This window comes from Phycisphaerales bacterium (genome assembly GCA_040221175.1).
GTDB lineage: Bacteria > Planctomycetota > Phycisphaerae > Phycisphaerales > UBA1924 > JAHCJI01.
Window position 1 is genome coordinate 172,078 of the sequence record JAVJVK010000019.1, and the last position, 57,671, is coordinate 229,748.

A 57,671-nucleotide genomic window follows, 5' to 3' on the forward strand; every position below is an offset into this window, starting at 1 on the left:
TGCTCTGGGCGTCGTGTTCGTGCGGCTTGGCGGTGACGTTCGAGTACACCGGGCACGCGCTCAGGGCCTCGGCATTGATCGGGGTGTTGGCCAGAGCCTGGGCGAGACGGTCGGCAGCGGGCTCCATCAGCGGGCTATGGAACGCCCCGGCGACCGGCAGCGGCGTGGCCCTCAGGCCGGCATCCTTCGCTGCGGTCTCTGCACGCCCGATGGCGTCGGCATCGCCGCTGAGTACGACCTGGCCCGGTGCATTGAAGTTGGCGCAGACGAGAACGCCACCCTCTCGGGCCGCGTCGCACACGTCGTTTGCCTGCGCCTCTTCGCACCCGATGAGCGCCAGCATGCCCCCAGGAATCGCTTCGGCGGCGTCCTGCATCGCCCGGCCGCGCAGGGTCACCAGCCGCAGGCCTTCCTCGAAGCTCAGCACACCGGCCAGGTGCAGCGCCGTGTATTCGCCAAGGCTCAGGCCCGCTGCCGCCCGAAGCGTGGGGACGTTTCCACGAGTTTCGGACAACCCGCGCCACGATGCGACCGAGCACGCGTAGATGGCCGGCTGGCTGACATCGGTTCGGTTCAGGGTCTCGGCGGGGCCGTCGAAGCACAAGGCGCTCAGCGGGGCGCCCAGTTCGCCCGCGAGGATCTTGTCGGCTTCCTCAAAAGTACGGCGGGCGGCCTCGCTCGCGTCGGCCCACGCGCGCCCCATGCCAACGGTCTGTGCGCCCTGGCCGGGACAAAGGACAATCACGCGCTCGCTCATGGGCAGGGCTCCGAAAGGATCGATCCGAGAATGTTCAAAGACGCCAGAGGCTGCTGCCCCAGGTCAGGCCGGCGCCAAAACCAAGGAACATGACGAGCTGACCGGGCTTGATGCGGCCGGCGGCCTTGAGCTCCGCGAAGCACAGGGCCACGGAGGCGGCGACGGTGTTGCCGTAGCGGTCGATGTTGATGTGCAGCTTTTCTTCGGGCAGGCCGAAGCGTTCGCGGGCCGCGTCGAGGATCCGCTTGTTGGACTGATGGCAGACATAGTGGTCCACGTCTTCCGGACGCAGGCCGACCTTGTCGAGCGTCTCCTGGATGAGATCGCTGAAGGTGCTGACGGCGAACTTGAAGACCGCCCGGCCATTCATGTGCAGGCAGCTCATCTCGACCCCGTCGGCATCGGGATCGAAGTCGGACGGATAGTCCTCCTCGACGCGAGGGATGAACAGATCGACCCACCGGCTTCCGTCGGTGTGCATGGCGCGGGCAAGCACGCCGGTATCCGGATCATCGCTGCCGGAGACGACAAACGCGCCCGCGCCATCGCCGAAGAGGATGCTCGTGCCGCGGCCCCGGTTGGAGTAGTCCACGTGGCGGGTGATGATGTCGGCGCCCACGACGCCGACGTTCCTGGCGTTGCCCGAACGGATGAGCGCGTCGACGGTATTGAGCGCGAACACGAATCCCGAGCACGCCGCGTTCAGGTCAAAGGCCGCGATGTTGCCCGCGCCAAGGTTCGACGCGATCTGGCATGCGGCCGACGGCGTCGGCATGTCGGCCGTCAACGTGGCGACGACGATCTGGTCCAGATCGGTCGGTTGCATGCCGGCATCGTCCAGCGCTGCCTGCAGCGCTCGCGTGCCCAGTGCTGCCGTTGTTTCGCCCAGATCGCGCTTGGCGATCCGCCGCTGCACGATGCCCGTCCGCTGGCGGATCCACTCGTCGCTCGTATCCATCAGGCGTTCGAGATCGGCGTTGCTCAGCACCGTCTTGGGCAGCGCCATGCCCGCGCCGCGAATGGTGGCGCCCACGCAGGCGCCTCCGGCGGTGTGGACCGAAGACTTATCGACCCGACCGTGTGTGTTCTGATCATTCATGCTCTGACAGACTCGCGCAGCAGGTCCGAATCGATCGAGGATTCGACGTCGGCGATGCGTTGCATCAACACGTCGTTGAGGCCAAGCCGCAGGTATTCGAATCCATTCCGAATACTCGCACAAATCGTCTTTGCCTTGCTCGAGCCGTGGGCGATGATGTACGTGCCGTTGACCCCCAGCAGCGGTGCGCCGCCCAACTCCTCGTAGTCGCTCTTGGCGTACAACGCCTTGATCGCCGGCTCGATCCGCAGCGCCAGTTCCGCGTCCTCGGCAAAGATTGCCTGCGCGATGGCCCCAAACAGGCTGCGGGCCAGGCCTTCGGCCATCTTCAGCACCGTGTTGCCCACGAAGCCGTCGGTCACCACGACGTCGGCGGCGCCGTCAAAGAAATCTCGTCCCTCGATGTAGCCTGTGAAGTTAATGCCCGGCGTCGCGGCCAGCAGGTCGCGGGTCTTCTGGATGAGATCCGTGCCCTTGCCCTCTTCGGCGCCGATGTTCATCAGGGCCACGCGCGGCTTGTCGATGTGCAGCACCGTTCGGGCGTATGCCTCGGCCATCACGCCGTATTGCCACAGGTGCGTCGGCTGCGGCTCAGGGTTGGCGCCGGCGTCGCACAGGATGATCGGGCCCTGGAAGCCCGGGATCGTCACCGCGATGCCCGGGCGATGTACGCCGGGGAGCCGCTTGAGGTGCATGATCGCCGCCGATACGCAGGCGCCGGTGTTGCCCGCGCTCAGAATGGCATCGACGTGCTCGGGCGTGCCGGCCGCCTTGGGTGAACCCATGCGCGCCGATCGCACGATGGACGAATCGGCCTTGGATCGCACCGCCTTGGCGGGGCTTTCGCCCATGGCGATCACTTCTGTCGTGGGAACCAGGTCAAAGGTTGAAGGGTCGACCCCGTGTTCACGTGCGACGTCCAGAATGGCGGCCTCGTCGCCGACCAGCACCAGGCGCCCGCCCTCGGGAATGGCGCCGCTGGAAGGGTCGAGTGCACGAAAGCAACCGGCCAGAATCGCATCGGGCGCGTGGTCGCCGCCCATCACGTCGACGGCAAGGCGCATTACGCCGCTCCTCGGCGAAGTGTGCTCAACCGAGAAACAATGCTGAAGCTGGGGATGGAATAAGCCTCAGTCACGCTCGACGCCGATCCCGAGCTTGGGAACGACGATGGTCAGGCCGGGGCGGTAGTACCCCGACTGGCGGCACGCGCGATGGTGGTTCTTGGGCATGCTCGTGACCGGGCACAGGGTGACCGTCAGGCCCTTCAGCGAGTCGTGGGCCCGGCGGCGGCGCGTCCGACCGTGCGACTGGCGATGCGTAGGAAGCATGTCAATTCACCCTTTCGAAGGAGCAAATCGGCGTCGGCCGAGCCCCGTTGGCCATGTGTTGTGCATACCAGATGCCGGACGATGGAGCGGTCCGCCCATCCAGGAACGAATCCAGACCCTCACGATAAGCGCCAAGCCCCGTCGCGTCAACGAACTCCGGCGTGCGTGAGGCCGCAAGCATAGGCTCCGTGCGTGCCTGACGGAACCTGTACATCTACCCAACCCGGACTCCCCGAAGAGGCGATGGCGGCCCTGCGTCGAGTCTGGGGTTTTGACGCCCTTCGGCCCATGCAGGCCGCGGCCGTCCGAGCCGCCCTTAACGGCCGCGATGCCCTCGTCGTCTTGCCCACCGGCGGCGGAAAGAGCCTGTGCTACCAACTCCCGCCCCTGGTCAGTGGTAAGGCCACCGTGGTCGTCAGCCCCTTGATCGCGCTCATGCGAGATCAGGTCCGGGGGCTCGAGCTCAACGGCTATCCGGCCGCCGCTCTGCACTCGGCCGTCGAGTTCGAGGACGCCCGGCAGATCGAAGCCCAGCTGGTCTCGGGCGAGATCAACTTGCTGCTGGCTGCTCCAGAACGCATGGTCACCGCCAGCTTCCGGGGGCTGCTGGCCCGCCTGGCCGACGCGGGCCGCTTGGGCGCGATCGCCGTCGACGAGGCCCACTGCATCAGCCAGTGGGGCCATGATTTCCGGCCCGAGTACCGCCGCCTTGCCGAGCTCCGTGAGGTCGTCCCGGGCACGCCCATGCAGGCCTTCACCGCCACTGCCACGCCGCGGGTTCGCCAGGACATCATTAACCAACTTGGCCTGCACGATCCTGAATTGCTGGTAGGGACGTTTGACCGACCAAATCTGACCTATCGCGTCCGCGCCCGCCAGCCGGGTGGCCGTGCCATCGATCAAGCCGCCGAGGCCATCCGCAAGCACATCGACGCCGGCGAAGGCGGCGCCATCGTCTACTGCATCAGCAGGAAAGAAACCGAAGACTTCGCCGATGGCCTGCGAGGAATGGGTCTGGACGCTCAGGCCTACCACGCCGGCTTAAAGCCCAATCAGCGTGATAACGTCGAGCGAGCCTTCACCAACGAAGAGCTCGACGTCGTATGCGCCACGGTCGCCTTCGGCATGGGCATCGACCGCAGCAACGTACGCCTCGTGGTCCATGCCGCCTGCCCAAAGAGCGTCGAGGCCTACCAGCAGGAGGCCGGCCGAGCGGGCCGCGACGGTGAACCCGCCGAGTGCCTGCTGCTCTACGGCCCCGGTGACGCCGGTCGCTGGACGAGGCTCATCATGGGCGAGCAGCGTTTTGGTCAATCGCTCACTGAATCCACGCGGGCCCAACTCGAACTCATCCGCGAGGCCCAGCGGTTCGTCGCGCTCATGGAGTGCCGCCACAAGGCCTTGAGCGAGCACTTCGGCCAGGAGTACGAGCCCCCGCCCGGCCGGCACAACTGCGGCGCATGCGACGTATGCCTGGGCGAAACCGAGATTGAGCAGGACTCGACCCGCGTCGCCCAGATCATCATGAGTGCCGTCGCCAGGCTCGAGCAGCGGTGGGGCGCCGGCCACCTCGTCGACGTCCTCCGCGGCGGCAGCACCGAGCGCATCAAGAGCAACGCCCACGACCAGCTCAGCGTTTATGGCATGCTGCGAGACCACGCTAAGGGCGAGGTGCAGATGTTCGTAGAGCAGCTCATCGCCGCCGGGGCCCTCCAGCGGCACGCTTCGCCCACCGAGGCCGGCGGCATGATCGAAACCATCCGCTTCGGCGAGCACGGCAACGCCGTCATGAAGGCCGAAATGCCCGTGACGCTGGCCAGACCGATGGGCTCGGGCTCGCTGCGGAAAGAACGTGGCCGCCGGTCGACCAAGGCTGCTGCCGAAGTCGTGATTCTGGACGCCGATGAGAAGGCCCTGTTCGAGAGGCTCCGTAGCGTCCGCATGGAGATCGCCCGGGAAGACTCCATCCCCCCCTACATGGTCTTCAATGACGCAACCCTTCGTGAGATGGCCAAGCGAAGGCCCTCGACTGACCGCGAGATGCTGTCGATCAAGGGCGTGGGGCAGGCAAAGCTCGACGCGTTCGGCCGGCGATTCCTGGAGGCGGTGCAGGAACAAACCTGACGCGGACGGCCCGCGGTATCATGGTCGCATGAGCACAGCGGCCCTGCCCTCGCCCACCAAGTACAGGTACAAGCCCGGTGGCGGAATCGCCGTCACCACGATCGTGCTGCTGGTGCTCAGCATGACCTTCCAACTTGGTATCCTGGCCGGCGAACTGGTGATGCTGACGGGGGCGCTGAACCGCGATATTGAGCAGGCAGACGCCGGGCTTGTCATCTCGGCTCTGGCGGTCATCGGACAGGTCTTGACGGTCACCATTCCGCTCATCGTGTTCTTCTGCATCTGGACGCATCGCGTGGCCGCGAACGTCCGCGCGTTGGGCGCCAGTGGTCTGCGTCACAGCCCCGGCTGGGCCGTCGGCTGGTTCTTCATCCCCGTCGCAAACCTCTTCATGCCCTTTTCGGTCTTCCGTGAGATCGATCGCGCCAGCCAACCCACTGGTTATGTCGATACCGAGGCATGGAAGAGAAATGCTCCGGGCGTGGTCATCACGTTTTGGTGGCTCACCTGGTTCCTGCAGACCATCATTGGCGGTGTTGGCAACATCCTCACGAAGCGTTTCCCGCCGGAAATGGGTCCGGCGGTGACGGCCGGCGTCATGTGCGATGTCGCGGCCTCTTTCCTGTTACTCGGCTGTGGGGTATTCGCGATCCTGATGATCCGCCGCATCGACCGCCTGCAAATCCAGGCTTGGCAAGCAAGGGCCCTGCACGCGCCGCCCATAGCCTGACCGCCGGCCCGTTCGCCTACGCTGTTCCAGACGCACCCGACCCGGAGGCCCGCTGCCATGCCCCAAGCCGACAAGTCAGCCGTCACGAGCAAGCAGATTTCCACGGCCGCCGAGGCCTTCCAGGACCTCAAGGACAAGGGCATCCTCTACGACGGCTGCACGATCCATGTTGGCGGCTTCGGCCTGTGCGGCATCCCCGAACAGCTCATCATCGCCCTCCGTGACACCGGCGTGAAGGACCTGACTTGCGTCAGCAACAACGCCGGCGTCGACGACTGGGGCCTGGGCCTGCTGCTCCAGACCCGGCAGATCAGGAAGATGGTCTCCAGCTACGTGGGCGAGAACGATACCTTCGCCAAGCAGTTCCTCAGCGGCGAGCTCGAGGTCGAGTTCAACCCGCAGGGCACGCTGGCCGAGCGCATCCGCGCGGGCGGGGCCGGCATCCCGGCGTTCTTCACCGCCACCGGCGCCGGTACGCAGATCGCCGAGGGCAAAGAGACGCGGACGTTCATGCCCACCCCCGCCCAGGCCCGCGTGAACAAGGACGTGTTCCAGGAGCGCGAGTTCGTGATGGAGACCGGCATCTACGCCGACCTCGCGCTGGTCAAGGCCGAGACCGCCGACCCCTTCGGCAATCTGATCTACAACAAGACCGCCCGCAACTTCAACCCCATGATGGCCACCGCCGCGGCCTACACCATCGCCGAAGTGGACCGCGTCGTGGAGCTTGGCGAGCTCGACCCCGACCAGATCCACACGCCGGGCAGCTTCGTCGACCGTTTCATCGTCAGCAAGAGCGAGAAGCGAATCGAGCAGCGGACGACACGCGAAGGCTGAGGCTGATCAGCACAATATACGAAACGCCGCGACGGGCCTTCTGGCACGCCGCGGCGTCTGTTCATGTTGATCGCGAAGAAAGGCTTACTCGCCAGCGGCAGGCGCGGAGGCCTCGGTCGACTCGGCGGCCTTCTCGCTCTTCTTGCTACCCGGCTCGATGAGGTTGCCCTCGTTGTCGAACTCCATCTCCTCGCGCTCGTCTTCGTCGATCGTGCGATCGGGTTCGACGAACACCCGGATGTGGCTCTCCAGATCGTTGGCGAACTTCAGCAGCACCTCGTAGTTGTCGATGCGCTTCATCGCATAAGGCAGGCGCACCTCGCGGGGCTTGACGTCGAAGCCCAGGGTCTGCAGGGCGCTGGCGATGTCCTGCTGCGTCACAGCGCCATACAGCACGCCTTGGTCGTTGCAGGCCCGAACCATCGTGATCTCCTGGCCGTCGAGCTTCTTGGCCATGTCTTCACGATTGGCGCGAAGTGCGGCGACATCCTTCTCAGCCTCCGCCCGCTTGTCGGCCAACTGCTTGATCAACTGATCGTCGGGCTCGGTCGCCAGGCCGCGGGGCAGCAGGAAGTTGCGGGCGTACCCAGCCCGAACCTTGACCACATCCCCGACGATGCCAAGGTTATCGACGTTCTCAAAAAGCAGCAGATTCAGATCACGAGCCATGGTCGCTGTCCTTTCCGCCCAAAGTCGGGCCGGGAAGTTAAGGAGCCGATCAAGCGGTGATCGGCCCCAGCGTGGGCCCCGCGGGCCGTCCGCAGGGCGAGCCGCAAGTTTAGGCGGCTTGGGTCAGAACGGGATGTCGTCGTCCGGGGGCACCGGGTCGCTGTCGTAGCTCCCGCCGCCGCCGTAGCTGCCGCCTCCGCCCTGATTGCCACCGCCGCCGGAGTATCCCCCGCCTCCGCCTCCGCCCCCGCCTTGGCCGCTGTCGATGAACTGGAAGCTCTCGATCACGACCTTGAGCTTGCTGCGGTTGTTCCCCTGCTGATCCTGCCATTGATCCAGCTTGAGGCGACCTTCGATGAACACCGGACGACCCTTGCGGAGGTACTGGGCCATGACCTCGGCGGTCCGTCCGAACGCATCGCAATCGACGAACGTCACTTCCTCGCGCTGCTCGCCGTCCTGCGTGCGAAACCGCCGATTCACGGCCAGCCCGATCTGGGCAACGGCCGTGTTCTTGGGCGTATGACGCAGTTCGATGTCTCGGGTCAGGTTGCCCATGAGCAACACGCGGTTGTAGCTGCCTGCCATGGCGATCCTCCCAGATGGGTTCGGCTTCGGGTTGGGCTGAGCCTAGCCGGCTCAGGCCTTGGCGGGCTGCTCGGCCGAGGTGTCCTGGTCGGTGGCGTTGGAATCATCGTCCTGGCCGCCCTCGCCCTCTTCCTTGGCTCCGGTGTGATCCAGCGGAGTGTCCTCGACGGGACGGCCCATCCGCACGCCGGTGTCCTTCTCTTCCTCGGCCTCGTTGGCCTTCTCGGCACGCAGCTTGGCCTCGCCCATCAGGGCGTCACGCGCGTCGGCAGCCTGCATCTCTTCGAGGGTCAGGTGGTCGGCCCTGGTCACGAGCGCGCGCATGATGGTCTCGCTCATCTGCGTGTCGCGATCGAGTTGCTGGATGTTCTGCGCCGGGGCCTCGAAGTATGTGAGGATGTACAGGCCACGCTTCTGCTTATCGATCTCGAAGGCCAGACGACGCTCGTCCCACTTGGCCATGGCAACGAGCTTCGCGCCACAACGCTCGAGCAACTCGTCGATATGCGTGATGACGGCGCCGAGATCGGCGGCGGTCGACTGGCCAATCAGGAACATGGCTTCGTAGTGATAGCTGCGCTCTGGGGGCATGTCAGGAGTCCTTTGCCGGTTTGTGCGGCGATTGGTGACCGGCCTGGACTTCGTCGCCCGGGCCATGGGGTTGATCACTGGGGGCCTCGCTCGAGGCATCCCCGGGACGATTCGATGTGGTGGGTTGTTCGTCGGCCTTGGGCGTCCGGCCCTTGGCCTTCTTCTCGTCGGGGGTGTTGAATCGGTTCATCGCCTCGACGATGCCGTCCTTCACCCAGCACTCGGCCGCGTCCGCGGCGTTCGAGAGCGCGGGCTTGAGTGCGTCATTCTGCTCTTGCGTAAAACGGCCCAGCACGTAACCCACCTGGCTTGCGCCGGCAGGCTTGCTGTCCACGCCGACGCGCAGCCGCGCATAGGCATCGCCGCCACTGGCGCGGGCAACGTCGGCCAGGCCGTTGTGCCCGCCGTCACCACCCCGCGCCCGCAGGCGGATCCCACCAAGCGGCAGATTGACGTCGTCGACGATGATGAGCAGATCGCTCGCGGGCTCGAGCTTGTAGAACCGAAGGGCTTCGCCCACGGTCAATCCGCTCTTGTTCATGAAGGTCGTGGGCTTGGCAAGCATGACCTTTTCGCCGGCAATCATGCATTCCAGCGTGGCGGCGTGGAAGCGTCCACGCGCCACGGCCCCGCCGGCGTGACGCCGAGCGAGCTCGTCGAGCACCATGAACCCCGCGTTATGCCGCGTGTTCTCGTACTCGCTTCCGGGATTGCCAAGGCCGACGATGATCTTCATGCGTGTCTTGCGGCCAGACGAGGCATCAGTCCTCGTCCTTCTCGCCCTCTTCCTTCTTCTCGGTGATGACTTCGGGCGAAGCGGCGGCATCCACTTCGCTGCCCTCGCTGGTCTCTTCAATCTCGGCCTTGACGAAGATGCTCACCACCCGCGTGTCGGGCGGGGTCAGCAGCTTCATCGTTTCCTTGGGCAGGGGGATCTCCCCGGCCGTGATCATCTCGTCGACGCCCAGGTTGCTGATGTCCACCTCGAGCACGTCTGGAAGGTTCGTGACCGCGCACTCAAGGTGCAACTCGGTCACCGGGTGGGTCAGCACCGCGCCGGCGGTCTTCAGGCCCTTGGCGTTGCCGACGAACTCCAGCGGAACGGTGACTTCCACACGCTCGGACAGATCCACCCGGCGGAAGTCGGCATGGATGATGTGCGTGCCGAGGTGATCGAACTGGAGGTCCTGGAGGAGCACGAACTCGTTGTCCGCGCCCTCCATCTCCAGCACGAACACACGCTCGCCCTTGGAGAAGTGGATGTTGGCCTCGTGGGCGTCGAATTCGACCGACAGCGGGTCCTGGCCGTGGCCATAGACGATGGCCGGCAGGCCGCCGCGATCGCGCAAGCGCTTGGCGTAGCGCGAGCCCATCCGCTCACGCTTGCGGGCCGGCAGGGTTGGGGCGTCTTCATGCATCGGAAACTCTCCTGGGCGATGCGTCGCACCGCCTGCTGTCGTGGGTTATCGCTTGGCGCCGGCGGCATCGCGCAGCAGCGCACTGACGGATTGATCGTGGTGAATGTTGTGGATCGCATCGCCCAGCAGCTCGCCCAGGCAGAGCTCAACGAGCTTGCCCTCCAGCCGCTTGGCCCGATCGCTCAGGGGAATCGTGTTGGTCACGATGATCTGGCTGATGGGGCTCTCGATCAGGCGATCGATCGCAGGGCCCACCAGCACCGGGTGCGTCGCGGCGACCATCACTTCCTTGGCGCCCTGGTCCATCACGAACCGGGCGGCCTCGCAGACGGTGCCGGCGGTGGAAATCATGTCGTCGAACATCAGCACCGTCTTGCCCTTGACGTTGCCGATCAGCGTGTCCGTCACGACCTCGCTGCCGCTGACACGCTTCTTATTGATGATCGCCAGGTCGGCCTCGAGCAGGTTCTGCATCGCTTCGGCCATCTTCACGTTGCCAACATCGGGGCTGACCAGGCACAGATCCCCCAGTCGATCGCGATGGGCCCGGAAGTAGTCCAGGAACACCGGTGTCGCCGAGAGGTGGTCGGTGGGCAGGTCGAAGAAGCCCTGGATCTGCGCCGCGTGCAGGTCGATCGCCAGCACGCGATCCGCGCCCGCTGCCGTGATGAGGTTGGCCACCAGCTTCGCCGTGATGGGCACCCGTCCCTCGTCCTTGCGGTCCTGCCGGCCATAGCCGAAGTAGGGGATGACAAGCGTGATCCGCTTCGCCGACGCCCGCCGCAGGCAGTCGATGAAGATGAACAGCTCCATCATGTTGTCGTTCACGGGGTGGCAGGTCGAGAGGATCACGAAGCAGTCGCGACCACGCACGTCCTCGTCCAGCTTCACCAGCAGTTCGTCATCGGGGAAGGCCATCGTGCGAGCCTTCCCCAGCGGCAGGTCCAGGTGAGCGCACACGCGCTCGGCCAGCTCTTTGCTATAGCGGCCACAGAAGATCTTCAGTTGATTCGGATCGATCTTCATGCACGGGTTCCTTCCGCGGCTCCGTGCCGCTCGCGATAGATCCGATCAACCTCGGCAAGTTGTGCCGGGGTGTTGATGCTCAGTACGTCCTCAGCCGGAACGGCGTCGACGACCTCCACACGAGCTCCGCCGGCCAGCAAGAGCGCCGGCACGTCGGTCAAGTAGTACTCACCCGTCTTGGGGTTCCGCTCGACACGCCGGAGCGCTTCCATGAGCGGCCCGAGCTTGAAGCAGTAGTAGCTCGGATTGATTTCACGGATTCCCAGTTCCGCCTCGCTCGCGTTCTTCTGCTCCACGATGCGGGCGAAGCGGCCCTCGTCGTCGCGCACGATCCGTCCATAGCCGGCAGGGTCGTCGACGACCGCCGTTGCCAGAGTCGCCGCGGCGTTCACCCGGCGGTGGGTCTCCAGCAGCGTGCGGATCGTGTCTTCGCGGATTAGCGGACCATCGCCACACAGCACGAGCACATCGGCGTCCACCGAAGCGTCTGTCAACGCCGACTCAGCCGCCAGCACGGCGTGCCCCGTGCCGAGTTGTTCGGCCTGCAGTGCGAACCGCACCTCGCCCGCGGCGCCTTCCAGAGCCCGCTCCACGTGCTCGCGCCCGTGGCCAACGACGGCCACCACGGGTGAGCACCCCACGGCGTGGCACGCCTGGGCCACGATGGACACCATCGGACGACCACCCACCGGATGCACGACCTTGGGCAGGTCGCTGCCCATGCGCGTGCCCTTGCCGGCGGCGAGGATGATCGCGCACGGCCGGGGGCTCGAGTTGGAAGCGGTATCGCTCACGCGGCTCCAAACCTGGAGGCATCGACGCGGGCGAGCGGGGCACCGGGAAAAACTACCCGACCAGGATTCGAACCTGGACTTTCAGTACCAAAAACTGAAGTGCTACCATTACACCATCGGGCAGTGAAACGTCTGCTCGGTGCGCTCGCGGCCGGCGGTGCTCCTTGCCAGTCGTGCGAAAAGCACGATTCCCATGCCTGCAATTCACGTCCGGACCATCCGGCCGTGGCGGTGGCACGGGGCGATGCGAAGAGCCCGGGCACAGCCACCCAGACCGATCGCACGCTGGCTTCCAGAGCTGGATCCCCGGTCTGGGCTCTCACCCGCCGGCAACCCCTGCCTGCGCCTCGCCGCCGATGGCCCACATGGGCGATCCTTGGCTCATCGCAGCCGGCTCCCGTCCTGCCGCTTCGCGAGGGGGATGGTAGCACGCATCCCCACGCCCAGCCAAGGTGGTTCTATCGTTGCCTCGCCATGATCCGCCGAGCCTGCCTGATCCTCCTCGCCGCCGCCACGGCCGCCTACGCCCTCGGGCAGACGGGCGACGACGTCGAGATCCGAGTGGCCACGTTTAATATCGAAGACGTGTCCACCACGGATCTGCTGATCAATGACCAGCCACGCGTCCAGCGGATCGCCGAGGTCATCCAGCGGCTGCGGCCGACCGTCCTGCTGGTCAACGAGATCGCGTTCGACTGGCATGGTGTGCCGGGCGTCCCGGTCGACGAGCCGGAGGGGTCCAACGGTCGCCGCTTCGTCGACCATTATCTGGAAGTCAGCCAGGGGGCCGGCCTGGAACCGCTGCGGTACCGCGCGGTGATGCTGCCTTCCAACACCGGACGCCCGAGTGGCTTCGACTTGGACAACAACGGCGAGGTCGTGACAGCCTACCCACGCCCCACGCGGGCTTCGCGATCCGGAGAGGTCCCGCCGCAGTCCGAAGAAGGCAGGGCGTTCGGCAACGATTGCTGGGGCTTTGGCGCCTACCCGGGTCAATACGCCATGGCCCTGCTGGTCGACCACCGCCTCGACGTGCTGGACGAGGAGATCCGTTCGTTTCGCCTGCTCCCCTGGAGCGCGATGCCCGATGCCCGCATGCCGATCGACCAGGACGGCACGCCCTGGTACGACCAGGAGGAATGGGCGGCGATGCGGCTCAGCTCGAAGAGCCATTGGGACATCCCCGTGAAGCTGCCCAACGGCACCGTCGTGCACTTCCTCTGCAGCCACCCCACGCCGCCCGCCTTTGATGGCTCAGAACAACGCAACAAGGCCCGCAACCACGACGAAATCCGATTCTGGGATGACTACCTGGACAACCGCGGATGGATCGCCTCGGACGATGGTGAAACCGGCGGGCTTGCGCGCGGCGAGCTGTTCGTAATCCTGGGAGACCTCAACGCCGATCCGACGAAGGGCAGCGACGTCGGCGAAGCCATAGATCGTCTCCTGAAGCACCCGCGCGTGCAGCGACTGAAACCCCCGCGTCATGACGAGCCCGTTCCGGACCTGGAGCCGACCGATACCGCACGATTCGGGCTGCGGGTCGACTACGTGCTTCCCAGCAAGGGCATGGAGGTTCTCCGCTCTGGCATCTGGACCACCCCGCCCGCGGAGCGGCTGGGCAGTCGAGGCTTCCCGAGCGACCACTTCCCGGTGTGGGCCGAGATCTCGGTGCCGGGCTGGTGACGCCCGCAAAACCGCCATGCGAGGTGGACTCTTTTCGGCCAGACCGCAAAGATTCCGGTGAGGCAGCAGTTTCTGCCCTCCCTTCCCCGGAGTCCCCAGTGCAGACGACCCGCATGCAGCCCCAGGTCGCGTCGGTGGCATTGACGCCGGCGGACGCCCGAAGCGCCAGCCTGGCGGCGCTGTACGAGACGACCAAGCCCCGCATCACGCGATTGGTGACCATCACCAGCGCCCTGGGCTTCGGGCTGGGCGCGCTGTCGTATCGCCCTGCCACTGCAGAGCTGGTCATGGGGTTCGTGGCCGCCATCTTCGGGGCCGGGCTGGCCGCGGCCGGCGCCAACACGCTCAATCAATGGATGGAGCGAACCCGCGACGCCCGGATGGCCCGGACGAGCAATCGTCCCCTGCCAACCAGCCGGGTGACGCCGCGGGCGGTGCTGCTGTTCGGCATCGAACTGTGCGCGCTCGGCGTCGCCCTGGCCTGGGCCCTGGCCGGCATTGCCCCGGCCGCGCTGATCGCCGCCACGGTGCTCAGCTACCTCTTTGTATACACGCCCAGCAAGCCCGGGCTCTGGAGCAGCACGTGGATTGGCGCCGTGCCTGGCGCGCTTCCGCCGGTGATTGGCTGGGCATGCGCCGGAGGTACGTGGGCGTCGCTGGCCGAGATCGGCCCCTGGGCGCTGTTCACCATCATGTTCGTCTGGCAGATCCCGCACTTCCTGGCGATCGCGTGGATGTACAAGGACGACTACGCCGCCGGCGGCTACAGCGTGCTGCCCGTGGTCGATCGCAGCGGCCGGTGGACGTGGGCCATGATGGTCCTCTGGGCGGCAATCCTGCTTCCGGTCACCATCCTTCCGCCCATGGTCATGGACGTGACGCCGGGCTTCGTCGCGGTGCCCGTTGGCGCGGTCGCGGGCGTGTGGTTCCTGCTCTTGACTATCCGGGTCGCCAGGACACGAACGCGCGCCGATGCGCGGCGGGTGCTGATCGGTTCGGTCATCTACCTGCCCATCCTCCTGGCTGCCTTGGTGGTCGATGCGGGTCTGGGGGCCGCGCTGGGGTGGTAGCCGACACCGACTGGCTCGTGCGTATCGAAGATGGCGTCGTCGAACATCGCACGCGGCGAGGCACGCCAAGGCGTGCCCTGGCGGGCGTCGATCTCGAACTGCGCCCCGGTGACGCGATTGCCCTGCTTGGGCCCAACGGCTCTGGAAAGTCCACGCTGCTGCGCACGATCGCGGGGCTTCAGTCGCTCGCGTCCGGCCGCGTCCACGCCCGCGCCGGGCTGCGCCTGGGCGTGGTCTTCCAGCACCCAGCCCTCGATCCGCTCCTGACCGTCCGCGAGAACCTGCGTCTCCAGGCGGCGCTCTTCGGGATCCCCGATACGGCAGGCCGCATCGAGCGGCTGTGCGGCGAGCAGGCCATCGACGACCGGCTGGATGATCGAGTCCGGACGCTCTCGGGCGGACTCGTGCGACGCGTCGAATTCACGCGGGCGATCCTGGCCGAGCCGGACGTCCTGCTCCTGGATGAACCCACGGTCGGGCTGGACCTGCCCGCCCGAGCCGGGCTCCTGGGCGCCATCGATTCGTTGCGCGCTCATCGCCCGGACCTTGCCGTGGTCATGAGCACGCACCTGATGTCCGATGCCGAGCGCACTTCGACGGTCATGATGATGCACGAGGGCCGCATCGTGGCGTCCGGCGCTCCCGGCGACCTCGTCGCCAACCTGGGCTCGCTGCTCATCACGATTCCCCCCGGCGTTGACGTGCCCGAGCCGGTTGAGTTCGAGCGTCGAGCCGACGGATCGGGCGTGGCTCGGCCCGCGGACGAATCACAACTCGCCGCGTGGACCGCCCGGCTTGCCGCACGGGGCATCGCCTTCAGCGTTCGTCCGCCCACGCTCGCCGACGCGTACCTGCACCTGGCCCGGGCGCCGCTGGATGGGGAGGTCGCGGCGTGAGTGGCGCGGGCGCGGCCATCGCGCTCGCCGGGCGCGAGGTGCGCCGACTGGTGCGCCAGCCGCTGCGCATTGCCGTGGCGATCGCCACGCCGGCGATGATGTGGTTGTTCGTGGCCAGCGGCTTTGCCGGCAGCATCCGCCCCGAGTCGCTGGGCGATGACGCAGCCTCGCTATCGCTCTACCTGGTGCCCGGCATGGCGTCGCTGGTCGTGCTGTTCAACGCGATCTTCGTCTCGATCTCGCTGATCGAGGATCGCCACGAGGGGTTTCTCCAGGCGGTGCTGGTCAGCCCGGCGCCGCGGTGGTCGATCGCCGCGGGCAAGCTCATCGGCGGCGGCGTGCTCGGCTTCGTACAGGCCCTGGTCCTGGTCTCCTGCGCGCCCCTGGTGGGCGCAAGCGTGACGGCGGTGGGGGTCGCTGCGGCCCTTGGGGCGCTGGCCTGCCTGTCGCTTGGCATCACCGGCCTGGGACTCGCCGCGGCGTGGCGCGTCGATTCGGCGTCGGGCTTCCACGGCGTGATGAACCTGGTCTTCATGCCCATGTGGCTGCTCAGCGGAGCGATCTTTCCGGTCGAGGGCGCCAGCGGGTGGCTGCGGACGGTGGCCATGGTCAATCCGCTGCGATGGTGCCACCGAGCCGTGGCGGCCGGGGTCGATGGCGGCGTCGACCTGCCGGCCACGATGCTCTCGCTGGGCTTTGCCGCCGTGGGAATCGTCGTCGCGCTGCTGGCCATGGGACGCACGCGCCCGCAAGGAGGTTGACTTGTCTCAGAAACGACTCTTCATGGCGATCGTCATCGTCGCACTGATCTTCCTGGGCCTGGTCGGCACGCTGATCATGATGCGGCCGACCGCCGTCACCGATGCCGAATTGGTCCGCCCCGGCGACGACCCGCTGCAGCCCGACGAGATGCTGGTGGGCTACGCCATCCCCGACTTCGAGCTGACCGACCAGGACGGGCGGCCCGTGGACGCCTCGATCCTCGACGGCCACGTCACGATCCTGGCGTTCATCTTCACCAACTGCCCCTTTGCCTGCCCGGGCATGACCGGCCAGATGGTCGAGCACCAGGACAGGCTCGAGGGCACCGGCGTGCGGTTCCTGAGCATCAGCGTCGACCCAGACAACGACACGCCCGAAGTGCTGCGGGCCTACGGCGAGCGCAACGAGGTCGACTTCGAGCGATGGAGCTTCCTGACCGGTCCCTTCGAGCAGGTGCGCTCGATCGTCCGCGACAGCCTGAACTTCCACGTGGGCGAAGACGCCAGCCGGCAGATCACCAAGGCCGACGGCACCACGATGAACAACGTGAGCCATCCCTCGCATTTGATCCTGGTGGGGCCGGGCCGCGAGGTGCTGGGCATCTACCTGTACTACGAAGAAGACCGCATGGCCGAGCTGCGCAGCCGCGCCCGCGCGGCCGCCCGCGCGCTGCGCTAGGCCGACCGGTTCGAATCGCTCGGACCGCCTGGCGCCTTGGCGCCGTCGCGGGCGATGCGCTCCGAGGCGCGCTTCATGCCCTGGAGCATGCCGTTGAAGACGAAGTGGTGCAGCGGCAGCACGCTGTACCAGTATGCCAGGCCCAGCAGCCCCTTGGGCTTGAACCGGGCCGTCATGTGCAGCGTGCTGCGCTGCCCATCATCGCTCGGGTCGATGCAGAACTCCAGGGCCGCCTGGCCGGGCAGGCGCATCTCGGCCAGCAGGTGCAGCCGGCGCGGGCGATCGACGGCGATGACGCGCCAGAAGTCCAGGGCCTCGCCGAAGGCGACCTCTTCGGGATGTCGTCGCCCGCGCCGCAGCCCGGGGCCGCCGGCGATGGTGTCCATCCACCCGCGGATGCGCCAGAGGACGTCCGCCGCGTACCAGCCGTGGCCCCCGCCCACCCGGCAGACGGCCTGGAAGACCGCCTCGGGGGGCGCATCGATCTCGCACGTGCGCGCATCGATGAACACGCGGCCCCCGGCCCAGTCGGGGTCGCCCTCGACCACGCCCGCCGACGACCAGGAGGTCTCCACCTCGGCCAGGCTGGTGCGCTTGAGCGCCAGGGCGATGGCCTCTTCGGGGGTCCTGGGCTCGTGGGGCATGGCCTCGCGCACGTCGTTCTCGCGCACCACCACGGGGTTGCGCAGGCCCTCGGCCAGCGGGCGGCCGATGCGGGCGCTCACCGGCGTCACCAGGCCGATCCACCGGCTGCTGAGCTCGGGGGTGAGCACCGGCACGGGGATGACCAGCCGCCGCGGCAGGCCCAGCTCGCGCGCCATCGTGCGCATGAGCTGGTTGTACGTCCTCACGCCCGCGCCGCCCACCTCGTAGGTCTGCCCGGTCGTGTGCGGCTCCTGCAGGCACCGCACCAGCCAGTGCAGCACGTCGGCGATGGCCACCGGCTGGCAGGGCGTGCTGACCCATTTGGGCGTGACCATGATGGGCAGGCGCTCGACCAGGTACCGCAGGATCTCGAACGAGGCCGAGCCCGAGCCGATGATCATCGCCGCCCGCAGCACCGTGACGGGCACGTCGCCCTCGGCCAGCACGCGCTCGACCTCGCGGCGCGAGCGCAGGTGGTCGCTCAGGTCTTCGCCCATCTCGCCCAGGCCGCCGAGGTAGACGATGCGCTTCACGCCCGCCCGGGCGGCCGCGGCGGCGAACGACTCGGCCAGCTTCCGGTCGTGCTCGGCGTAGCCGCCCCCGGCCGAGAGCATCGAGTGCACGAGGTAGTAGGCGTAGTCGCAGCCGCGCATGCGTTCGGCCAGCGCGTCGGTGTCCTCGATGTCGCCCTGGACGACCTCGCACGCCGGATCGCTGGCCCAGCGGCGGTCTTCGAGCTTGCGCGGCTCGCGGGCCAGGCAGCGCAGGGTGAAGCCCGCCTCGAGCAGGCGGGGCGCCAGGCGGCCGCCGATGTAGCCGGTGCCGCCGGTCAGGAAGACGCGCGGCCGCTCGGCCGGCGCATTGCGTTGCGGCTGGGGCGAAGCCATGCCGGGTTGTATTCCTTGGCGGTGGGGCACGCCGGGCTACACGCGCGACCGGATGCGGGGCAGGCGACCCAGGCTCAGCGTGATGGGCACGCCCGCGGGCCGGGCGCCCGCGCGACGCATGGCCCGGCGCGCCCGCCAGAGCTGGATGGCCGGGGTGAGCACGTCGTCGCTGCTGACGTGCACCGCGCCCTGTTCGAAGCGGACCGTGAGGCGCGAGGTCTTCTCGCCGCGGCGCACGTGCGCATCGAGCCGGCCCGCGGTCAGGATTTTGGGCCGCCGCCCCCCGACGCGTTGTCGCGCGTGCGGATGCGGACGGATCCGTCGAGCGTCCAGGCGGCGTGGGCCGCGCGCTCGCCGGTGCCGCTGGGCACGTGGACGTTGAGCTTGTCGAACTCGTAGGTGATCTCGGCGCCGCGGCCGGTCAGCCGGTCGTACAGGCCGATGGCAAGGTCGGGCCAGGTGGTGGTGTGGTTGGTGGTGTGGGTGCTGGTCGCGTCGGACATGGTGGACTCCTTTCGGATCTGCTTGCGTTGGACGGCTCGCGCCGTCGTGCTGCCCCCTTCACGAGCAGGGGGCGGCCGCGCGACAACGCTTGCACCCCCGGCGATTGCCCGGTCAAGCCGCACGGCAAACCCGCGGGGCAACCAACACCCGCGGTGGCGTCGGCCCGGTGGCCGTTGGGGCATTCCGGACCCACACCGGGCCCGCTGAGCGCACGGCGTGCATGAAGCCGCGTTCACGGACCGTTGCCGCCCGCGCCGGCGGGCGATGCGGGCGGCATCCGCACCGGTGCGCGGGGCGCGCGCCGGCCCGCGTGGCCGCAGCGTTCGATTGGGTGGAGGCGCTGTTGGCGCGCGAAAGCGGGCCCTCGGCGGGGCCCGCGGCACCGGTGCTGGCGGTTGGTTCAGGACGCCTGGGCGCTCGGGCCCTCGTCGGCCCTGGCCGCCTCGACCGCCCGGGCGACCACGCCCGGATCGACGCCGAAGCTGGCGGTGGCCCACTCGCTCCACTCGCTCTGCACGCCGGTGGTCAGGCGCGTGGCCACGCGGTAGATGTACGCCGAGACGCCCGAGTTGGCGGTGCGGTCGGTGTACTTCTTGTCGCTGTTGGCCAGGCCCAGGTCTTCCCACGGCCCGGTGTAGCCGTCCAGCGAGATGGTCTTGCGCTGGACGGGGAAGGTGGCCGAGCCGCCGGCGGCGACCTTGAAGGTGAACACGACGTCGCCGTTGCTGGTGATGCGGGTGGCGATGTCGGCGGGGGTGGGGGCCTCGGTGCGGGCGCTGGGCTTCTTGGGCTCGGCGATGCCGGCCAGCGCGTAGACGCCCGGGTCCTTGGTGCTCTTGGCGAAGCCGTCGATGATGTCGATCATGCCGGCCATGTAGCTGTCGGTCTCGGCGTAGGCCGTGTCCTTGACACCGGTCGCCGTTTCCGCGGCGTCGCGTTTTGCGATCATGCTTGCGTGCTTGGTCTCCAGGTCGGTCACGAGCGCATCGGCCTGGTTGATCTGATCGATCGTCAGCCCGATATTCGGCGGCCCGGCCTGCCCGCCCAGCCACTGGTTGACCCGGGCCCGGCTCCACGCGATGAATGCGGCTTCCTGTTCAGGCTTGCGTCGTGCCATGGGGGCACCCCCTTCTCGTCTGCGCGGCGGTCGAGCCTTGCGTGGCCCGGTTGGTTGCGTCCCACGTTCCTTTGGTGGGTGTGTGTGTCGCCGCTGGGAGACGAACGAACCGCTCTTCGCGTCCGCGCCGGTCGTCTGGCTGCGTCGGGCCCGTTGCCCCCCGTGGGGCGCCCTCGGCTCGCCACGCCCGCCGGTGCGGCGCGACTGTCGAAACCGGGTATCGAGAAGATCGCGGGGCCGCTTGAGGGTTTTGCTTTGTGAATCTGCAAGAAGCGGGCGAGATTTCGTGAAAATGCAGGCGGGAACTGGATTTTTCGGGGCGATTTTTTTGTCGCGCCCGGCCGGCCAGCGGGCCCCTGCTGGGTCCCGACCCCCCCGGTCTGGCGGGGAGACCGCGCCCGGCATTGGACGTTTGCCTCCCTCTCCCGCACGCGGAGAGGGCCGGGGTGAGGGGCCGGGTTCGGCTCGGCGGGGGCGTGATTCGCGAGCCTCTGACGAGCCTCCGCGGCGACGCCGGGGGCCTGGTCACGTGGATGACGACATGCCAAGACTCGCGCGGCCGGAACGAGCCGCTGGCGTGAGCCAGCGGAGAGGGCGTGCTCTTGGCCACGTTGCGCCATAGCCTGGCGTATGCCGCGCAACACGCACTGGACGGAATCTGAGACCCTTGCGGCCTTCTGGCTCTACTCGGTGACTCCACGCCACCGCTGGAATGAGCAAACACCAGACATTCGAGTTCTAGCCGAGCACCTGGACCGGACTCCTGCAGCCGTCTTGATGAAGCTTCACAATCTCGCCAGCCGAGATCCGGCGCGGCTGGCGATCGGGCGGAAGGGACTCGGCCACGCCAGTGAACTCGACGCAAAAATATGGAAGCGGCTTGAGCAGGACCACCCCAATACGGTTCTGTCCGCCGAACGAGCTTGGTTGGAGCTGACAGGTCAGACCCCCACCGAGTCAGAACACACGACGGAGCCCAGATCTCTGGCTGCCGTTGCCAGTGATTCGACTCTAAACACATTCTTTCGGAGAGCTGTTCTGGCTTGCTACGAAGAGAGATGCATCTTGACGGGACTTGCCATACCCGAGTTGCTGGTAGCGACCCACATCATTACGCCTGCTAGCGATCCGCAGCGGGTGGGGGATCCACAGAACGGCCTCTGCCTTAATCCTTTGCATCATCAGGCTTTTGCTAAGGGCTTCCTGGCGCTAGACGCCAATTGGACGATCTTGGTTACACCGGCGCTTTCGCTCGACGGTGTCGGGGGTGGGCTGGCCAACCAACTCGGCGGGCTGGCCGGTCGAAAGGCCGAGATGCCGGAACGGTTCGAGCCAGATCGGGAAGCACTGCGCTGGCATCGGGAACACGTCTTCCGGGCTAAGGCTGCCAAGTCAGAGTGCCCTGATTAGGGCAGGACCACCCAGCTGCTTTAGGACCACGGTAGGGATAGCATCGGCCTGCAAGGGGAACTGCGTATGCCTGAAGCCGCGTCTCGAGTGGGAATCCGCCCTGGCGTAAATATTCTGGGTGTTCTTCGCCACCTTGAGTACAAGCCGTGGCATGCGCTCGCCGAGTATGTGGACAACTCCACGCAGAGTTTTCTGTCTAATCGGGATCGCTTGGCCGATGCGGGCTCTCGTGCTGTTCGTGTTGAGATTGAGTTCGACACGAACGGCAAGACTATTCAGGTCCGAGACAATGCTGCGGGGATCCGAATCGAAGACTTCCCGCGCGCCTTTCGCCCAGCGGAAGCACCACCACAAAAGGGAGGCCTTAGCGAATTCGGCATGGGTATGAAGAGTGCCTCGTGTTGGTTTGCTCCACAGTGGTCTGTACGCACGAGTGCTTTGGGCGACCCTTTCGAGAGACGCGTGTCTTTCAATATCGAGCAGATCGTGCAGGACAAGATCGAAGAGCTTGACATTGAGCGTCACTCGGCTCCAGCTGACGCACACTACACCATTGTCGAGCTCAACGATTGCCGGACGAATCCCAAGGGTCGGACAATCGGCAAGATCAAGGATCACCTCAGCGATATCTACCGGGACTTCCTTCGTCACGGCGAATTGGAGTTGATCTGTCATGGACAGCAGCTTGAGTACCAAGAGCCAGACGTTCTCAATGCGCCACGATTTGGTAGTAACCATGAGCCCGATGGCGACCCCATTGAATGGCGACGCACGATTGACCTTGAGATCGGTGATAATGGCCAGGGCGGCCAACTGAGGGCACGGGGCTTTGCTGGACTACTGCGCAAGGGCAGTACAGCGACAGCCGGCCTGTCTCTGTTCAGGCGTAGGCGCGTCATCCAGGGCAGCGGGGATGAGAAGTATCGGCCACCCTACATCTTCGGTGCTTCGAATAGCTATGTGTTTCAGCGACTCTTCGGCGAGATACACCTGGAAGGCTTTGACGTTAGCCACACGAAGGATGGCTTTCGCTGGGAAGACCGCGAACAAGATTTCCTGGACTTGCTCAAGCACTGCCTCGACGAGGATGACCTTCCGCTCATCCGGCAAGCGCGCAACTACCGCGAAAAAGTGTCACGAGAGTCCGTTGGCAAGGTGGCAGAGCAAGCCGCTCAAGCAACCGCGGAGGGCATTCGGCACGGCGTACCGGGTGCGGTGCACGACGCACGCACTCAGCCCCCTCCGGCAACAGAGCCCGAGTCGGCGTTGCCGCCATCGGAGGAGCTTGCAGCCCAACACATCATTGAGATGGAGGTTGACGGCCACCCATGGCAGGTTGTGCTTGAACTCGACGCAACGCCGTCTGACAAGTGGCTAGATATTGCTCAGGCCGTCACAGCGGGCGTCGATGGGAACGGACGCCATCAGTTGGGCGTTCGTATGTCCTTGGCCCATCCATTTATGTCATGCCTGCCGAAGCTTGATCGCGGACACGTCGAGCCTTTGTTGCGTGTGGCAGCTGGCCTGGCGTTGGCGGAGAAGATTGCGGCAGATGCAGGAAACAACTACCCCGCAGCAGTACGCACAATACTCAACAGACTAATGCGCGGCCCGCTCGCAGGCCCAGGTATTCAAGAAGACGAGTAATCAATGAACACGACAATTTCTTTGCAATCTGGATCAGAAAAAGATTGGGATCCAAAGATCGGTGAAGAACTGCGCTCTGTGAGCAAGCAAAAACTAGAGAACGATACCGATGCCATTGAGCGACTCCACGAGGCAACGATTGATATTTTGCGGCAATGTAAGCCACCAGTGAATTCGACTAAGGCGCGGCCCAGCTATCGAACCGGCCTCGTTGTAGGAAGAGTACAGAGTGGCAAGACGCTTTCCTTTACATCCGTAGCAGCTGCAGCTCACGACAATGGGTACAGGTTGATCGTCGTGCTAGCGGGCACGCAGAAAAACCTTGCCGAGCAGACATGCAGGCGACTCATGGCTGATCTCGATATTGATGAATATCGAAGGCCATGGGTCATGAAACACAATCCCAAGCAGTCTGATGTGTCCAATATTCGCGCGGTCTTGTCTGCATGGGACGACCCCGACGAGCTTGAGGAAGAACGACACACGTACATTATCACGGTTCTGAAACACCAGGCACACCTTCGTCGTCTCGCGACTGTGTTACGCGAACTCGCAGATGTTATGGATTCCCCAATCGTCATAGACGACGAGGCCGATCAAGCTGGCCTGAATACTCGCGTTCGCCAAGGCGAACAAAGTACCATCTATTCCGCCATCCTCGAAATGCGGCGGGCGATGCCAAGCCATACCTATCTCCAATACACAGCTACCCCGCAGGGCCCTCTACTGATTTCACTTATTGACTTGCTGTCCCCCAACTTTGCGAGTGTCCTGCGCCCAGGGCAGGATTATGTGGGTGGTGAGGATTTCTTTCGTACAACCAACGGAGTGGCACTTGTTCGACCAATACCACCAAGTGAGGCCGATGCTGACGCCGAAGATGTGCAGCCCCCGGAAACTCTACACGAAGCAATGCGTTTGTTCTTTCTTGGCGTAGCTGACTTCAATGCTTCGCAAGCTAGAGGTAATCGATCGATGATGGTGCACCCTTCTCGTTTGATTGGAAGCCATGACAGGTTCTACCGCTGGGTGCAGTCCGCAGTATCGGATTGGCAAGAATTGTTGGCAGATGAGTCCGGCCGCCAGCAGTTGTTGCCAGATTTCTTTCACTGCTACCAGAGCTTGAAGGCCACGGTACCACAATTGAGACCGTTCGATGAGTTGGTGAGGCGGCTGCCGAAAGCGATCGCGCGGACCCAAGTAGAAAAGGTCAATTCGGACAGCGAAACAAACAATCTGACTTGGCGTCAGCATCCATCCTGGCTGCTTGTCGGTGGGCAGAAGCTCGATCGTGGATTCACAGTCGAAGGGCTGACGGTTACCTATATGCCTCGTGGAGTCGGTGTCGGAAACGCGGACACTGTTCAGCAGCGCGGGCGATTCTTCGGATACAAGCGGCCTTATCTTGGCTTTTGTCGACTGTTTCTAGAGACCGGCTTGATCGATGCCTATCGCGATTACGTCGAGCATGAACGTAGTATACATGATTTCTTACTGAGAGCAGCAGCTCAGACGCCCTCGCTGGATCTTAGCAGAGTCCGTAGAGAGATTCTCATCGGCAAAGGGATGCATCCTACCCGATCGTCGATAATGGATCCAAGCGTTGAACGGCTCAGTAAAGGCAACAATTGGTTCCGGCAACAGGGCATGCTGTCAGACCTAAGTGCGTGCCGGAAGAATCTCGAGTTGTTTGAGGCGTTCATCGAGCCTCTGCAAGACTTGTTTGTGCCTGATGACTTTGGCAAGCCCGGCGGCGATCGCGAGCGTCACAGAGTGGCCGATGTGCCGCTTAAGGACCTGTATGAAAACCTGCTCGTAGACTTTCGTATACCAGGTGACCAAGATGCGGAAGACTGGGCCAATGCCATGTTCCTTATCCGAAACCGGCTTGAACAGCATCCCGACGAGTTGGCTATGTTGGCGAGAATGCGCCCTGGTGATGGTGACCGTGCACGCCAGATCAAGGTACACGCAGACCGCAGAGCATCACTAAATCCTTTTGCCGGCGAGGTGCCCGGTCGTGATAGCTCGCGCGGGCCTCAAGGCTCGATTTATCCGGGTGATCAGAAAGTTCATAGGCACGAGGTCACGCTCCAGATCCATGTGTTTGACCTGTACAAGAACATGACCGTGGCCCAGGCAAAGAAGGCGGAGGCCTTGCCTGAAGCCTCGAACGTACCCGTTCTCGCGCTCTGGGTGAGCGATGGTGTGTTGAGTGATCGCATCATCTTGGAGCCGACGCCTTGAGCGGTGTGCATCTGTGGTCGGACCTGCTTGCCGTACCACCCGCAACCAAAGAGCGGTTTCCAGTTATCCGGCTTGAACCCATTGAAGACGCCTATCTTGCGCGAGATGACAGAGGCTGTCCGATTGTTCTGTTGAATGCTGAGGGCCCGCAAACCACTCCGGGGATGCGCCTTCGAGTTGTAGCCGTAGATCACGATGTGCCCTCTATAATCGATCACGACGGCAACCGCGAGGCGCGCCGTCTGTCAATAGTGCGTTGCACAATAGACGGCGAAGAGGGTCGCCAGTTGTTCGTTAGGTGCGTGGCAAATGCGTTACCGGCTGAATCAGCCGGTCGACAACGCGCTGGCGTGAATCGAGCTATCTCTCATCTCGCCAATCTCTTTGCTGCGGCTGCTCGACCCGGTAGGCCGCCCGCCGGTCTCTGGGCGGAGTTGCTCTTGATTGCCCGTGCTGCGGATGGCGTGTCAATGCTCGAGGCCTGGCATGCTGATGCCGCCGAGCGACATGATTTCGCTCTCGGAGTGGAGAGACTAGAGGTTAAGGCAACGACTGGTGAGGCTCGCGTTCACGATTTCTCGCTTGAGCAGTTGCGGCCTCCGCGCGACGAGTTGTTTGTATCGGTTGCCTCACTGCTCCTGTCCCGCCAGGATGGAGGCACATCGATTGGTGATCTTTGGGCAGATTGCCTGGTGATCGCTGGTCAGAGCGAAACACTGCGGAGCAAGGTAGATCGCTTGTGCGTCGAGTACCTTGGGGATGCATGGATAAGCGCGGCGGAATTTGCCTTCGATGAGGCATCGGCAATGCGATCCCTTCGACTGTACGATGGCTCGTCTATTCCTCAGCCACACCCGCCCCCACCCGATGTCTCCGCCGTGCGTTTCCGATCGCACCTAGAGAACGCGACGACGCTCACCTTGGAGCAAAGAGGCTCGCGCCCGCTGGCCGAGATCGTGTATGGCGCGATGATCTGATTGGCCGATTCCTCTCTGGTTGTCGTGTGTCGTTCAGCAACTGCCGAGCGACCAATGTGACCAAATCGGCGCTTACTGCGTTTCCGATGGCCCTATATGCGTTTGTGGGCTTGAGCTGTGCGAGATTGAGTTGCCCCAACCCCTGAAGCCGAGAGCACTCCCGCACGGTCATGTATCGTTGTTCCCAGGTGATGACCGGGACCTGCGTTGTCGTCATGGCAACCAGTGCCGGCGCCCAATTCGAACGCTTCACTCGAACGCCGGAAGCTCGAAACTGCAAGACATGCTCACGCAGTTCTCGCACTTCACCCTTGCAGTTCCACTCAAGCTTCTGCAAGCTGGGGGCAAAGGGTTTGAGCTTCGGAAGCCAACCTCTCAATCTGCGCCGATGCCTCTCGTAGAACTCTCGGTTCTGCGAGATGAACGTCTGCTTCCATTGAGGAAACGGACTGGATCCGCGCGCATAGCTGGGGAGCGCATTGGCACGCTCCTCATCGGTGAGGCCCTTCAAGGGCTGGCCAAATGAGCCTCGTGTACGTGCCAGGTACCTCGGGTCTCGCAGGAGCGGGGGGCGGCCGTCGTAGGGATACGTGGCGCCGAATTCGAACGTCCAGATTGGGAACGAGGGTAGGGGCTCATCTTGCGGAATGCGGTCGAGGAACTCCTGCCAGACCGCGAGGCACTCGGCGTAGTGCTCGGGGAGCGAACGCGCGTTCTTGGGCTTGCGATCGAGGATGCCTCGAATACTCGGTTCAACGTCGGACGGGTTTGGCCACTCGAAGGCGTCAAGCCCATTCAATGAGCCCACGATGAAGGCGCGATCTCGGATCTGCGCGATCTCAAATTTGTGGGGAGAAAGCACTTTTTCGGACACGGTGTACCCGAGCGACTGCAATTCGTCCTTCATCCAGCGAAACGTGCCGCCGCCGTCGTGCCTGAGAAGATTTGCGACATTCTCCAGTAGGATCCAACGGGGTCGGTGGTGATCGAGAATCCGAACTATCTCGCTAAAGAGGTCCCCGTCTCGCTCGCAATCAAGGCCCAGTTGTTCTCCCGCCTTGGAAAATGGTTGGCACGGGAATCCGGCGCACAACACGTCATGCGCCGGTATGTCGAGGACGTCGAGTTCACGGATGTCACCTGCAGGGACGATGCCGTAGTTTTGGCCGTAGATCTCCCTGAGCTGCTCATCCTTCTCGCAAGCAAAGACGCACCGATGCCCGAGACGTTGTAGGCCGGTGTGGAAACCGCCTAGGCCGGCGAAAAGATCGATGAATCGCAGCGAATGGCGTTTTGGCATTGCGGGTCCTGACGGGTCCGTGTCGACGACCGTGCGAATGATAGCCAAACATCGTCTGGTTGCTGTGGAAGCCATGAGTTCGTTGGAAGACCGCTTTGCCCACGTGGGCTTAGGAATCGATCTGCGAAGCCGGCTCACGCCCGGAACGGTAATCGAGTTCGTATTCCGCGGGCCTATGTCGCTGGAGGAGGTCAACTTTCGGGTCCAAACGCCAGCGGCGTTCATGTAGCGGCCGCGAGGCGGAACGGTCAGCCCCTCACCCTCAGCCCTCTCCCGCGCGCGGGAGAGGGAGCCAGACCCCCTCAGCCTCGGCAGACCTCGGCAGCTCCCCCGCTGGGAGCGGGGGAGCGGGAAGAAAGGTCCGCGTGCGTACGCAGGGCCGCCCGGAGGGGTGGGGGTGTGGACCGGCCCCTCGTCGCGTGTTCGCGGACCCGCGGCGTCCCCGGATCGCGCGCGGGCGGCGCCTCGCCGGGGGTCCGGATATGGAAACCGGCCCGAAGGGGCGTGGGGGCCGTTCTGGGCCGGGGACTACGGGACGTCCTATCGAGGAGAATCGTGCTCGCACGCGCGGCGATAGATATCGCCTATGCGAGCGTCGACCTCGCATGGGCGGGGGACGACCTCGCGGCCGCCGTAGCAAGGCTCGCGGCCGGGGTGACGATGGGTGCAGCCGTGGGCGCGACGCGCGCGGACGCGGAATCGGCGGTCGCGGCGGGGAAGGTGGCCCGTGCGGCCGCACGAACCAGCCTCGCGGCCGCACGAACACCCCGCGCGGCGGCGGGCCCGCGCCTCGCGGCCGCGAGCAGGCCCCGCGCGGCGGGGAGCTCGGGTCCGGGTGCGCCCCCGTGGGGCGGTCGCTTGCGGGCAGGAGCCGGCAAGGCGCCGGGAACCAGCTCGGCGGGCGCCGGGGCGGCCCTAGGGGCAGCCGGCGTCGAACGCGTTCTGGAACGCCAGGAAGTCGAAGATCGTCAGCGCGCCGTCGCCGTCCAGGTCGGCCGTGGGATCGCCCGCGTCGAACAGGTTCTGGAACGCCAGGAAGTCGAACAGCGAGAGCTCGCAGTCGCCGTCGGCGTCGGCCGTGCAGCGGGCCCGCAGCTCCAGCGCCGCGCCCCCGGCCGCGTCGACCACCGCCAGCGACCAGCGCACGCCGCCGGCCGTCGCCGGCAGCGCCAGCGCGTCGAAGACGCCCTCGATCGAAGACCCGCGCAGCAGCGTGAACGTGTCGCATCGGCCCGGCTCGTACCCGTCGATCGCCGAGGCCTCCAGCGTGCCGCCCAGCGTCCAGGCCGCGTCGCCCGTGAGCCGGTCGTGGCCGGTGGGGTCGGCGGGGCCCGCCAGGTCCAGGCGCAGGCGCGATGGGGCGGCCAGCGTCACCTCGCCCGAGACCTCCAGCGTGCCGATCGGCCCCGGCGCCGCGCCGCCGGGAGCCAGCGCGCCCTCGACCAGGTAGCTGCCCGACACGCGGCCGCGGCCGGTGATCGACGTGCCCGGGCCGATGGTGGTGCGCAGCCCCGCCGCGGCCTGGACCAGCTGGGCCGCGCCCGTGGGGGCGCCGGCGTCGTGGAGGCGCACCTCGCCCGCCCCGCGGATCGAGCCGCTGGTGGCCAGCACGGCCCGCGCGGGCTCGGGCCCGCCATCGCGGTTGATCAGCAGCACGCCGTCGCTGGTGATGTCGCCGCGCAGCGTCAGGTCGCGGCCGGCCTGGACGCCCACCTGGCCGCCCAGCAGCGTGATTCGCTCGAGCGATGCGTTGCCGCCGGCGACCTCGATGGGCCCGCCGCGGGCATCGAGCCGCCCGCCGATGACCGAACCGATAAGCCGGACCGACCCCCCGTCGTTGATGATAAGCCCGCCCACGCTCTGGGTGACGTCGCACTGGATGCGGAGCAGGCCGCCGGCGGTGGCCTCGATGCGGCCGCGGTTGTCCTTGTCGTTCTCGGTCAGGGCCAGCTCGGCGCCGTCCTGGTCGGCGCTGATCACGCCGCGATTAATCAGCGTGGCGCTCACCACGCCCGAGCCGCGCACCGCGACGCCGGTGTCCAGCGTCGTGGTCGGCCGGCTGGTGAACCAGTCGGCGAGCTGGGCGGCGCCGATGGCCACCGGCGTGCCCTCGTTGAGGGCGATGGTCATCGCGCCCGAGAGGGTCTGGTCGGTGGCCAGGTACACCCTGGAGAATCCTCCGGCGGCCACGCCGGTCACGTGCAGCGTGCCGTTCATCGTCATGCCATCGAGGATGCGGACCGAGCCCTGCTCGGGCAGGACCAGGTCGCCCTGCACCAGCGTAATGTCGGTCAGGTCGCCGCCAGCCTCGACCACGCCGCCGGTCGCGATGATGCCGCCCCCGCGGACGTCGCCGGCCAGCCGCACGCGCCCGCCGTTGGCCACGATGCGCCCGCTGCCGACCTGCTCGACGATGCTGCTGATCAGCAGGACGCCGTCGTCGGTGGCCTCCAGCACGCCGGTGTTCGTCACGATGCCTCGCACCTGCAGCTCGCGCCCGGGCGCATCGGCCCGCACCGTGCCGGTGTTGGAAAAGTCCAGGCTCACCCAGCCCGAGCCGCGGATGGTGATGCCCGGGCCGATGGTCTTGGGGTTGCGCGTGCCCGCGTCGTCCAGGTCGGCATAGGTGGTGCTCCAGTGCGAATCGTCCACCAGCACGATCTCGCCCGTGCCCACGATGGCGATCGGCCCCGAGCTCAGCAGCGTCAGCTCCGAGAGTGCCGGCAGACCCTCGTCGTTGATCACCAGCGTGCCGTCGAGCACGTGGGTGGGGCCGGTGAGGGTCAATTGCCGCGCGGCGCCGATGCCGAGCACCGCGTCGGGATTGCGCATCTCGATGGAGCGCACCTGGGCGTCCTCGTCGCGGAGCAGAACCTGGTAGGCGCCCGGCAGCGTGAAGCGCGCGGTCGCGCCGCTGGAAGGAACGGCCAGCAGATCCCAGTTGGCCGCCTCGTGCCACGATCCGCCCGCGGGGTTGGTCCATTCGAACGCCTGGGCCGCGGCCGACCCGGGCGCCCCGATGACGGCCGCCAGCGCCGCCGCGCCGGCCGTGGGAATCCTCAAGCTCGCCATTTCCACGCCTCCTCTAGGCCCCCTTGAGCACGCCCCCTCGAACACGCACCCCTCGAAAGTTCCTCGACGCCGCATCGGACCGGTGCGATCGCGCCGGGTGCCAGTACGGCTGCGCGCCGTTCGACCGCCCGCGGCGGTGTATACCGGCGGTGGGCGCCCGGGTTACACCAAACATGGGACTCGGCGGCCGATGGACGCGCAGGCGTGGGTCGCCGACGCTCCTCAGGGGCCCGCGGGCGAGAGCATCGGTCCGATCACGTGCCGCAGCAGGGCCAGGCCAAGCAGGATGGCGAAAACGATGCCGGCGGCCTTCCAGCTAGAGCCCATGCCGCCCTGCCACCAGACCGAGCGGTACGTGCCCCGGTCGCCGCAGTCCTCGGCCCTGGGCGGCGGGGCGGCCGTGGGGCAGGGATGGTTTTCGACCACGCGAGAGGGCCAGGTCTGGTGGGTCGGGCGGGGGTTGGAGCCGTCGGCGGCCATGGGCGATCGTACGGGGTCGCCGTTCTGATCGAGGCGTTATTCTCCTTGATCGGCCGGCGCCACGGGCACCTGCACCTCGCCATACCGCCAGAACCACGGCGTGAAGGGCCCGTTGTAGCCCAGGTAGCGCGGCGGGCCGGCCGGCGTCCAGCCCTGCTGGCTGGCCAGCCATGCCTCGACGCGCTCGAGCCCGCGCTGGAAGTTCTTCTGGGAGTAGCGGCCGCGGACGCCGGTGCTGGCGTAGGTCGTAGGCGGTACGTCCTCGATACGCACCAGGCCATCGCTGCCGACCTGGCCGAGCTCGGTCGTGCGATACAGGAAGGCCATGGACGACATCGCGTCGGGCTCGCCCGATGGATCGGCCGCCGCGTAGCCCATGTCGACCGGCGCGGTCATGGCGATGTCGTTGGACTTGATGTGCGCAAAGAGCGTGTTGAACATGGGACCCATGCCGCCGTCGGCATCGTCGCGCGTCACGCTGGCGGCCCGGTAGACCGGATACGAGCGGATGTGGACCTCGCCCACGGGCGTCAGCTCGGGCCAGCCTTCGGGGAAGGCGGCGCTGTTGAAGTACCACACGCCCCCGCTGGTGCGGACGCACCCGACCAGCGTGAGCAGGCCGATGGCCAGCAAACCGACGGCGGCGAACGCGGCGACGCGGAGGCACTTTCGTGGCATGCCCGATTCTTCGAGCTTCCACGACGGGGCGGTCGGGGCCGAGGGAAGCCCCGACTCAGCGGTCGTCGTCGACCAGCACGCGCGAGGCGGGGGTGTCCAGGTCGTCGCACTGGCCCGACCGGACCATCCACACGAACCCCCACACGGCGGCGCCGGCGAGCACCAGCGCGAGCGGCAGGACGATGAAGAGGACGCTCATGGCGTGGACTCCTGCGTCTGGGGCGATGGGCGGCCGGCGCCGATCGCGATGGCCAGGACGGTCAGCGAACTGAGCGGCATGACGATGGCCGCCACGATGGGGGACATCAGCCCGGCCAGCGTGAGGGCCGCGGCCACGGCGTTGTACGTAATCGCAAGGCCCAGGCACAGGCGGATGCGCGCGATCACGCCGCGGCTGGTGCGCGCCAGGTCGACCAGGGGGGCCAGGCCCGGGCGGCCGAGGTAGACGTCCGCCGCGGCCATCGAGGCCTCGGCGCCACCGCTGACCGCCACGCCCATCGTTGCGGTGGCCAGCGCGGCGGCATCGTTCACGCCGTCGCCCACCATGACGACCGGGCCGTCTGTCTTGAGCGTGGCGATGGCGTCGCGCTTGGCCTCGGGCAGGGCGTCGCCCGCCGCGTCGTCGATGCCCACCTGGGCGGCGATGGCCGTCACGGTGCGCTGGTCGTCGCCCGAGAGCACACGCGGCCGCCAGCCCAGCGCGCGGAGGTCGTCGACGGCCCGGCGCGCCTCGGCCCGCGGCGCATCGCCCAGCAGCGCGACGGCCGCCACGTCGTCGTCCTTGGCGATGAACACGGCCGTCAAGCCCGCGGCCTGGGCCCGGGCGGCGGCGTCCCGGGCCCAACCCGGCATGGTCGCGTGCTCGCGAAGCGTGAGCGCCGCCGAGCCCGCCGCGATACGCCGCCCCTCGCACGACGCGGTCACGCCCAGACCACCGTGATGGACGATATCGCCGACGCGCGGATGCTGGTCGCCGGCGGCCAGGGCCCGGGCGATCGGATGCGATGCGCCCGATTCCATCGCGGCAACGACCGGACGCAGGGCGTCTTCGCCCAGCCAGTCGCGCACCTTGTAGGCCCCTTCGGTCAGCGTGCCCGTCTTGTCCAGCACGAGCGTTGGCGCCCCGGCCAGGGTCTCGAAGGTATCGCCGCCCTTGACGAGCGTGCCGCGGCCGGCCAGGCGACCGATCGCCATGGAGGTCGCCAGCGGCGTGGCCAGGGCGACGGCGCAGGGGCAGCAGACGATCAGCATGGCGACCGTCGACTCGAATGCCGCGTGCACGCCCGCGGGGAGCCGCAGCAGGAAGCACAACGCGGCGAGCGTGATTACGCCCAGCACGAACGGCCTGGCCAGACGGTCGGCGCTGCCGATGACCGGCGTTCGTGCTCGGCTCAGGCGCTCGATGTCAGCCATGAGCCTGCCCACGCGGGTGTCGCGGCCCGTGGCGGTCACGCGCACGCGGATGGCGCCCGAGAGATTGAGCGCCCCCGCGGCCACGGGATCTCCGATGGTCGCCGCAATCGGTCGGCTCTCGCCGGTGAGCACCGCGGCGTCCACGTGCGTAGTGCCGTGTTCGATCACGCCATCGACCGGGACGCACTGCTGGGGCGCAACTTCCACGAGGTCGCCCACGACCACCGCGTCGATCGCCGCGTCGACCGGCTCACGGTCGCGGATGAGCGTGACGCGTCGGGGCGTGACCGAGAAGAGCAACTCGATGGCGTCGGTCGCGCGGCGTTGCTGACGCATCTGCAGCCACCGGCCGATGAGCAGCAGGAAGATCAGCATCGTGATCGAGTCGAAGTAGATCTCCCCGGCGTTCAGCACGACCGCCAGCAGGCCGGCGGCGCTACCGGCGACCAGGGCGATGGCGATGGGCGTGTCCAGGTGCCACGTCCGCGTGCGGATGGCCGCCAACGCGCCGCGGATGAACACGCTGCCCGGCCAGGCCAGGGCGAGCAATCCGATGGCGGCGCTCAGGACGCGGAACGCGGTGCGGTAGGGCTCGCCGATGGCGTCGAACTGCCCGCTGTAGAGCGCAAAGGCCAGCAGCATGACGTTGCCCGCGCACGCCGCGGCGACACCGATGCGGATCAGGTAGGCGCGGTCCTCCAGCCGGCGGGCGTCGCGGGCGGCCGAGGGCTCGACCGGATGCGGGGGGTAGCCAAAACGGGCGAACTCGCGCGCGATGGTCGAGAGCGTTACCTCGGCGGGGTTCCACACGAGCGAAGCCGTGCGGCGTGCGAGGTCGAGTTCCACGCTCTGCAAGCCATGGACGACCGTCGGCAGGCGCTCGAGTAGCCAGAGGCATGCGGCGCAGTGCACGCCCTGCACGTACATCTCGATGCGCATGAGGCCCGCGGGCAGCGGCGTTGCGTGGCGGGCCAGGAACGCGGCGTCGTCGAGCTCTATGAAGCTGCCCGCGGGCTGGCTGGCTGGCTCGCGTTGCGCATCCAGGCGACGCTTGAGGTCGTAGTAGTGCTCCAGCCCGCAGGCCGAGATCGTCTCGTAGACCATGGCGCATCCGTTGCAGCAGAAGCGTTCGCCGGCGGGCGATGGCAGCCCGCAGTGTGCGCAGGGCTGGCTCGCCTGCGCCTCGCGGGGCGACCTGGTCGTCGAACTGGGTGCGGCAATGGCGGTCATGGCTCTGGGCACAGGGGGCAATGGGCCTCGGTAGGCGGCGATTGCAACGAGGCAGGCTGGGCTGCCGTGCGGGCGCCCAGGCCGCTGAGGTCGGCGCGATACACCCGCACCACGGTGAGGGTCGCGATGGCGATCATCGCGACGGCCGCCAGGGCGCGGGCACGTGGGCCCAGCCGTGCCCGCAGGGCGCCGATGCCCAGCCCCAGCCCCGCCAGGATGGGGACGGTCCCGATCCAGAACGTGGCCATCACCGCGGCGCCCCAGATCGGCGAGGCCGAGCCGGCGGCGATGATTGCGAAGGCCCAGAGCCAGCCGCAGGGCAGGAGGGCCGTGAGCAGCCCGATGGTCAGGGCGCGACCGGTCGCGCCGAAGCGATCCGCCCTCGAAATGCCGGCCCGGAAGGCGGACCGGATCAGCCGCGGCGTCGGCATGCGCGGAAGCCGCAGGCCCGTCTCGGCCAGCAGCCACGCGCCGCCCACGACGAGCATCGTCGCTGCCGCAAGGATCGCCGCGGCATGCTGGAGGCCGGCGGCGTCGGCGCCGAGGTTGATGGCGCCGCCCAGGGCGCCGGCGATGGCGCCGAGCGTTGCATAGCCCGCCAGCCGCCCGCCGTGGTAGGCCAGTTGGGTGCGCACGTGCGCCGAGCGACCGGCGTCACGATTCGCACCGCACGCCATGGCCACGAACACCCCGCACATGCCCGCGCAGTGCGGGCTGCCCGCAAGGCTCGCCAGCAGCACGGCGGCCAGACTGGCGATCGTCGGCGTCACGGCGCGTCCACCCGGCTGAAGACGTCCTGCGTCGAGACGTACTGGTCCCGTCCGCGAACGGCACGGATGCGGACCTGCCATTGCCCCGCCCGAGCGTTGGTCAGCGGGGCGGTGTACAGGCCATCGCCCTGGGAAATCAGGCGAAGGGCTCGGGCATCGCCGCGGCGTGCGTGGTGGAAGGCAAGAGCACGAACGGAAGCATCCGCGATGGGCTCGCCATCAGCATCGCGCAGCACGATCGAAAGTGTTTCATTGCCAGTTAGAACCCGTGGCTCGGCTCGCCAGCCGAGCTTCGCGCTTGCCCGTTCGAGTTCGCGCGACTGGTCCCAGTCGACGGCCTTCTGGTAGTAGTCGTCCTCGATCGCGTAGCTCGGATCACTGACGGCCGCGACCACCGTGATCGCGCAGACGGACATCGAGATCGCAAGCATGCCGACGACCGCGAGCGGCCAGAGCCACGCACGATTGCGCGAAGGAGCGCTGGTTGCTGAAGCATGGTCCGTCATGTCAATTCGCCCCCGCTCGATGCACCGGGCCGCGCATCATGTATTCCACGCTGTGATCGAAGTCCTTGCCGCGCACGCGGATGCTGACCGGAAGCCGGTCTGTGGAGAACACCTCGGGCGGCACGACCAGCGTCATCGGCTCCGAGAAGGTCTCGCCAGCGGAGACGTCGACGCTGGTCATGCCTTCGAGTCGGCCGCCCTCGACGCCCTCGAGTTCGATCGTGTACGTCCCGCCCGACTCGGAGCGATCCTGGATCTTGAACTTGATCGGGTTGGCGACCATGCCGCTCTCGAGGACCGTGAACGGGTGGCCCGGCCCGCGGACGATGGTAACCAGTGCTGGTTCGCGTCCGATCAGCAGCGCGATCATGACCGAGACCAGGACGAAAATGGCCGCCGGATACACGATGACGCGAGGGCGCAGCCAGTGTCGCCCATCGCCCTCGAGCGAGCGCTGGGAGGCATAACGGATGAGCCCTCGGGGCCGGCCGATGCGGTCCATCACGGCGTCACAGGCGTCGATGCACTGGGTGCAGTTCACGCACTCCATCTGCAGACCGTCGCGGATGTCGATGCCGGTGGGGCAGGTCTGCACGCACAGCGTGCAATCGATGCAATCGCCGAGCTGCTCGGATTCCTGGACAACCTTGAGCGACACATCGGACCCCGGCTTGGGGCCGCGCCGCTTCTTGCCGCGGGGTTCGCCGCGCCGCCGGTCGTAGCCCACGATCAGCGAGTCGCGATCCAGCATGACGCTCTGGAAGCGGCCGTACGGGCACGCGACGATGCACGTCTGCTCGCGGAAGAAACCGAAGTCGAAGAGCATGGCGCCCGTCACGCCGGCGATGACCATGAACGCGATCGGGTGATCAAGCGGCGACCCGAAGATCCACTGCCGCAGGTTGTCGGTGCCGACGAAGTAGCTCAGGAACGTGTGTGCCAGGGCAAAGGCCAAGGCGATGTAGACGAGCATCTTCAGAAGGCCGCCGGCTGCGCCGAAGCGGCCCTTGCTCTTGCCGGGCGTGCCTTGGAAGAACCGCTCGATGGGACGGAAGACCAGCTCGAGGTACACCGTTTGCGGACACCCCCAGCCGCACCAGACACGCCCGAACATGGCCGTGAAGAAGAAGATCGACAGGGCCACCGTGATCAACAGCAACGCGAGCAACAACGTGTCGGTCGGATACAACGTCGTGCCGAAGAAGGTGAACTCGCGCTCCAGGATGTCCAGCAGTAGCGGGGGCTTCCCAGCGATGCGCAAATGTGGCAGCAGCACGAACAGGGCGATCAACCCGTAGCCGACGATGCGTCGACGGTTCAGCCAGCGCCCCTTGGAAGGCCGCGGCTTCAGCCAGCGACGCGAGCCATCGGCATTGAGCGTCGACAGGACGCGTTCGGGCTGTGCTGCGGTGGTCGACATACGGCCTCCCTGGGGCTCTCAGTTGTCCCCGCTTACCGATGGCCAGGGGGGAATGACCTCGCCCTCAGGGCCCTTGGTTGGCAGGTTGTTGCCGCGAAGGGAGGCCACGTACGAGCTCAGGAGCACGACCTCGTTGGGATGCAGTCGCTTGCCCCACGCGGGCATCGCGCCGTTATTGGCGCCCTGGTCGATCACCGTGTGGATGTCGGTGATGGTCTTGACGTTCAGGTACGCGTCGTCGGTGAGGTTTGGCCCTACGCCGCCGCCGCCATTGCTGCCGTGGCAGGAGGTGCAGTGCGTGCTGAAGACCGATGCGCCAAAGCTCATCCATTGCGGATCGCCCATCAGCGACACGATGGTCTCCTGGTCGCCTTCAAGATCGCCCAGGTCGGCGAACAAACGCTCGATCTCGGCGATCTGGGCCCGCTCGAGCCGCTGGGTCTGGTGCACGAACCACGGGCTCTCCAGCGATAGGAAGAAGTACACCACGCTGAAGATCATGGATCCGAGCCAGATCAGGTGCCACCACAGGGGCGTCGGGTTGTCGTACTCCATGATGCCGTCGTACTCGTGGCCGCGGATCAGGGTGTTTTCGGTCTCTTCAGACATGGACCAGGTCCTCCCCTTCGGTGCACGTCGCGACGGCGACGCCCTCGTCGAGCGCCGCGGCGGCCATGGCCCGCTCGTACGCCTTGCCGGCTCGCAGGGTCCGCAGCGTGACCATGACGAACACGCCGACGAACAGCACGAGCGCGGCCTCGGGCCAGACGGACAGATCGATGTGGCGGATGGTGTCGGAGAGCATTATGGCGTCCCTCCCTCTGCGGCGTCGCCGGGGGCCGCTTCTTCGGTGGATGGCTCCTTCGAGATGTCCGTGCCCAGACGCTGGATATAGGCGATCAGGGCGATGATCTTGCGATCGCTCAGGTCGAGCGTGGGGTTCTGGGCCTGGCTCGCAATCTCGTCGGAGAGCTGACGCGCCTGCTCGCGGGCCATGTCCGGCGCGTTCTTCACCGCTTCGCCGTAGGGCACGCCCAGCATGGCCATGGCGCCCACACGAGCCTGGATGCCCTCGAAGTCGAGCGGCTGCTGGATGAGGTGCTTGTAGCTGGGCATGATCGACCCGGCGACGTACTCGGACGGGTTCTCGAAGTGGGCGTAGTGCCAGAACGAGCTTTGCCGGCCACCCTCGCGTGCCAGATCGGGACCGATGCGGCGGCTGCCCCACTGGAACGGACGGTCGTAGATGAACTCACCCGGCTTGCTGTAGTCGCCGTACCGCTTCACCTCCGCGAAGATCGGGCGGATCATCTGCGAGTGGCAGTTGTAGCAGCCCTCGGCAATGTAGATGTCCCGTCCGGCCAGTTCGAGGGGGGTGTAGGGCTCGACGCTCGCGATGGTCGGAACGTTGCTCTTGATGAGGAACGTCGGGATGATCTCGAACAGCGATGCGACGGCCACGGCGATCACAACCCATATCGTGAACTTGATGGGGCGGGCCTCGAGCCGGCGATGCCAGGCGCCCTGGAGCCATCGGTCGGCCTTGTGGCCGAGTTCGATGTTGGCGGTCAGGCGGCTGGCTGTGCGCTCGTAGTTCTCGTTCAGTGGCGCCAACGGCGCAGCCTCGTGGACCACGATGTCGTACTTCTCGGGTCGCATCCGCCACGTCTGGAACAGGTTGAGCACGCCGATGATCATGCCGCCCAGGTACATCACGCCGCCGATGCCGCGGATCCAGTACAGCCACTCGAGCGAGGTGACCGTCTCGATGAACTCCCCGTACATGAGCTGGCCATTGCTGTCAAAGGCGCGCCACATCAGCCCCTGTGTCACGCCGGCGGCGTACATCGAGAGCACGTAGAGCGCGATGCCGATGGTGCTCACCCAGAAGTGGGCGTTGGCAAGCTTGACGCTGAACAGGCCCTTGGTCTGGAAAATGCGCGGCGCCAGCCAGTAGGCCATGCCGAAGATCATGAACCCGTTCCAACCCAGCGTGCCGCTGTGCACGTGGGCGATGGTCCAGTCGGTGTAGTGGCTCAGGCTGTTGACGGTCTTGACGCTCAGCATGGGCCCTTCGAACGTCGCCATCATGTAAAACGTAATTCCAACCACGAAGAACTTGAGCACCGGGTCGGTCGTCACCTTGTGCCAGGCGCCGCGGAGCGTGAGCAGGCCGTTCAGGCCGCCACCCCAGCTGGGCATCCACAGCATGACGCTGAAGATCATGCCCAGGCTGCTGGCCCACTCGGGCAGCGACGTGTAATGGAGGTGGTGAGGGCCCGCCCAGATGTAGATGAAAACCAGGCTCCAAAAGTGCACGATGCTGAGTTTGTAGCTGAACACCGGACGCTCGGCTGCCTTGGGCAGGAAGTAGTACATCAGGCCAAGGAACGGCGTGGTCAGGAAGAACGCCACCGCGTTGTGGCCGTACCACCATTGCATGAAGGCGTCCTGCACGCCCGCATACAGCGGATAGCTCTTCAGCGCGATGTCCGGGCTTGAGATCTTGCCCGTGGTGAAGAGCTCGTACACGCCGACTGGGATCCACAGATTGTTGAACACGTGGAGAACCGCCACGGTGATGATCGTGGCGATGTAGAACCACAGCGCGACATACAGGTGCCGCTGGCGGCGACGTACCAGGGTCATGAAGAAGTTGACGCCAAAGAAGCCAACCCACACCACCGCGATGGCCAGGTCGATCGGCCACTCGAGCTCGGCATATTCCTTGGCCTGCGTGACGCCGAAAGGCAGGGTCAGCGCCGCCGACACGATGATCGCTTGCCAGCCCCAGAAGTGCAGCCTGCTGAGCTTGTCGCTCCACATCCGAGCCTTGCACAGGCGTTGGGTCGAGTAGTACACGGCCGCAAAAATGGCGTTGCCCGCAAACGCGAAGATCGCCGCGTTGGTATGCAGCGGCCGCAGCCGGCCGAAGGCGATCTGAGGCAACAGGTTCAACTCGGGCACCGCCAACTGGAACGCCAGGATCACGCCCACCAGCATCGCCACGATGCCCCAGGCCAGCGTGGCCCAGAAGAACATCCGCACGATGGCGTCGTCGTAGCTGAACCGGTCGAGCCTCGCCACCGGGTTGGGGTCGTTTCCGTAAGTGCGGTCCCGGGCGGTCGCCGCCGGAGAGGCAGGACCGCCCGGGGCCGGCAGGTCCGAGCCGGCCTCAGTGGGTGAGGGGGAACGAAGCATCGGCTCAGACATAGCGGGATCTCCCTGATATTCCGTGCGAGGCATCGCCGCTCGCTGCTGTCAAACCGGAATGTTCACGGCGATACAGCATTTCCTCCTGCATCGTCGAAATCAAGACATAAATCTATATTTTTATGTACAACTCGTCTGTATGGGTCGATGTGGCTATAACTCACCGCCTGAACGAGCCCGCGCCGCCACTGGCGGACCGCCCCGAAGGAGGCCCGCTCGATGTTCTCGATGACCACCGAATACGCGCTGCGGGCGGCGGTCTATCTCAGCGAGATGAAGGGTGAGACCCAGACCGCCAGCCGTGTGGCCGAAGCGACCAGGACCCCGGTTCGCTATGCCTCGCGCGTTCTGCAGTTGTTGGTCGAAGCCGGCCTGGCCACCAGCCAGCGTGGGCCAACCGGCGGGTTTGCACTCGCCCGGGAACCCCGAGCGATCACCCTGCTGGACGTCGTGCAGGCCATCGAGCCGATCCAGCGCATCTTGAAGTGCCCGCTCGATCTGCCCGAACACGAGCACGAACTGTGCCCGCTCCACAAGGCGCTCGATGCGGTTGCGTCAAATGCCGAGCAGACGCTGGGCAAGCTGACCCTGGCCGACGTCATGTCACAGCAGGTGGTGCCGCTGGGCATCACCATCAACGGGCGCAAGGCCGACGTGGCACCGATGACGACGTTTCCCGAGCCCGACGTCGACGATGACGCGTCCGAGTAGCGGCCACCCTACTTGAGCACCATCTCCAGGAACGCCCACTCGTCGGCGACGCCTTCGATTTGCTTGGACGTACTCGTACCCGACCCGTGGCCCGCGTCGCGTTCGATCCGGATCAGGACGGGATCGGCCGACCCCGTCGCGGCCTGCAGCGCGGCGGCGAACTTGAAGCTGTGCATCGGCACGACCCGGTCGTCGCGGTAGGCCGTCACGACCATCGTGGCCGGATACTCGACGCCCTTGCGCACGTTGTGGTACGGGCTGTAGCCGTAGAGCACTTCGAATTGTGCGGGATCAGCGGCGCTGCCGTAATCGCTCACCCAGAAGCGTCCGGCGCTGAACAAGTGGAAGCGGAGCATGTCCAGCACGCCCACGCGCGGAATAGCAGCGCCGAACAATTCGGGCCGCTGTGTCATGCAGGCGCCCGTGAGCAGGCCGCCGTTGCTCGTGCCGGTGATCGCCGTCGTCGCAGGCGAGCAGTAGCCGTTCGCCTGGAGGTATTCGGCGGCGGCAATGAAATCGTCGAAGGTGTTCTGCTTCTCGAGCCGGCTGCCGGCTTCTCGCCACGGCAGTCCATACTCGCTGCCGCCCCGAAGGTTGGCCACGGCGTAGATATGCCCGCGCTCGAGCCAGGCTGCGCGGCTCGAACTGAACCCCGGCGTGATGGCGATGCCGAATCCGCCGTAGCCGTAGAGCAGCAACTTGCTCTTTCCGTTCAGGGGCGTGTCCTTCCGCTTGGTAATGAACATCGGGATCTCGGTGCCATCCGCGGAGGGATAGAACACCTGGATGGTCTCGTAGGGCTCGGGGTCGAAGTCGACCTCGCTCTCACGAAACACTTCGCTCTCGCCCGAAGCAACGTGATAGCGGTAGGTCGTGCTGGGTTGGGCAAAGCTGGAGAAGGCGTAATAGGTGTACTCGTCGCTCTGCCGACCCCCGAACCCGCGCACGCTGCCGATCCCAGGCAGTTCCACCGTGCGCACGAGCTCACCGTTTGGCGTGTACACGTTCACCTCGGGCAGCACGTCGCGCAGCGCCTCGGTGATGATGTGGCCACCGACCATCGAAGCACCCTGCAGTGCGATGTCGCCCTCCGGGACGATCTCGACCCAGCCATCACGGGAGGGGTTGGCTGGATCGATCGAGATCACGCGGCCGAACGGTGCTTCATCCGTAGTGTACACGATCAGGCGCGCCGGCTCGTGACCCTCCTGGCTACCGGCCATGACTGGGACGCTGCCCAGCACGCTGTAGCGTGCCTCGAACTCTGTAATGATCGGCTGGAAGCCCGCGTCGTCGGCCAAGTCGTCCACGTACAGCAGGTTCTGCGGCGCGGTGGTCTCGCTGCCGTACAGCAAGAGGAATCGCCCGTCATCGGTCAAGCTCGCGCCCCAACCACGGTTGGGATGCTCGGGGGTCTCCCACACGAGTTCGTCTTCCCACGCGATCGCCTCGTCTTCGGACTCGGTCATGCGATGGAAGTAGACCTTCTGGTTCTCGTTCAGGCTCGTCAACTCGGCGCTGCCTTCGGGTCGCTCGGGATATCGGCTGTAGTAAAAGCCGCTGCCGTCCTTGGCCCATGAGATGCCGGTGAACTTCGCCTCTTCGATCTCAACGCCGAGGTCCTCGCCGGTTTCCACGTCGATCACGCGGATCGTCCGCCAATCGCTGCCGCCCGTTTGTTCGAGGTACGCGAGCATGGCTCCGTCCTCGCTGGGCTGCCAGCCGGCAAGGCTGTCGGTCCCTTCCTCACTCCACGTGTTGGGATCCAGCAGCACGCGACCGCTTCCGGCCTGGGCTTGCTCGAGCGAACTGGCCACGCGCAGCACGCTCTGGTTCTGAAGGCCGTCGTTGGTCGTGAAGAAGAAGCGTCCGCCTCGCTCCTCGGGCGTGCCGGTACGCGGGTAGTCGTAGAGCGCCGTCAGCCGTTGGACGTAGGTGTCACGGGTCGAGGCGTGCTCCATGATGTGCTCAAAGAGCGTGTCCTGCCGCCGCGCCCAGTCAGCAAGCCGCGGATCATCGGGGCTTTCCATCCAGCGATAGGGATCCGAAACCGTGACCCCGTGAATGGTCTCCACCAGTGGCTCTGTGGGCGCATTCGGATAGTCCAGGACCTGCCAGGGCTCGAAGCCAGCCCGGTAGCCTTGTTCCCACCTGGCCAGGGGCATGCCTCCACGAGCGGCGGCTTCGAGCGGGCCTGCGTATGCGTCCCGGTCGGGATGGTGTACGGTGCAGCCGGCGAGCGTCGCCGCGGTGGCCAGACCGGCCAGGCCCACGGTGATGCAGGTGCGTGGAAGCAGCTTCGATCGAATCGATGGCATGGAGTGGTCCTCGTGGAGTGGGCGTGGATGCTCATCTCGGGCGCCCCGGGCGCCTCGCGGCGTGGTTCAGCCGCCGGGCATGCTAAGCGGGCTCTTCCAACAACGACACGACCCCCGCCCCTTGGAATCGGGGCAGGGGTCGCAGGCGGCCAGTGCTCGTCAGCGGGCTCACCGGTTGCGGTTGCCCCCCTGATTGCGGTTCATGCCGGCGCCGTCGCGGTTGCCCTGGTCTCCCCCCTGAGCGCGGCTGTAGTCGATGCGGAACGCGTCCACCCACTTCTGGCCGTCCTCGGCCTGCGCCCCCATCTGGGCCGCGACCTCGGGAGGGTATTGCATTGTGAAGCTGAACTTGTCCTTGCCTTCCATCGTGATGACGTGGCGGATCGGGTAGGTCTGGCCGCTCATGGGGTCGGTCTCTTTGCCCTCGTAGACCCATCCGTCGTCGGTCTTGTCGCCGGTCATGAAGTACATGGCCGTGCCCATGTCGTCATGCCACACCGACTCGTACCGCTTGGCCGCCTTGTTGTAGCCGCTGAGGCCCACGCCCTTGAAGTTCTGGCCCATCATCGAGCCGTGGTAGGTCTGGGCGATGAATCGACCGCCCATGGTGGCTTCGAAGGTGGCCTTGCCCGTGCTGTTGAACGCTTCCATCCCGGGGGTCAGGGCCTTCATCTGCGTGTTCCAGGTGCCGACGAAGTCGTGGAGCTCTTCGTGGTGCTCGTCGGGCGCGCCCAACTGGGCCATCATCTGCATCATGGCCTCAGGGTCCATCTCGCCCATGCCTGCCTGGCCCTCCTGGACGGGATGGACCGGAGCGATGCCATCGTGCGCACCGGCGGCCAGGCCCAGGCCGATGGCCATGCCGGTCGCCAGGGCGAGGGCGGCAATGGGGGTGCGGCCGCACGAGGCGAGCAGATTCTTGATGCTGTTCATGGTCGTTCTCCCAGCGACCCGGGCGTGCGGGGTGGGAAAATCGGGGGAGGGTGCCGCCCGGGCGAGGATTCAGTCTATACCCGGGGTACCCGGCACGGAATGCGGACTATCCCTGACGGTTGGCCACAACCTTGGGAGCCTCAGCCCGCACCGCCGCGATGTCTCTCCTCAACTGCATGCCCTTGAAGTGGATCGCGTCGGCCGCGGCGTAGGCCTTGGCCCGGGCCTCGTCGACGTCGGCGCCCAGGGCGGTGACACCCAGCACGCGACCGCCGGCGGTCACCGGGTCTCCCGTTGCCTTGTCGATCTTCGTGCCGGCGTGGTAGACATAGATGCCCTCCATCGCCAGGGCCTCGTCGATGCCGGTGATGGCCTGCCCGGTGATGGGCTTCTGCGGGTAGCCCTCACTGGCGAGGACCACGCACACCGCCGCGCCGGGATGAAAGGCCAGTTCGAGGCCTTCAACGTTGCCAGTGGCGGTTGCGTAAAGCATCTCGAGGGCGTCGCTGGCAAGGCGGGGCATGAGCACCTGGCATTCGGGGTCGCCGAAGCGGACGTTGAACTCGAGCACCTTGGGGCCCGAGGCAGTCAGCATGAGGCCGACGTAAATGACGCCCCGATAATCGATGCCCTCGCGACGCAAGCTATCGATGGTGGGTAAGAGGACCTCTCGCTGGACGCGCTCCATGGCCGCGTCGTCGAGGAGCGCGCTCGGGCAAAACGCGCCCATGCCTCCGGTATTGGGTCCCTCATCGCCGTCGCGCAGACGCTTGTGGTCCTGGCAGGTGTCCAGGATGTACACACCCTTGCCGTCCGTGAGCGCGAAAACCGAGACTTCTGGTCCGCTCAGGCGTTCCTCGATCAGCACGCGGGCGCTGGCATCGCCAAAGGCCTTGCCGTCCAGCATCCAGCGGATGGCGTCGGCGGCCTCCTTGTGCGTACGGGGCACGACCACGCCCTTGCCTGCGGCCAGCCCCGTTGCCTTGATGACGGGTGGCTCGGTGCGGCTGAGCGAATACTCCACCGCCCTCTGTGCGTCGGTAAAGCTCCGGCTCTCGGCGGTGGGAACCGCCGCCTGGCGCATGAGGTCCTTGGCCCAGTGCTTGTCGGCCTCGAGCTGCGCACCGGCCTTGCCCGGGCCGAAGACCGCCACGCCCTTGGCTCGCAATGCGTCCGCCAGTCCGGCGGCCAGGGGCGCCTCCGGCCCGATGACCACAAGGTCGATGGCCTTGTCGCGGCAGAAGAGTTCGGCCCGGTAGGCTTGGGTCGCGTCGATCGGCACGCCCGCGTCGGCGGCTACGGCGGCAATTCCCGGATTGCCCGGGTGGCTGGTGTAGAGCGTGCCCAGGCGGGGCGAGGCGGCGATGGCCTCGGCCAGGGCGTGCTCGCGGCCGCCACCGCCGACCAGCAGGACGTTGAGCTTCTTCGATGCATCGTTGTCGCTGGGAGTACTCACGGACCAGTGTAGTGCCCGGCCGCGGGGGTGTAAGCTTCACGCATGCCCACCGTGCGTGATTTCGCGCAGCAGGACGTCGCCCAGGCCAATGCGCTCACCAACTGGTACATCGAGCACACGGCGGTCCACTTCGACACGCGGCCAGCCACTCACGCAGAGTTCGAGGCCCTGTGGCGCACGGGCAGCCGCACGCACCCGTGGCTGGCCGCCGAGGTCGACGGGCAGTTCGCCGGCTACGCCAAGGCGGGCCCGTGGCGAGCACGGACGGCCTACCAGCACACCTGTGAGACGGGCATCTACGTCGCCCGCGGCATGGAACGCCGCGGCGTGGGGCTGGCGCTCTACGCCGAGTTGCTGCCCCGGCTGCGGACTGCGGGCTTCCACGCGGTCGTCGCGGGCATGACGCTACCCAACGACGCCTCGGCCGCGCTCCATGAGCGCGCGGGGTTTCGCAAGGTGGGCAGCTTCGAGCAGGTGGGCCGAAAGTTCAACCGATGGCACGATGTGGGCTTCTGGCAACTGACTTTCCCCGATACGGCGGCCAACGGGCTGGATTCGGGCCAAGACGGGGCGTAAACTCTCGACCACAAAGATTGCGGGGTAGAGCAGTCTGGTAGCTCGTCGGGCTCATAACCCGGAGGTCGTAGGTTCAAATCCTGCCCCCGCTATTGAAGGCCGGCTGCGAGAGCAGCCGGCTTTTTCAACTGGGAACCAGCCAGCCAACCTAGCCCTCATCGGCGACGTTCACCCCCTCGGTGCGAGGCTCGCGCGTGCCGTCATCGGTCGACTGCGTCGGCTCGTCCACGTCCATCGTCCGCTTGATGAAGTCCCACTGCAGGCGGCGGTACTGGCGAGACCAGATGCCATGGCGCATGCCGGGGTAGATGGCCATCTCGAAGAGCTTGTCGGCCCGCTGGAGGGCAGCAATGAGCAGGGTCGAGTTGTGCATATGCACGTTGTCGTCGATATCGCCGTGGGCGATCAGCAGGCGCCCCTTGAGGTTGCTGGCTCCCTCGACGGCGCTCGTGCGTTTGTAACCCTCGGGGTTGGCCTGTGGTGTGGACATGTACCGCTCAGTGTAAATGGTGTCGTAGTCGCGCCAATCGGTTACCGGGGCGCCCGCAATGCCCGCGGTGAACAGGTCGCTGTGCGTGAGGGCGTACGCGGTGATGTAGCCGCCAAAAGAGTGGCCGTTGATGCCCACACGCGATGGATTGGCCCATCCCTGGGCGAGGGCCCATCGCACTGCGTCCTCCAGGTCTTTCAGCTCGCCTACGCCCAGATTCAGGTAGCTCGTCCAGGCACTCTTTGCGCCCTTGCCGCTGGCGGCGTAGGGATCCACGCGCATGACCACGATGCCAGCAGAGCAGAGTAACTGCTCCCACGTGCGGCCGGCCTGCCACGAATCGCGCACGGTGGGGGCGTGCGGGCCGGCGTAGGTCATCAGCCACAGCGGGTAGGTGCCCGCGGGGTCGAAGTCTGGTGGGTAGTAGAGAATCGCCTCGAGCTGCTGGCCCTCGTGCCGCGAGGGGATTTGCACGTGCTCAATCGTCGCCAACTCGTAATCGTCCAATTCGTAGACCGGGTTCGAGTCCAGCCAACGAATCAGGGCGCCGTCTTTGGTCGAACGCAGGGCGGTCTTGTTGGGATGGTGGACGCTCGACCAGCGATCGATAAACATCGTGGCAGACGGATTGAGGGTCACCGAGTGGCTGCCTGACTCGGGGGTCAGCCGGGTAAGCTCGGAGCCATTCAGGCGAATCTTGTACAGATCGTTGCCGATGTGCGAGGCGGTGGTGCCGGTGAAGTAGATCCAACCGGCATCTTCGTCAATGTGCTGAACCTGCCGGCATTCCCAGTCGCCGCTGGTGACCTGACGGATGATGCGGCCATCGGTGGTGTAGTGATACAAATGCTTGAATCCATCGCGCTCGGAGAACATCAGGAACGTGCCGTCCTCGAGATACATGAAGTCGCCCGGGGAGCCGATCCATGCCTCGGTTTGATCTCGCATCAGTTTGGTGGGTGGGCCGCCGCGGGGCGAGACGTGCAGGATGTCGACCCAGGTCTGGATGCGGTCCTGCACGTGCACGACGCACTGCCGGCCGTCGGGCGTCCAGGAGACTCCGCTGATCAAGAAGTCACCCTCGTCGTACGCGGTGAGATCGGCAGTCTGCACGCTGCCACCCTCTGGGCTGACGAACGCGAGCTTGACGTCGGGGTTCCGCTCGCCCGGCCGCGCGTATCGCTCGACTTCGATCTTCTGCTCGCGCCGCTGGTTGTCGACGATCGTGTACGTGGGCACGGCAGTGCTGTCAGTGATCAGGAAGGCGATGTGGGCCGAGTCGGGGCTCCACCAGTACGCCTTCCAGCTCCTGCCGAAGAGCTCTTCGAAGTAGAGCCAGCTCGCTTTGCCGTGGCGGACGTCGTCGGTCCCGCCTTCGGTGAGGGCTCGTGGGGACTGGGTCGCCACGTCGACCACCCATAGGTTGTTGTCGTTGATGTATGCGACGAAGGCGCCATCGGGGCTCAACGACCATGACTCCTCCCGCTGGGGCGTCGAGGTCAGCCGGACTGCCTTCGTGCCGTCCATCGAAACGTGGTACAGGTCGCGCTCGTGCTCGAAGACGAAACCATCCTTGCGACTGGTTCGGAAGTTCGAACTGGCGATGCGGCGGGCCCGGTCGGCATCGATCGTCGGAAGCTCAGAGATCACCTTGGCGACCGCTTGCCAATCCTGCTCGCCCTCGACTTCGATCACGCGGCCCGTGACGGCATCGACGCGATGCTGGCCATCCACGCCCGGCACGCTCTTGCGCAGGTGCTCGTCGTCGATCCAATCCAGCCGGGCGGACTGGGCACCGTTGAGCGAGGGCGCACCGCGGCGATCCAGGACCATGTCGCTCGTGATGCGCCTGGGAGGGTCGCGAAACTCGTCGAGTGGCTTGGCGCTCCGCGTCAGGATCGGGGCCGGCTCGGGCAGGCGGTAGATCGGGAAGTCCTTGCCCTCGGCCACGTAGTCATCCAGGAAGCTCCAACTCGCCAGTCCATCGGTGGCCTGCGGTTCGAGCATGTACGCCGCCAGGATGCCAAGCTCCTGCTCGGTGCGAACCAGGTGCCAGCCTGGTTCGACACGCACGCCCCGCGTGCGCGCCGTGACCTCCGAGACGTCGAGCATGCGGTGACCCTGAAACACCCGTTCGGCCCGGCTTACTTCGTCCACGCGGTAGACCCGGGCGTCCAGTTCCATCTCTTCACGGACTTCCTGGACCTCGATGCCGTGCCGCTGCAGGTGCTCGGCAACGTGGCGAAGGTCGGCGGGGATCAGGTACGCCCAAGGCCGCTCGACGCTGAGGGTGGCCTCAAAGTCATTGACCAGTTCGACCTCGTAGTCTCTGGCCTCGTCGGTGGGCTCGATCTTGTTGCCCTGTTCGTCATATTCAACATACCCCAGGGCGGTGAAGGTTCGGTCGAACGGAATCGCGCGCGTGCGAACGGCGATCGTATCGGCACGTCCGTTTCGGTTGTACGAATCTGCGGCACGGATTGTCTTACGAATCGCGTCGGCGTGCTCGGCCGACTCCTGGAGGATCGCCCGGCAGAACTCGAGCGTGCCAAGCACGCGGTCCTTGAATGTGGCATAGGCGTACGCCTCGGACAGGATGCCGATGCGATTCCGCAGCCCGCGATAGGACGTGCCGTAGCGCGGCGAGGCCGGGTAGGTCGTCCACTTGCTGTGCATGCCGGCGAAGTTGCCGTACACCCACGCGTTGTACTCTGTCTGGTCCTCGAATCGCTCGTCGATCTGGGGAATGAACGTATCGCGGGCAAACTCAATCAGCCCCGGGTCGCCCGCGGGGTGCTTGGGCCCCTGGTAGGTTATGACGTATCGGTGGTTTGAGCCGTTGGTGGTATGGGTGTCGACAACGACGGCCGGGTCCCACTGGTGCATGAACTTGACCAGTGCGCGTGTCTCGGGCGCTTCGAGCTTGATCCAGTCGCGGTTCAGGTCCAGGTCCTGGGCATTGTGCCGCAGGCCCATCTCGTCCGGGCCGTTCTGGTTACGACGGTTGCCCGGGTCCATCTTGTCGTTGGAATCGGGGTTGTAGTTGGGCACGAAGCACACGATCAGGTCGTCGAGCAACGCCGATCGTTCGCCCAGGGCAAGCTCCCTGGCGAGCATCTGCAAGGCTTCCTTGCCACACGTTTCTCCCGAGTGGATGTTGCCAAACAGCAGAACGACGAGTTTGCCGCTCCGCCGGGCCTGCTCGGCGGAGGACACCGGCGGATCGGCGACGACCAGCAGCGGAAGGGGCTTGCCCTCGTTCGATGTGCCGATCGACCCGAGCCAGGCCCGCTCGCTCTGTTCGTCGAGCGTCTCCAGGAATGCCTCGACCTGGGCCGAGGTACTCGTCTTGCGATACTCGGTCTCTTCGGCCACCGTGACGGGCGGGCCGGCCGCATCCTGAGAAAGCACCGATGCCGGCCAGGCCAGCAGAACGACGAGGGCCAGGATCCAGGTTCGCATGCGGTGCCTCCGGTTCACGTTCGCGTCGGCCACACGGCCGGGCCGGCGAGTATCCATTCAGAGCGGTTATACCTCGTTACGCAGGTCCGTTCTACGAGATCAGGGACTCAACGCAGATTTGGCGCTCTGGGCGGCTCCGATAGCCATGCGTGGTCGGGGAAACCAAGGACGGGTAGGCTATTGCAGGGGCACCGACCCCACGTGCGTCGCACCGCCAACCTGCTGCACCTCGATCCACCAAACGGCGCTTGCGGGCAACGGGTCGGGCGCGGTGGCACGGAGCTCGTAGCCGCCCAATTGTTCGGCGTAGGCGGCTTCGGCGACCGCCGAGTCGAACCGTCCGTCCGTCCCGATCCAGCCTCGAACCGACGCTGTGGTCGCGTCGTCGGGGACCTGGATAACCAGGCGGAGTTGCTGGCCCGCGACAGCGGGGCCGCGGCCTCGAAGCACGCGAACGTCGATGGTGCCGATGGCCACCGAACCAGCGTCGATCAGGTCGGATGGCTCCTGCGATGGCCGTGCCGGCTCAACCCGACGGTGCTGCTCTTCAGCAGCGGGCGCAGCCTGGCTGGTCGCGGGATTCCCGAGTTCCTCGCAGCCCGCCCCAGCGCAACCAGCAAGCAAGACGATCGCCATCCAACGCTTCAAGCCCATTACCGCCTCCGTGCGTTCAGCCGCCCCTCCTATCGGCTCGATGCTGTGGCCGCGCACGAAACACCCGCGGCCGGATCGACCGCGGGCTGTGGCTTGACTCTGGGTTGAGGCGTCAGCCTGCCTTGGCGGGCACGAACCCCGCGCAGCCGCTGGTGGCCGTCACGGTCAGGTTTAGTGGCTTGAGGTCGGGATGGCCGCAGTGTTCCTGGAAATTCTCGGGGGCCTGGCCGCTGATGCGGATCTGAACGAGCTTTTCCTCGGTCGGGTGGTCTTCGCCGAAATGGGCGCACTTGCCGCACTGGCCGTCTGTGATCTGGAGCATGGGATGCCTCCTTGTCGCAATGGGGCCGGCGAATCCGGCTCCCACACCAAGGAGTATGACATCAATCCCGCCAGATTGCACTGAGAATCGGTCTCATTCCAGAAGTGAGACGGAGTCGCACTCTCAAACGCTGCGAGACTGGACTGGAGCCCCCGACCGCCGAATACTTGGGGCCTGCCGATTCGAGCCGAGCGACGACTTCGGCCCCGATTGGTAGGGTCACATTCGGTGCCACCTTAGCTCAGTTGGTAGAGCGAAGCTTTCGTAAAGCTTAGGTCATCGGTTCGAGTCCGATAGGTGGCTCTTTCGCCTGGCCGGTTCGCAGGTAGTGGCTCAGACCCCACCGCGACCCTGGAGCGTCGCCTTCAGGTCAATCCGCTGGCCGTCGCGATCCACCGTCACCGTCACGACATCGCCCGGCTCGTGTCGCATGAGTTGGCCCATCCAATCACGGACGTCGCCCACGGGCTGGCCGTTCCACGCCACCAGGACGTCGCCTGCTTGCAGCCCGGCGTAGTCGGCCGGTGAATCGGGCGTCACGCCGCCCACGGCTACGCCCTTGATGCCTTCAACATACGTGCCGGGCCGGATGCCAAAACGAACCTTGATGTCACCCATGCTGGGGCCGGCGGCGGGTCGCTGGCCGCCGACGAACTGAATCGTCTCGGTGCTACTGGCAATTGCATGCACGACCTGAGCGAAGACCTCGGCCGTCGCGGCGCCTTGCGTGCGGTTGATCTTCCACGACACGTCGTTCTGCGTGTGGTAATCGTCGTGGCTATCGCTCTGGGTGACGAAGAGCACCGGTACGCCGGCCTCGTAGAACGCCCAGTGGTCGCTGCGGCCGCTGAGCCCTTCTTCAACCTGCTCGATGAGCTTTGAGGCGTCGAAGATGGGGGTGACGATCTGGGTCAGACTGCTGCCCGTGCCGACGCCCGAGACGCTCAGACGGCCTTCCTTCACGCGGCCAATCATGTCGAAGTTGATCATGAGCGCGTGCGTTGGGGTGGGTGCGATCGGGTTGTTGACGTAGTGCGTCGCGCCCATCAACCCAGATTCCTCGCCGCTGAAGGCGATGAACAGCACGCTGCGGCGGTCGCCCGAGAGTTGCTCGTACTCGGCCGCCAGCGTCTGGGCCATCACCAGCATGCCTGCGACGCCCGACGCATTGTCGTCGGCTCCGAGGTGCGGCTGGCCCGACTCGCCGCGCGAGCCCTCCTCACCATTTCCCAGGTGATCGAGGTGCGCGCCCACGACGATGAACTGATCGGCCAGTTCGCCCTTGCCCGGCAGCACGCCCGCGACGTTCTCGGCGTTGATGTTCTCGATAGCGAAGGCCTGCCGCCACGACGAGCCAAACGCGGGTTCGAGACCAGCAAGCTCCATCGAACGCTCGACGTAGCTCTTGGCCATCTCCATGCCCGGGCTGCCCGGAAGACGCCCGCCCATGGCTGGGCTGGAGAGCGTGGTAACGTGGGTGTCGAAGAGGCGGACCTGCGTATCACTATCGGCCAAGGCCTCAGCGATGGGGCAGTCCTGAGCCAGTGCGCTGAGGCTGACGGTGAACGCGATGAGAACTGCGAGAAGGCTCGAGATCGTGGGCATGGTCGCTCCTTGAGACGTGGTCTCAATAGTGTAGGAGGCACCGATCACCGGCTCAGCCCCGCTTGAGCCGCCGAATCGCAGTATCACGTCGCAACAGCGCCACCATGGCCGACATCAGCAGCACCGCGACGGCCATGCCAAAGAGCAGGCCGCCGTCGTCGCCCCCGTCGGGTGTGGATATGGCGATGCCCAGGATGGTCAGGTGCGAGCCGATGGCCCCGAGCATCATCAGCAAGCCCCCCAGCGCGCCGAAGAACGCGGTTCTGGGAATCAGAATCAGCACGACCACGAAAAGCTCGAACACGCCCGAAGCAATCGCCGCGGGCCGGCCGCCCAGGTCTTCGAAGATCACTTGGGTTTCCGGTGCGTTGGTGAACTTGAAGAACAGCGTCTGCCCCAGGATCAGAGCGACGATGATCTGACCGATCCATGACGCAATGCGAAAGGGCGTGCCACTGGCCACGGTGGGCAGCGCGGACGATCGAGGGGCGGGGTCTGTCATGATGGGGTCTCCTGAGAGCAGGCGGACCCTTCCCGGTGCCCGGCTATTCCCGCCGTCCCGTCACACACACGATGAAACTGTCGTCCAAGTCGCTCGGATCGACGATCGGCTCGATATACGGGCGCCCCTGGTCGTCAACGGCGTCCGGCAACTGGTTGTAGACCGCCGTGCCCGAGAACCCGGCCTCCGTCATCGCGTCGCGCAGTTCCGGCACGCTCCACAGCCGCCAGCGGTAGATGAACGCGTCGGGGTACTCTGCGTCGATCATGCCGGCCCGTTCGATGCGAAAGTGCAGCACGTCGGTCACCATGCCCGTCAGCGGGTCGGCCTCACGTTGCTCCCAGGTATATCGCACGCGCCAGCCGCCCGTACCATCGGGCGCCAGGTGCGCCGGCAGCGGGTGAAATCGGTGAACTTCGCCGGTAATGAATGCCGTCTCGCCGCCATAGGTGTCGCACACGAACACGCCGCCGGGCGTCAGCCGCTCGCGTACATGCTTGAGATACGCCACGAGGCTTACGCGGTCGTGGTGGTAGCCGATGGAAAAGTTGCCCACCCACAGCGCGTCGACGCTCGCCGTTTCTTCCATGACGTCACCCACGCGCGTGCTCACGCCCTCCACGCCATGGCATCGCGCGAGCGCCTCAGCGTCCTGATCAACGCACCAGGCTTGATGCGCGCCGCCTTGGGCCACCCACGCCCGGCCGACCGCGCCGCTGCCGGCGAAGTCTTCGCCCAGTCGCACCGGTTCGTTGCCGTGGATCGCGCGCAGCAGATCGACCACGTGCTTGGGGCTCTGCACGCAAATCTCGTAGAGGTCCTGGGCGGTGGGTGAGTTGGCCAATTCGCTCACGCCATGCGGACCCAGCGGATGAGCGTGCGAAAGTTCGGAGGCTTGCCGAACATCAGCATGCCGACTCGGAAGATCTTGCCCGCCAGCCAGACCGCGACCACCGCGCCCGCGGCAGACACCAGCAGGCTCAGCAGGATCTGCCAGAGCGGCGGGGGGTCGTTGCTGGCGATACGCAGCATCATGATGAAGGGATTGATGGGCGGCGTGAAGCTCAGTACGATGGCCAGCATCGAATTGGGCGCCCGTGGGATGACCAGCATCATCAGGTACGGGATCATCATGAACATCATGATGGGCGTCATGAACGTCTGCGCCTCTCGCAGGTCGTTGACGGCGGCGCCCGCGGCGGCCATGAGCGAGGCGATCATGCCGTAGCCGGTCAGGAAGAACAGGAACATCCACACCAGATCCAGCGGGCTGATGAGATCGCCCAGGCTGAACGCGATGAGGGCGCTGATGCCCACGCCCGAGTAGATGGTCAGCATGGCCAGGCCGACAAGCATCTGGCCCAGGATCTTGCCGGCCATGAGTTGCGTGGGTGAAACAGCGCTCAGCAGCACCTCGACCACGCGGTTGGACTTCTCCTCGACCGTCGTCGTCAGCAGATACTGCCCGCCCGTAAAGACAGCGCCCAGCACGAGCAGCATCATAACCATGGGCAGGATGAAGCTCATGGCGCTGGTCGATTCGCGCTCGCCCTGTTCGGTGACCTCGGTCGTGTTCTCTGCGTTCACCGTTGTGAGGGCTTGGATGGCCGTCTTCTCGAAGCCGTTGGCCTGGTAGCGAGCGTCGAGCACGCCTCGACGCAGCCCACTCTCGATCTCACCCACGATGCGTTCATCAAGCCGGGGCATGTGCGTCAACGCGAATGCGCCGAATTGCTCTTCGGAGTCGCCCTTGACCACGGCGTCGGGGTCGATCCGCGCCACCGCGATGGTCGAGTTTGGATCGTCCTTGACCGCCTGACGGATGCGCTCTTTGGCTTGGTCGAAGTCGGCATCGGGCGGCAGCACCTCGACGGTGAGTTGGGGAAGCTCCCCCTGGGCCATCGCCATGGCCTGGTCCATCGAGCCATCGGGGGCGGCGGGCATGCCCGGCAGCGCCTCGCTCACGCGCCTCGCCAGTTCCCCGCGACGCTCGGCGATGGCCTGCGGGCTCAGGTACTCGGTGAGCCGCGGGGCCACTTCGCCGGTGGGGTCGATGATTGCCACCGTGCCGACGACGGCGGGGGCCTTCTGCTGGCTGATGATGAAGATGATGACCGGGATGGCTACCGCAATGATTGCCGGCACGACCACGGCCCCGATGAGGAAGCCCTTGGTGAGCACCGTGGAGGCAAACTCGCGGGCGGCAACGTGCAGGACGCGCTTCATGCCGAGGCTCCTTCCAGGGCTTCGCTCTCGTCGGCCGAGCCGCGCAGGGCGTCGCGGACTTCTGCCTCGCTCGCGCCCGTGCCCCCGGCGACCTGCTCGACGAACACGTCCTCCAGCGTGACGCGCTTTGCGGCGACGCTGCGAACATCAATCGCATGGGCGATCGCCCGGACGGCTTGGGGAGCCGGCAGGGCGTGGGGGTCGATATGGGCCGCCCAGCTCTCGCGTGTCTGCTCCACGCTGCGCACGCCGTCGATGCGCGACACACGCTGGGGGTCTTGGCCGTCCACGGGGTCAAAGAGCACAACGCTCGGCTCATGGTTGGCGCGGATCTCATCGATCGATGCGTCGAGCACCTTCTGCCCGTTGTTGATCATCACGATGCCCTGGCACATCTGCTCGGCCTGGAACATCACGTGCGTGCACAGGATGACGGTCCGGCCCTGCTGGTGCTGCTCGACCATGAGCTGCTGGAGCAGCCGCAGGTTGACCGGATCGAGCCCGCTGAAGGGTTCATCGAGGATGATCAACTCCGGCTCGTGCAGGACCGCGGCGATGAACTGCACCTTCTGCTGCATGCCCTTGGAGAGTTCTTCGCACCGCTTGCTCGCCGCATCGGCCAGGTTCACGCGCTCAAGCCATTCGTGCACACGGGTGCTGAGCTCGGGGTCCTTGAGGCCCTTGAGCTTGCCCATGTACTTGAGGAACTGGGTGACCTTCATCTTGCGGTAGACGCCGCGTTCTTCGGGCAGGTAGCCGATGCGGTCCTTGCTCTGCAGGGCGCTCTTCTTGCCCAGGACCTGGAGCGTTCCCGAGTCGGGAAACAGGATGGACATGAGCATGCGAATCGTCGTGCTCTTTCCAGCGCCATTGGGACCAATGAGCCCCGTCAGGCTGCCGGATTTGACGCGCAGGTCCAAGCCTTCGACGGCGACCTTTGGCCCGAAGGTCTTGCGCAGGTTCTCCATGACGACGGCATCTTCCACGAGCGTTGCTCCTGCGAGTGATGAAGGGGCAACCATAGGGGCGGGCCGCCGGTCGTCGGTCTTGTCAGGCATCCGCGGCGAGGGTTTTACCGGGCAGGCGATTCCACGGCATGCGGGCGAGCAACTTCGCCATCCCGCACCAGCCGCTCGCGCCCGCGAAGACCAGACCGCACCCGACGAACCCGGGCACCACGAGGAACCACGGCGACACCAGCACGCCCAGCAGCGTACCGACGGCAACCAGCGAACCAGCGGTGATCTGGACCTGGCGCATGATGTCCAGCCGTGGCCTGCCACGCGGAAGCTCGACCGGATTTCCCGCAGCTTTCCAGGCCTCGATCCCGCCCTGCAGGTGGAACACGTCGATGCCGGCGCCGCGAAGGGCCTGCTCGCACCGTTCCAGGGCCTTGCCCGATCGCGCGCCGCTGCGGCAGTGAAAGACCAGGCGTTCGGCCGGCAGATCAGCGTTCAGGCGATCCGGTTCGATCTGGCCAAGGGGCACGTGCCTGGCGCCCGCGATCCGCTCGGTCGCGTGCTCAAAGGGTTCGCGAACATCCACCAGCACGGCCTGACCCGACTCGAGCCAGGCCCGCAGCGTGCTGGCATCAACCGTACGGTCGTTGCCATCCATGAAATGAGACTCCCCTAGCGATCCGCGGACGATCGGGCGGTCGCCTGGTCCTTCTGCCAGGCCGCATACCCGCCCTTCATGTTGATGACATCAAAGCCGAGCCGTTGGAGATATCCGCTGGCCCGGGCGGAACGAATGCCACCCTGGCAGTGGACCAGCAGCGTCCCATTGTTCGGCAGGTCTTCCAGGCGCGAGGCTAGCCTCGTGTGCGCGATGTTCTTCGC

General features: G+C 66.1%; 53 protein-coding genes and 3 tRNA genes (2 of these 56 only partly in view). 15 read left to right on the forward strand and 41 right to left on the reverse strand.

Translation table 11 applies throughout. The features are described from left to right. The 4 genes from fabD to rpmF all read right to left on the reverse strand — a co-directional run. On the reverse strand, positions 1-757 hold the 5' portion of the coding sequence (gene fabD / locus RIE32_13005) for an ACP S-malonyltransferase (protein MEQ9097169.1). 185 nt of this gene lie to the left of the window's left edge; only the first 757 of its 942 coding nucleotides appear in the window; the start codon lies at positions 755-757; its stop codon lies off the left edge, out of view. 34 nt (positions 758-791) lie between these two features. Continuing rightward, complete coding sequence (locus RIE32_13010; GenBank protein MEQ9097170.1) at positions 792-1,790, reverse strand: beta-ketoacyl-ACP synthase III; 999 nt, start codon at positions 1,788-1,790, stop codon at positions 792-794. Positions 1,791-1,852: 62 nt separating this feature from the next. Continuing rightward, positions 1,853-2,920, reverse strand: a complete 1,068-nt coding sequence (gene plsX / locus RIE32_13015; protein ID MEQ9097171.1) for a phosphate acyltransferase PlsX — start codon at positions 2,918-2,920, stop codon at positions 1,853-1,855. Positions 2,921-2,986: 66 nt separating this feature from the next. Next, on the reverse strand, positions 2,987-3,187 hold the full coding sequence (rpmF, locus tag RIE32_13020) for a 50S ribosomal protein L32 (protein MEQ9097172.1): 201 nt from the start codon (positions 3,185-3,187) through the stop codon (positions 2,987-2,989). A gap of 192 nt (positions 3,188-3,379) precedes the next feature. On the opposite strand from rpmF, the gene RIE32_13025 reads away from it, so the two are divergent. Genes RIE32_13025 through RIE32_13035 form a run of 3 tightly spaced genes read left to right on the forward strand, consistent with a single transcriptional unit; the run spans position 3,380 to position 6,878 of the window. Further along, entirely contained in the window at positions 3,380-5,311 is a 1,932-nt protein-coding gene (locus RIE32_13025) for an ATP-dependent DNA helicase RecQ (GenBank protein ID MEQ9097173.1), read from the forward strand. 28 nt (positions 5,312-5,339) lie between these two features. Continuing rightward, a complete protein-coding gene (locus RIE32_13030) occupies positions 5,340-6,041 on the forward strand; it encodes a DUF4328 domain-containing protein (protein ID MEQ9097174.1) in 702 nt (233 codons plus the stop codon). Between the two features lie 57 nt (positions 6,042-6,098). Then, positions 6,099-6,878, forward strand: a complete 780-nt coding sequence (locus RIE32_13035) for a CoA transferase subunit A (GenBank protein MEQ9097175.1) — start codon at positions 6,099-6,101, stop codon at positions 6,876-6,878. A gap of 84 nt (positions 6,879-6,962) precedes the next feature. On the opposite strand, the gene rplI is transcribed toward RIE32_13035, so the two are convergent. From rplI to RIE32_13075, 8 genes are all read right to left on the reverse strand, one after another. Continuing rightward, positions 6,963-7,547 carry a 50S ribosomal protein L9 gene (gene rplI, locus RIE32_13040; protein MEQ9097176.1) on the reverse strand — a complete coding sequence of 195 codons (585 nt, stop codon included), beginning with the start codon at positions 7,545-7,547 and terminating at the stop codon, positions 6,963-6,965. Between the two features lie 123 nt (positions 7,548-7,670). Beyond that, on the reverse strand, positions 7,671-8,135 hold the full coding sequence (gene ssb, locus RIE32_13045) for a single-stranded DNA-binding protein (GenBank protein ID MEQ9097177.1): 465 nt from the start codon (positions 8,133-8,135) through the stop codon (positions 7,671-7,673). Positions 8,136-8,186: 51 nt separating this feature from the next. Continuing rightward, positions 8,187-8,726: a 30S ribosomal protein S6 gene (gene rpsF, locus RIE32_13050; GenBank protein ID MEQ9097178.1), complete on the reverse strand. Its 540-nt coding sequence runs from the start codon at positions 8,724-8,726 to the stop codon at positions 8,187-8,189. A 1-nt stretch (position 8,727) separates the two neighbouring features. Continuing rightward, complete coding sequence (gene pth / locus RIE32_13055) at positions 8,728-9,462, reverse strand: aminoacyl-tRNA hydrolase (protein MEQ9097179.1); 735 nt, start codon at positions 9,460-9,462, stop codon at positions 8,728-8,730. 25 nt (positions 9,463-9,487) lie between these two features. Continuing rightward, positions 9,488-10,144 carry a 50S ribosomal protein L25 gene (locus tag RIE32_13060; protein MEQ9097180.1) on the reverse strand — a complete coding sequence of 219 codons (657 nt, stop codon included), beginning with the start codon at positions 10,142-10,144 and terminating at the stop codon, positions 9,488-9,490. Positions 10,145-10,189: 45 nt separating this feature from the next. Next, positions 10,190-11,170, reverse strand: coding sequence for a ribose-phosphate pyrophosphokinase (locus RIE32_13065; protein MEQ9097181.1), 981 nt, complete (start codon positions 11,168-11,170; stop codon positions 10,190-10,192). Continuing rightward, positions 11,167-11,964: an NTP transferase domain-containing protein gene (locus tag RIE32_13070; GenBank protein ID MEQ9097182.1), complete on the reverse strand. Its 798-nt coding sequence runs from the start codon at positions 11,962-11,964 to the stop codon at positions 11,167-11,169. The genes RIE32_13065 and RIE32_13070 overlap by 4 nt, the downstream gene beginning before the upstream one ends. Positions 11,965-12,016: 52 nt before the next feature. After that, positions 12,017-12,087: transfer RNA gene (locus tag RIE32_13075), tRNA-Gln, on the reverse strand. A gap of 351 nt (positions 12,088-12,438) precedes the next feature. Here RIE32_13075 and RIE32_13080 point away from each other — a divergent pair. The 5 genes from RIE32_13080 to RIE32_13100 all read left to right on the forward strand — a co-directional run bounded on the left by RIE32_13080 (position 12,439) and on the right by RIE32_13100 (position 17,059). After that, positions 12,439-13,653, forward strand: coding sequence for an endonuclease/exonuclease/phosphatase family protein (locus RIE32_13080; protein ID MEQ9097183.1), 1,215 nt, complete (start codon positions 12,439-12,441; stop codon positions 13,651-13,653). Positions 13,654-13,751: 98 nt separating this feature from the next. After that, positions 13,752-14,723: a heme o synthase gene (gene cyoE, locus RIE32_13085; protein ID MEQ9097184.1), complete on the forward strand. Its 972-nt coding sequence runs from the start codon at positions 13,752-13,754 to the stop codon at positions 14,721-14,723. Continuing rightward, positions 14,717-15,619: an ABC transporter ATP-binding protein gene (locus RIE32_13090; GenBank protein ID MEQ9097185.1), complete on the forward strand. Its 903-nt coding sequence runs from the start codon at positions 14,717-14,719 to the stop codon at positions 15,617-15,619. The genes cyoE and RIE32_13090 overlap by 7 nt, the downstream gene beginning before the upstream one ends. Continuing rightward, entirely contained in the window at positions 15,616-16,380 is a 765-nt protein-coding gene (locus RIE32_13095) for an ABC transporter permease (GenBank protein MEQ9097186.1), read from the forward strand. Before RIE32_13090 ends, RIE32_13095 begins: the two co-directional genes overlap by 4 nt. Before the next feature lies 1 nt (position 16,381). Next, positions 16,382-17,059 (forward strand): SCO family protein, encoded by a 678-nt coding sequence (locus RIE32_13100; protein ID MEQ9097187.1) that lies wholly within the window; start codon positions 16,382-16,384, stop codon positions 17,057-17,059. Here the strand turns inward: RIE32_13100 and RIE32_13105 are convergent. The 4 genes from RIE32_13105 to RIE32_13120 all read right to left on the reverse strand — a co-directional run bounded on the left by RIE32_13105 (position 17,056) and on the right by RIE32_13120 (position 20,212). Then, positions 17,056-18,591 (reverse strand): SDR family oxidoreductase, encoded by a 1,536-nt coding sequence (locus tag RIE32_13105; protein ID MEQ9097188.1) that lies wholly within the window; start codon positions 18,589-18,591, stop codon positions 17,056-17,058. The genes RIE32_13100 and RIE32_13105 overlap by 4 nt on opposite strands. Before the next feature lie 36 nt (positions 18,592-18,627). Then, on the reverse strand, positions 18,628-18,828 hold the full coding sequence (locus RIE32_13110; protein ID MEQ9097189.1) for a hypothetical protein: 201 nt from the start codon (positions 18,826-18,828) through the stop codon (positions 18,628-18,630). Positions 18,829-18,851: 23 nt separating this feature from the next. Beyond that, on the reverse strand, positions 18,852-19,094 hold the full coding sequence (locus RIE32_13115; GenBank protein ID MEQ9097190.1) for a hypothetical protein: 243 nt from the start codon (positions 19,092-19,094) through the stop codon (positions 18,852-18,854). 401 nt (positions 19,095-19,495) lie between these two features. After that, complete coding sequence (locus tag RIE32_13120; GenBank protein ID MEQ9097191.1) at positions 19,496-20,212, reverse strand: hypothetical protein; 717 nt, start codon at positions 20,210-20,212, stop codon at positions 19,496-19,498. Positions 20,213-20,842: 630 nt separating this feature from the next. On the opposite strand from RIE32_13120, the gene RIE32_13125 reads away from it, so the two are divergent. The 3 genes from RIE32_13125 (at position 20,843) to RIE32_13135 (ending at position 25,516) form a co-directional block, all read left to right on the forward strand. Further along, entirely contained in the window at positions 20,843-21,622 is a 780-nt protein-coding gene (locus RIE32_13125) for an HNH endonuclease (GenBank protein ID MEQ9097192.1), read from the forward strand. Positions 21,623-21,688: 66 nt separating this feature from the next. Next, positions 21,689-23,269: an ATP-binding protein gene (locus tag RIE32_13130; GenBank protein MEQ9097193.1), complete on the forward strand. Its 1,581-nt coding sequence runs from the start codon at positions 21,689-21,691 to the stop codon at positions 23,267-23,269. A 3-nt stretch (positions 23,270-23,272) separates the two neighbouring features. After that, on the forward strand, positions 23,273-25,516 hold the full coding sequence (locus RIE32_13135) for a Z1 domain-containing protein (protein ID MEQ9097194.1): 2,244 nt from the start codon (positions 23,273-23,275) through the stop codon (positions 25,514-25,516). Positions 25,517-26,431: 915 nt separating this feature from the next. Here the strand turns inward: RIE32_13135 and dcm are convergent. From dcm to ccoN, 12 genes are all read right to left on the reverse strand, one after another. Beyond that, on the reverse strand, positions 26,432-27,793 hold the full coding sequence (gene dcm / locus RIE32_13140; protein ID MEQ9097195.1) for a DNA (cytosine-5-)-methyltransferase: 1,362 nt from the start codon (positions 27,791-27,793) through the stop codon (positions 26,432-26,434). Between the two features lie 915 nt (positions 27,794-28,708). Further along, complete coding sequence (locus RIE32_13145) at positions 28,709-30,865, reverse strand: GC-type dockerin domain-anchored protein (protein MEQ9097196.1); 2,157 nt, start codon at positions 30,863-30,865, stop codon at positions 28,709-28,711. A gap of 222 nt (positions 30,866-31,087) precedes the next feature. After that, a complete protein-coding gene (locus RIE32_13150; GenBank protein MEQ9097197.1) occupies positions 31,088-31,345 on the reverse strand; it encodes a hypothetical protein in 258 nt (85 codons plus the stop codon). A gap of 36 nt (positions 31,346-31,381) precedes the next feature. Continuing rightward, a complete protein-coding gene (locus tag RIE32_13155) occupies positions 31,382-32,023 on the reverse strand; it encodes a heme-binding protein (protein ID MEQ9097198.1) in 642 nt (213 codons plus the stop codon). A 55-nt stretch (positions 32,024-32,078) separates the two neighbouring features. After that, the gene (gene ccoS / locus RIE32_13160) at positions 32,079-32,222 is read right to left on the reverse strand and encodes a cbb3-type cytochrome oxidase assembly protein CcoS (protein ID MEQ9097199.1); all 144 of its coding nucleotides are present in this window, start codon (positions 32,220-32,222) and stop codon (positions 32,079-32,081) included. Next, on the reverse strand, positions 32,219-34,666 hold the full coding sequence (locus tag RIE32_13165; GenBank protein MEQ9097200.1) for a heavy metal translocating P-type ATPase: 2,448 nt from the start codon (positions 34,664-34,666) through the stop codon (positions 32,219-32,221). The genes ccoS and RIE32_13165 overlap by 4 nt, the downstream gene beginning before the upstream one ends. Continuing rightward, positions 34,663-35,436, reverse strand: a complete 774-nt coding sequence (locus RIE32_13170) for a sulfite exporter TauE/SafE family protein (GenBank protein MEQ9097201.1) — start codon at positions 35,434-35,436, stop codon at positions 34,663-34,665. Before RIE32_13170 ends, RIE32_13165 begins: the two co-directional genes overlap by 4 nt. Then, positions 35,433-35,942 (reverse strand): FixH family protein, encoded by a 510-nt coding sequence (locus RIE32_13175; protein MEQ9097202.1) that lies wholly within the window; start codon positions 35,940-35,942, stop codon positions 35,433-35,435. Before RIE32_13175 ends, RIE32_13170 begins: the two co-directional genes overlap by 4 nt. A 1-nt stretch (position 35,943) precedes the next feature. Then, entirely contained in the window at positions 35,944-37,362 is a 1,419-nt protein-coding gene (gene ccoG / locus RIE32_13180; GenBank protein MEQ9097203.1) for a cytochrome c oxidase accessory protein CcoG, read from the reverse strand. Between the two features lie 18 nt (positions 37,363-37,380). Then, entirely contained in the window at positions 37,381-37,971 is a 591-nt protein-coding gene (locus tag RIE32_13185; GenBank protein ID MEQ9097204.1) for a cbb3-type cytochrome c oxidase N-terminal domain-containing protein, read from the reverse strand. Beyond that, a complete protein-coding gene (locus RIE32_13190) occupies positions 37,964-38,167 on the reverse strand; it encodes a hypothetical protein (protein MEQ9097205.1) in 204 nt (67 codons plus the stop codon). The genes RIE32_13185 and RIE32_13190 overlap by 8 nt, the downstream gene beginning before the upstream one ends. Beyond that, entirely contained in the window at positions 38,167-40,449 is a 2,283-nt protein-coding gene (gene ccoN, locus RIE32_13195) for a cytochrome-c oxidase, cbb3-type subunit I (protein MEQ9097206.1), read from the reverse strand. Before ccoN ends, RIE32_13190 begins: the two co-directional genes overlap by 1 nt. A gap of 345 nt (positions 40,450-40,794) precedes the next feature. Between ccoN and RIE32_13200 the strand changes: the two genes are divergently transcribed. After that, complete coding sequence (locus tag RIE32_13200) at positions 40,795-41,286, forward strand: Rrf2 family transcriptional regulator (protein MEQ9097207.1); 492 nt, start codon at positions 40,795-40,797, stop codon at positions 41,284-41,286. An 8-nt stretch (positions 41,287-41,294) separates the two neighbouring features. Here the strand turns inward: RIE32_13200 and RIE32_13205 are convergent, their stop codons facing one another. From RIE32_13205 to purD, 3 genes are all read right to left on the reverse strand, one after another. Further along, positions 41,295-43,604, reverse strand: a complete 2,310-nt coding sequence (locus tag RIE32_13205; protein ID MEQ9097208.1) for a prolyl oligopeptidase family serine peptidase — start codon at positions 43,602-43,604, stop codon at positions 41,295-41,297. Positions 43,605-43,772: 168 nt separating this feature from the next. Next, positions 43,773-44,537 (reverse strand): DUF1579 family protein, encoded by a 765-nt coding sequence (locus RIE32_13210; GenBank protein MEQ9097209.1) that lies wholly within the window; start codon positions 44,535-44,537, stop codon positions 43,773-43,775. Between the two features lie 106 nt (positions 44,538-44,643). Further along, complete coding sequence (gene purD, locus RIE32_13215; protein MEQ9097210.1) at positions 44,644-45,993, reverse strand: phosphoribosylamine--glycine ligase; 1,350 nt, start codon at positions 45,991-45,993, stop codon at positions 44,644-44,646. 42 nt (positions 45,994-46,035) lie between these two features. On the opposite strand from purD, the gene RIE32_13220 reads away from it, so the two are divergent. Continuing rightward, the gene (locus RIE32_13220; GenBank protein MEQ9097211.1) at positions 46,036-46,569 is read left to right on the forward strand and encodes an N-acetyltransferase family protein; all 534 of its coding nucleotides are present in this window, start codon (positions 46,036-46,038) and stop codon (positions 46,567-46,569) included. Between the two features lie 18 nt (positions 46,570-46,587). Further along, a tRNA-Met gene (locus tag RIE32_13225) sits at positions 46,588-46,661 on the forward strand. Between the two features lie 56 nt (positions 46,662-46,717). Here the strand turns inward: RIE32_13225 and RIE32_13230 are convergent. From RIE32_13230 to RIE32_13240, 3 genes are all read right to left on the reverse strand, one after another. After that, positions 46,718-50,521: a DPP IV N-terminal domain-containing protein gene (locus RIE32_13230; GenBank protein MEQ9097212.1), complete on the reverse strand. Its 3,804-nt coding sequence runs from the start codon at positions 50,519-50,521 to the stop codon at positions 46,718-46,720. A 177-nt stretch (positions 50,522-50,698) separates the two neighbouring features. Continuing rightward, positions 50,699-51,175 carry a hypothetical protein gene (locus RIE32_13235; GenBank protein MEQ9097213.1) on the reverse strand — a complete coding sequence of 159 codons (477 nt, stop codon included), beginning with the start codon at positions 51,173-51,175 and terminating at the stop codon, positions 50,699-50,701. Positions 51,176-51,287: 112 nt separating this feature from the next. Then, a complete protein-coding gene (locus tag RIE32_13240; protein ID MEQ9097214.1) occupies positions 51,288-51,497 on the reverse strand; it encodes a hypothetical protein in 210 nt (69 codons plus the stop codon). Positions 51,498-51,727: 230 nt separating this feature from the next. On the opposite strand from RIE32_13240, the gene RIE32_13245 reads away from it, so the two are divergent. Further along, positions 51,728-51,800 (forward strand) — tRNA-Thr (locus tag RIE32_13245). Between the two features lie 30 nt (positions 51,801-51,830). Here RIE32_13245 and RIE32_13250 read toward each other — a convergent pair. The 7 genes from RIE32_13250 to RIE32_13280 all read right to left on the reverse strand — a co-directional run. Then, positions 51,831-53,102: a M28 family peptidase gene (locus tag RIE32_13250; GenBank protein ID MEQ9097215.1), complete on the reverse strand. Its 1,272-nt coding sequence runs from the start codon at positions 53,100-53,102 to the stop codon at positions 51,831-51,833. A gap of 52 nt (positions 53,103-53,154) precedes the next feature. Then, positions 53,155-53,604: a hypothetical protein gene (locus RIE32_13255; protein MEQ9097216.1), complete on the reverse strand. Its 450-nt coding sequence runs from the start codon at positions 53,602-53,604 to the stop codon at positions 53,155-53,157. Positions 53,605-53,647: 43 nt separating this feature from the next. Next, on the reverse strand, positions 53,648-54,457 hold the full coding sequence (locus RIE32_13260) for a class I SAM-dependent methyltransferase (protein ID MEQ9097217.1): 810 nt from the start codon (positions 54,455-54,457) through the stop codon (positions 53,648-53,650). Next, the gene (locus RIE32_13265; protein MEQ9097218.1) at positions 54,454-55,830 is read right to left on the reverse strand and encodes an ABC transporter permease; all 1,377 of its coding nucleotides are present in this window, start codon (positions 55,828-55,830) and stop codon (positions 54,454-54,456) included. Before RIE32_13265 ends, RIE32_13260 begins: the two co-directional genes overlap by 4 nt. After that, positions 55,827-56,816 (reverse strand): ATP-binding cassette domain-containing protein, encoded by a 990-nt coding sequence (locus RIE32_13270; protein MEQ9097219.1) that lies wholly within the window; start codon positions 56,814-56,816, stop codon positions 55,827-55,829. The genes RIE32_13265 and RIE32_13270 overlap by 4 nt, the downstream gene beginning before the upstream one ends. Positions 56,817-56,880: 64 nt before the next feature. Next, complete coding sequence (locus RIE32_13275) at positions 56,881-57,447, reverse strand: rhodanese-like domain-containing protein (GenBank protein MEQ9097220.1); 567 nt, start codon at positions 57,445-57,447, stop codon at positions 56,881-56,883. Positions 57,448-57,461: 14 nt separating this feature from the next. Further along, positions 57,462-57,671, reverse strand: the 3' end of a protein-coding gene (locus tag RIE32_13280; protein MEQ9097221.1) for a rhodanese-like domain-containing protein. Its footprint extends 1,233 nt past the window's final position; 210 of the gene's 1,443 nt are visible here — the last part of the coding sequence; its start codon lies off the right edge, out of view; the stop codon is at positions 57,462-57,464.

Coding starts and splice junctions, on each gene's coding strand:
- RIE32_13235 (MEQ9097213.1), bottom strand. CDS start 51,175: ATGGGCTTGAAGCGTTGGATGGCGATCGTCTTGCTTGCTGGTTGCGCT.
- RIE32_13190 (MEQ9097205.1), bottom strand. CDS start 38,167: ATGCTCTCCGACACCATCCGCCACATCGATCTGTCCGTCTGGCCCGAG.
- RIE32_13105 (MEQ9097188.1), bottom strand. CDS start 18,591: ATGGCTTCGCCCCAGCCGCAACGCAATGCGCCGGCCGAGCGGCCGCGC.
- RIE32_13165 (MEQ9097200.1), bottom strand. CDS start 34,666: ATGACCGCCATTGCCGCACCCAGTTCGACGACCAGGTCGCCCCGCGAG.
- RIE32_13120 (MEQ9097191.1), bottom strand. CDS start 20,212: ATGGCACGACGCAAGCCTGAACAGGAAGCCGCATTCATCGCGTGGAGC.
- RIE32_13230 (MEQ9097212.1), bottom strand. CDS start 50,521: ATGCGAACCTGGATCCTGGCCCTCGTCGTTCTGCTGGCCTGGCCGGCA.
- RIE32_13135 (MEQ9097194.1), top strand. CDS start 23,273: ATGAACACGACAATTTCTTTGCAATCTGGATCAGAAAAAGATTGGGAT.
- rpsF (MEQ9097178.1), bottom strand. CDS start 8,726: ATGCCCCCAGAGCGCAGCTATCACTACGAAGCCATGTTCCTGATTGGC.
- RIE32_13175 (MEQ9097202.1), bottom strand. CDS start 35,942: ATGACGGACCATGCTTCAGCAACCAGCGCTCCTTCGCGCAATCGTGCG.
- RIE32_13250 (MEQ9097215.1), bottom strand. CDS start 53,102: ATGCCCACGATCTCGAGCCTTCTCGCAGTTCTCATCGCGTTCACCGTC.
- RIE32_13220 (MEQ9097211.1), top strand. CDS start 46,036: ATGCCCACCGTGCGTGATTTCGCGCAGCAGGACGTCGCCCAGGCCAAT.
- ccoG (MEQ9097203.1), bottom strand. CDS start 37,362: ATGTCGACCACCGCAGCACAGCCCGAACGCGTCCTGTCGACGCTCAAT.
- RIE32_13145 (MEQ9097196.1), bottom strand. CDS start 30,865: ATGGCGAGCTTGAGGATTCCCACGGCCGGCGCGGCGGCGCTGGCGGCC.
- plsX (MEQ9097171.1), bottom strand. CDS start 2,920: ATGCGCCTTGCCGTCGACGTGATGGGCGGCGACCACGCGCCCGATGCG.
- RIE32_13030 (MEQ9097174.1), top strand. CDS start 5,340: ATGAGCACAGCGGCCCTGCCCTCGCCCACCAAGTACAGGTACAAGCCC.
- ccoS (MEQ9097199.1), bottom strand. CDS start 32,222: ATGAGCGTCCTCTTCATCGTCCTGCCGCTCGCGCTGGTGCTCGCCGGC.
- RIE32_13275 (MEQ9097220.1), bottom strand. CDS start 57,447: ATGGATGGCAACGACCGTACGGTTGATGCCAGCACGCTGCGGGCCTGG.
- rplI (MEQ9097176.1), bottom strand. CDS start 7,547: ATGGCTCGTGATCTGAATCTGCTGCTTTTTGAGAACGTCGATAACCTT.
- pth (MEQ9097179.1), bottom strand. CDS start 9,462: ATGAAGATCATCGTCGGCCTTGGCAATCCCGGAAGCGAGTACGAGAAC.
- RIE32_13205 (MEQ9097208.1), bottom strand. CDS start 43,604: ATGCCATCGATTCGATCGAAGCTGCTTCCACGCACCTGCATCACCGTG.
- RIE32_13200 (MEQ9097207.1), top strand. CDS start 40,795: ATGTTCTCGATGACCACCGAATACGCGCTGCGGGCGGCGGTCTATCTC.
- RIE32_13255 (MEQ9097216.1), bottom strand. CDS start 53,604: ATGACAGACCCCGCCCCTCGATCGTCCGCGCTGCCCACCGTGGCCAGT.
- RIE32_13155 (MEQ9097198.1), bottom strand. CDS start 32,023: ATGCCACGAAAGTGCCTCCGCGTCGCCGCGTTCGCCGCCGTCGGTTTG.
- RIE32_13060 (MEQ9097180.1), bottom strand. CDS start 10,144: ATGCATGAAGACGCCCCAACCCTGCCGGCCCGCAAGCGTGAGCGGATG.
- RIE32_13210 (MEQ9097209.1), bottom strand. CDS start 44,537: ATGAACAGCATCAAGAATCTGCTCGCCTCGTGCGGCCGCACCCCCATT.
- RIE32_13115 (MEQ9097190.1), bottom strand. CDS start 19,094: ATGTCCGACGCGACCAGCACCCACACCACCAACCACACCACCACCTGG.
- rpmF (MEQ9097172.1), bottom strand. CDS start 3,187: ATGCTTCCTACGCATCGCCAGTCGCACGGTCGGACGCGCCGCCGCCGG.
- RIE32_13080 (MEQ9097183.1), top strand. CDS start 12,439: ATGATCCGCCGAGCCTGCCTGATCCTCCTCGCCGCCGCCACGGCCGCC.
- RIE32_13125 (MEQ9097192.1), top strand. CDS start 20,843: ATGCCGCGCAACACGCACTGGACGGAATCTGAGACCCTTGCGGCCTTC.
- dcm (MEQ9097195.1), bottom strand. CDS start 27,793: ATGCCAAAACGCCATTCGCTGCGATTCATCGATCTTTTCGCCGGCCTA.
- RIE32_13185 (MEQ9097204.1), bottom strand. CDS start 37,971: ATGTCTGAAGAGACCGAAAACACCCTGATCCGCGGCCACGAGTACGAC.
- RIE32_13150 (MEQ9097197.1), bottom strand. CDS start 31,345: ATGGCCGCCGACGGCTCCAACCCCCGCCCGACCCACCAGACCTGGCCC.
- RIE32_13130 (MEQ9097193.1), top strand. CDS start 21,689: ATGCCTGAAGCCGCGTCTCGAGTGGGAATCCGCCCTGGCGTAAATATT.
- RIE32_13240 (MEQ9097214.1), bottom strand. CDS start 51,497: ATGCTCCAGATCACAGACGGCCAGTGCGGCAAGTGCGCCCATTTCGGC.
- RIE32_13065 (MEQ9097181.1), bottom strand. CDS start 11,170: ATGAAGATCGATCCGAATCAACTGAAGATCTTCTGTGGCCGCTATAGC.
- RIE32_13265 (MEQ9097218.1), bottom strand. CDS start 55,830: ATGAAGCGCGTCCTGCACGTTGCCGCCCGCGAGTTTGCCTCCACGGTG.
- RIE32_13035 (MEQ9097175.1), top strand. CDS start 6,099: ATGCCCCAAGCCGACAAGTCAGCCGTCACGAGCAAGCAGATTTCCACG.
- ssb (MEQ9097177.1), bottom strand. CDS start 8,135: ATGGCAGGCAGCTACAACCGCGTGTTGCTCATGGGCAACCTGACCCGA.